At 63.1% G+C, this 55756-nt stretch carries 50 protein-coding genes, 2 tRNA genes and 2 pseudogenes (2 of these 54 only partly in view); 30 read left to right on the top strand and 24 right to left on the bottom strand.

Annotated features, from left to right (window positions below; genetic code table 11):
* The 11 genes from cbiB to NGJ21_RS06215 form a co-directional block, all read left to right on the top strand.
* A protein-coding gene (gene cbiB / locus NGJ21_RS06260) for an adenosylcobinamide-phosphate synthase CbiB (RefSeq protein WP_115272975.1) crosses the window boundary here: on the top strand, positions 1–254 show its end. Its footprint begins 655 nt before the window's first position; only the last 254 of its 909 coding nucleotides appear in the window; the start codon falls outside the window, past its left edge; its stop codon occupies positions 252–254.
* Positions 247–1239 carry a threonine-phosphate decarboxylase CobD gene (gene cobD, locus NGJ21_RS06255; protein WP_174142126.1) on the top strand — a complete coding sequence of 331 codons (993 nt, stop codon included), beginning with the start codon at positions 247–249 and terminating at the stop codon, positions 1237–1239. Before cbiB ends, cobD begins: the two co-directional genes overlap by 8 nt.
* The gene (locus NGJ21_RS06250; RefSeq protein ID WP_119688406.1) at positions 1236–2690 is read left to right on the top strand and encodes a cobyric acid synthase; all 1455 of its coding nucleotides are present in this window, start codon (positions 1236–1238) and stop codon (positions 2688–2690) included. The genes cobD and NGJ21_RS06250 overlap by 4 nt, the downstream gene beginning before the upstream one ends.
* A gap of 1 nt (position 2691) precedes the next feature.
* Positions 2692–3213 carry a bifunctional adenosylcobinamide kinase/adenosylcobinamide-phosphate guanylyltransferase gene (gene cobU, locus NGJ21_RS06245; RefSeq protein ID WP_046787440.1) on the top strand — a complete coding sequence of 174 codons (522 nt, stop codon included), beginning with the start codon at positions 2692–2694 and terminating at the stop codon, positions 3211–3213.
* Complete coding sequence (gene cobT / locus NGJ21_RS06240; protein WP_115272972.1) at positions 3210–4265, top strand: nicotinate-nucleotide--dimethylbenzimidazole phosphoribosyltransferase; 1056 nt, start codon at positions 3210–3212, stop codon at positions 4263–4265. The genes cobU and cobT overlap by 4 nt, the downstream gene beginning before the upstream one ends.
* Complete coding sequence (cobC, locus tag NGJ21_RS06235) at positions 4262–4831, top strand: alpha-ribazole phosphatase family protein (protein WP_251961954.1); 570 nt, start codon at positions 4262–4264, stop codon at positions 4829–4831. The genes cobT and cobC overlap by 4 nt, the downstream gene beginning before the upstream one ends.
* 1 nt (position 4832) lies before the next feature.
* Positions 4833–5567: an adenosylcobinamide-GDP ribazoletransferase gene (locus NGJ21_RS06230; RefSeq protein WP_251961953.1), complete on the top strand. Its 735-nt coding sequence runs from the start codon at positions 4833–4835 to the stop codon at positions 5565–5567.
* 63 nt (positions 5568–5630) lie between these two features.
* Positions 5631–6035 (top strand): MarR family winged helix-turn-helix transcriptional regulator, encoded by a 405-nt coding sequence (locus NGJ21_RS06225; protein WP_119688408.1) that lies wholly within the window; start codon positions 5631–5633, stop codon positions 6033–6035.
* Between the two features lie 62 nt (positions 6036–6097).
* Positions 6098–7300 (top strand): MFS transporter, encoded by a 1203-nt coding sequence (locus NGJ21_RS06220; protein WP_046787435.1) that lies wholly within the window; start codon positions 6098–6100, stop codon positions 7298–7300.
* Complete coding sequence (locus NGJ21_RS25870) at positions 7297–7419, top strand: hypothetical protein (protein ID WP_256345742.1); 123 nt, start codon at positions 7297–7299, stop codon at positions 7417–7419. The genes NGJ21_RS06220 and NGJ21_RS25870 overlap by 4 nt, the downstream gene beginning before the upstream one ends.
* Before the next feature lie 46 nt (positions 7420–7465).
* Positions 7466–8017 (top strand): glutathione peroxidase, encoded by a 552-nt coding sequence (locus NGJ21_RS06215; RefSeq protein WP_161871344.1) that lies wholly within the window; start codon positions 7466–7468, stop codon positions 8015–8017.
* Between the two features lie 197 nt (positions 8018–8214).
* On the opposite strand, the gene NGJ21_RS06210 is transcribed toward NGJ21_RS06215, so the two are convergent.
* The 3 genes from NGJ21_RS06210 to NGJ21_RS06200 form a co-directional block, all read right to left on the bottom strand.
* On the bottom strand, positions 8215–9480 hold the full coding sequence (locus NGJ21_RS06210; protein ID WP_115272967.1) for an OmpP1/FadL family transporter: 1266 nt from the start codon (positions 9478–9480) through the stop codon (positions 8215–8217).
* Positions 9481–9626: 146 nt separating this feature from the next.
* Entirely contained in the window at positions 9627–10109 is a 483-nt protein-coding gene (locus NGJ21_RS06205) for a hypothetical protein (protein WP_012313161.1), read from the bottom strand.
* Between the two features lie 248 nt (positions 10110–10357).
* A complete protein-coding gene (locus NGJ21_RS06200; RefSeq protein ID WP_012313162.1) occupies positions 10358–10582 on the bottom strand; it encodes a hypothetical protein in 225 nt (74 codons plus the stop codon).
* A gap of 953 nt (positions 10583–11535) precedes the next feature.
* On the opposite strand from NGJ21_RS06200, the pseudogene NGJ21_RS06195 reads away from it, so the two are divergent.
* Both NGJ21_RS06195 and NGJ21_RS06190 read left to right on the top strand, forming a co-directional pair.
* A pseudogene (locus NGJ21_RS06195) lies at positions 11536–11880 on the top strand (sel1 repeat family protein); the annotation flags it as partial.
* 170 nt (positions 11881–12050) lie between these two features.
* On the top strand, positions 12051–13424 hold the full coding sequence (locus tag NGJ21_RS06190; RefSeq protein ID WP_182445335.1) for a DNA recombination protein RmuC: 1374 nt from the start codon (positions 12051–12053) through the stop codon (positions 13422–13424).
* On the opposite strand, the gene NGJ21_RS06185 is transcribed toward NGJ21_RS06190, so the two are convergent.
* Together NGJ21_RS06185 and NGJ21_RS06180 are read right to left on the bottom strand one after the other, a co-directional pair.
* Entirely contained in the window at positions 13396–16872 is a 3477-nt protein-coding gene (locus NGJ21_RS06185) for a hybrid sensor histidine kinase/response regulator (protein WP_251961952.1), read from the bottom strand. The two genes, NGJ21_RS06190 and NGJ21_RS06185, sit on opposite strands and share 29 nt — an antisense overlap.
* Before the next feature lie 154 nt (positions 16873–17026).
* Positions 17027–17764, bottom strand: a complete 738-nt coding sequence (locus NGJ21_RS06180; RefSeq protein ID WP_046787429.1) for a GntR family transcriptional regulator — start codon at positions 17762–17764, stop codon at positions 17027–17029.
* A 166-nt stretch (positions 17765–17930) separates the two neighbouring features.
* Between NGJ21_RS06180 and NGJ21_RS06175 the strand changes: the two genes are divergently transcribed.
* Positions 17931–18764 (top strand): amidohydrolase family protein, encoded by an 834-nt coding sequence (locus NGJ21_RS06175; protein WP_119688415.1) that lies wholly within the window; start codon positions 17931–17933, stop codon positions 18762–18764.
* 32 nt (positions 18765–18796) lie between these two features.
* Positions 18797–20098 (top strand): SLC13 family permease, encoded by a 1302-nt coding sequence (locus NGJ21_RS06170; RefSeq protein ID WP_119688416.1) that lies wholly within the window; start codon positions 18797–18799, stop codon positions 20096–20098.
* A 65-nt stretch (positions 20099–20163) separates the two neighbouring features.
* Here NGJ21_RS06170 and NGJ21_RS26030 read toward each other — a convergent pair whose 3' ends face one another.
* Positions 20164–20877, bottom strand: a complete 714-nt coding sequence (locus tag NGJ21_RS26030; protein ID WP_371316832.1) for a methyl-accepting chemotaxis protein — start codon at positions 20875–20877, stop codon at positions 20164–20166.
* Between the two features lie 141 nt (positions 20878–21018).
* Positions 21019–21978, bottom strand: a pseudogene (locus NGJ21_RS26025) (methyl-accepting chemotaxis protein); the annotation flags it as partial.
* Positions 21979–22350: 372 nt separating this feature from the next.
* On the opposite strand from NGJ21_RS26025, the gene NGJ21_RS06160 reads away from it, so the two are divergent.
* Positions 22351–24228 carry a 1-acyl-sn-glycerol-3-phosphate acyltransferase gene (locus NGJ21_RS06160; RefSeq protein ID WP_251961951.1) on the top strand — a complete coding sequence of 626 codons (1878 nt, stop codon included), beginning with the start codon at positions 22351–22353 and terminating at the stop codon, positions 24226–24228.
* Between the two features lie 10 nt (positions 24229–24238).
* Here NGJ21_RS06160 and sugE read toward each other — a convergent pair whose 3' ends face one another.
* The gene (gene sugE / locus NGJ21_RS06155) at positions 24239–24556 is read right to left on the bottom strand and encodes a quaternary ammonium compound efflux SMR transporter SugE (RefSeq protein WP_012313171.1); all 318 of its coding nucleotides are present in this window, start codon (positions 24554–24556) and stop codon (positions 24239–24241) included.
* Positions 24557–24749: 193 nt separating this feature from the next.
* The gene (gene rdgC / locus NGJ21_RS06150) at positions 24750–25670 is read right to left on the bottom strand and encodes a recombination-associated protein RdgC (RefSeq protein WP_046787424.1); all 921 of its coding nucleotides are present in this window, start codon (positions 25668–25670) and stop codon (positions 24750–24752) included.
* Positions 25671–25885: 215 nt separating this feature from the next.
* Between rdgC and NGJ21_RS06145 the strand changes: the two genes are divergently transcribed.
* Both NGJ21_RS06145 and NGJ21_RS06140 read left to right on the top strand, forming a co-directional pair.
* Positions 25886–25961, top strand: a tRNA-Val gene (locus tag NGJ21_RS06145).
* A 13-nt stretch (positions 25962–25974) separates the two neighbouring features.
* A tRNA-Asp gene (locus NGJ21_RS06140) sits at positions 25975–26051 on the top strand.
* A gap of 86 nt (positions 26052–26137) precedes the next feature.
* Here NGJ21_RS06140 and map read toward each other — a convergent pair.
* Positions 26138–26914, bottom strand: a complete 777-nt coding sequence (gene map, locus NGJ21_RS06135; protein WP_251961950.1) for a type I methionyl aminopeptidase — start codon at positions 26912–26914, stop codon at positions 26138–26140.
* A 333-nt stretch (positions 26915–27247) separates the two neighbouring features.
* Between map and NGJ21_RS06130 the strand changes: the two genes are divergently transcribed.
* The 4 genes from NGJ21_RS06130 to pcaQ all read left to right on the top strand — a co-directional run bounded on the left by NGJ21_RS06130 (position 27248) and on the right by pcaQ (position 35619).
* Positions 27248–31021: a bifunctional nitrate reductase/sulfite reductase flavoprotein subunit alpha gene (locus tag NGJ21_RS06130; protein ID WP_251961949.1), complete on the top strand. Its 3774-nt coding sequence runs from the start codon at positions 27248–27250 to the stop codon at positions 31019–31021.
* 302 nt (positions 31022–31323) lie between these two features.
* Positions 31324–33876, top strand: coding sequence for a nitrite reductase large subunit NirB (gene nirB / locus NGJ21_RS06125; protein WP_115272958.1), 2553 nt, complete (start codon positions 31324–31326; stop codon positions 33874–33876).
* Positions 33876–34238, top strand: coding sequence for a nitrite reductase small subunit NirD (gene nirD / locus NGJ21_RS06120; protein ID WP_046787420.1), 363 nt, complete (start codon positions 33876–33878; stop codon positions 34236–34238). The genes nirB and nirD overlap by 1 nt, the downstream gene beginning before the upstream one ends.
* A 448-nt stretch (positions 34239–34686) precedes the next feature.
* Positions 34687–35619 carry a pca operon transcription factor PcaQ gene (gene pcaQ, locus NGJ21_RS06115; RefSeq protein ID WP_046787419.1) on the top strand — a complete coding sequence of 311 codons (933 nt, stop codon included), beginning with the start codon at positions 34687–34689 and terminating at the stop codon, positions 35617–35619.
* A 63-nt stretch (positions 35620–35682) separates the two neighbouring features.
* Here pcaQ and NGJ21_RS06110 read toward each other — a convergent pair whose 3' ends face one another.
* Positions 35683–37005: a hypothetical protein gene (locus NGJ21_RS06110; RefSeq protein WP_251961948.1), complete on the bottom strand. Its 1323-nt coding sequence runs from the start codon at positions 37003–37005 to the stop codon at positions 35683–35685.
* 361 nt (positions 37006–37366) lie between these two features.
* Here NGJ21_RS06110 and bamJ point away from each other — a divergent pair, with 361 nt between their 5' ends.
* The 4 genes from bamJ to NGJ21_RS06090 all read left to right on the top strand — a co-directional run bounded on the left by bamJ (position 37367) and on the right by NGJ21_RS06090 (position 39655).
* Positions 37367–38131, top strand: a complete 765-nt coding sequence (gene bamJ, locus NGJ21_RS06105) for a BamJ family beta-barrel-assembly machinery protein (protein ID WP_012313179.1) — start codon at positions 37367–37369, stop codon at positions 38129–38131.
* A gap of 279 nt (positions 38132–38410) precedes the next feature.
* A complete protein-coding gene (locus NGJ21_RS06100) occupies positions 38411–38851 on the top strand; it encodes a YkvA family protein (RefSeq protein ID WP_012313180.1) in 441 nt (146 codons plus the stop codon).
* Between the two features lie 100 nt (positions 38852–38951).
* Positions 38952–39290 carry a helix-turn-helix domain-containing protein gene (locus NGJ21_RS06095; protein WP_046787417.1) on the top strand — a complete coding sequence of 113 codons (339 nt, stop codon included), beginning with the start codon at positions 38952–38954 and terminating at the stop codon, positions 39288–39290.
* Complete coding sequence (locus tag NGJ21_RS06090; RefSeq protein WP_012313182.1) at positions 39287–39655, top strand: hypothetical protein; 369 nt, start codon at positions 39287–39289, stop codon at positions 39653–39655. Before NGJ21_RS06095 ends, NGJ21_RS06090 begins: the two co-directional genes overlap by 4 nt.
* Before the next feature lie 111 nt (positions 39656–39766).
* On the opposite strand, the gene NGJ21_RS06085 is transcribed toward NGJ21_RS06090, so the two are convergent.
* Entirely contained in the window at positions 39767–41848 is a 2082-nt protein-coding gene (locus tag NGJ21_RS06085; protein ID WP_012313183.1) for a carboxy terminal-processing peptidase, read from the bottom strand.
* 142 nt (positions 41849–41990) lie between these two features.
* Here NGJ21_RS06085 and NGJ21_RS06080 point away from each other — a divergent pair, with 142 nt between their 5' ends.
* Positions 41991–42953, top strand: coding sequence for an NAD(P)H-quinone oxidoreductase (locus tag NGJ21_RS06080; protein WP_204920134.1), 963 nt, complete (start codon positions 41991–41993; stop codon positions 42951–42953).
* 100 nt (positions 42954–43053) lie between these two features.
* Here NGJ21_RS06080 and NGJ21_RS06075 read toward each other — a convergent pair whose 3' ends face one another.
* From NGJ21_RS06075 to NGJ21_RS06050, 6 genes are all read right to left on the bottom strand, one after another.
* The gene (locus NGJ21_RS06075) at positions 43054–43707 is read right to left on the bottom strand and encodes an HAD family hydrolase (RefSeq protein WP_204920136.1); all 654 of its coding nucleotides are present in this window, start codon (positions 43705–43707) and stop codon (positions 43054–43056) included.
* A 13-nt stretch (positions 43708–43720) separates the two neighbouring features.
* On the bottom strand, positions 43721–44710 hold the full coding sequence (locus NGJ21_RS06070; RefSeq protein ID WP_119688425.1) for an ABC transporter ATP-binding protein: 990 nt from the start codon (positions 44708–44710) through the stop codon (positions 43721–43723).
* Position 44711: 1 nt separating this feature from the next.
* Positions 44712–45518, bottom strand: coding sequence for an ABC transporter permease (locus NGJ21_RS06065; RefSeq protein WP_046787414.1), 807 nt, complete (start codon positions 45516–45518; stop codon positions 44712–44714).
* Positions 45508–46347, bottom strand: coding sequence for an ABC transporter permease (locus tag NGJ21_RS06060; RefSeq protein ID WP_039602573.1), 840 nt, complete (start codon positions 46345–46347; stop codon positions 45508–45510). Before NGJ21_RS06060 ends, NGJ21_RS06065 begins: the two co-directional genes overlap by 11 nt.
* Positions 46344–47150 (bottom strand): alkaline phosphatase family protein, encoded by an 807-nt coding sequence (locus NGJ21_RS06055; RefSeq protein ID WP_046787413.1) that lies wholly within the window; start codon positions 47148–47150, stop codon positions 46344–46346. The genes NGJ21_RS06060 and NGJ21_RS06055 overlap by 4 nt, the downstream gene beginning before the upstream one ends.
* Positions 47151–47259: 109 nt before the next feature.
* On the bottom strand, positions 47260–48324 hold the full coding sequence (locus tag NGJ21_RS06050) for an ABC transporter substrate-binding protein (RefSeq protein ID WP_046787412.1): 1065 nt from the start codon (positions 48322–48324) through the stop codon (positions 47260–47262).
* Positions 48325–48665: 341 nt separating this feature from the next.
* Between NGJ21_RS06050 and NGJ21_RS06045 the strand changes: the two genes are divergently transcribed.
* Entirely contained in the window at positions 48666–49379 is a 714-nt protein-coding gene (locus tag NGJ21_RS06045; RefSeq protein ID WP_251961947.1) for a UTRA domain-containing protein, read from the top strand.
* 18 nt (positions 49380–49397) lie between these two features.
* Here NGJ21_RS06045 and NGJ21_RS06040 read toward each other — a convergent pair whose 3' ends face one another.
* Both NGJ21_RS06040 and NGJ21_RS06035 read right to left on the bottom strand, forming a co-directional pair.
* Positions 49398–51554 (bottom strand): mechanosensitive ion channel family protein, encoded by a 2157-nt coding sequence (locus NGJ21_RS06040; RefSeq protein WP_125924314.1) that lies wholly within the window; start codon positions 51552–51554, stop codon positions 49398–49400.
* A gap of 44 nt (positions 51555–51598) precedes the next feature.
* On the bottom strand, positions 51599–51766 hold the full coding sequence (locus tag NGJ21_RS06035; RefSeq protein WP_012313193.1) for a hypothetical protein: 168 nt from the start codon (positions 51764–51766) through the stop codon (positions 51599–51601).
* Positions 51767–51979: 213 nt separating this feature from the next.
* On the opposite strand from NGJ21_RS06035, the gene NGJ21_RS06030 reads away from it, so the two are divergent.
* Positions 51980–52234: a hypothetical protein gene (locus NGJ21_RS06030; protein ID WP_251961946.1), complete on the top strand. Its 255-nt coding sequence runs from the start codon at positions 51980–51982 to the stop codon at positions 52232–52234.
* A 69-nt stretch (positions 52235–52303) separates the two neighbouring features.
* Positions 52304–53041 carry a hypothetical protein gene (locus tag NGJ21_RS06025; protein WP_251961945.1) on the top strand — a complete coding sequence of 246 codons (738 nt, stop codon included), beginning with the start codon at positions 52304–52306 and terminating at the stop codon, positions 53039–53041.
* A 44-nt stretch (positions 53042–53085) separates the two neighbouring features.
* Here the strand turns inward: NGJ21_RS06025 and NGJ21_RS06020 are convergent, their stop codons facing one another.
* The 4 genes from NGJ21_RS06020 to minD form a co-directional block, all read right to left on the bottom strand.
* A complete protein-coding gene (locus tag NGJ21_RS06020; protein ID WP_039603106.1) occupies positions 53086–54375 on the bottom strand; it encodes a M18 family aminopeptidase in 1290 nt (429 codons plus the stop codon).
* Positions 54376–54498: 123 nt separating this feature from the next.
* Positions 54499–55134, bottom strand: a complete 636-nt coding sequence (locus NGJ21_RS06015; protein ID WP_012313196.1) for an RluA family pseudouridine synthase — start codon at positions 55132–55134, stop codon at positions 54499–54501.
* A gap of 141 nt (positions 55135–55275) precedes the next feature.
* A complete protein-coding gene (gene minE / locus NGJ21_RS06010; protein ID WP_043206650.1) occupies positions 55276–55530 on the bottom strand; it encodes a cell division topological specificity factor MinE in 255 nt (84 codons plus the stop codon).
* 3 nt (positions 55531–55533) lie between these two features.
* A protein-coding gene (gene minD / locus NGJ21_RS06005) for a septum site-determining protein MinD (RefSeq protein WP_115272953.1) crosses the window boundary here: on the bottom strand, positions 55534–55756 show its 3' portion. The gene runs 590 nt beyond the window's last position; 223 of the gene's 813 nt are visible here — the last part of the coding sequence; its start codon lies beyond the right edge, outside the window; its stop codon occupies positions 55534–55536.

The following is a 55756-nucleotide window of genomic DNA, read 5'->3' as shown; positions in this document are numbered from 1 at the left end:
TGGCCTGCTGGCGCAAGCAGGGCCCGTTGTGGGACAGCCCCAACGCCGGGCCGGTGATGGCGGCCGGTGCCGGTGCGCTGGGTGTCGAACTCGGTGGCCCGGCGGTGTATCACGGCGAGCTGCACGAGCGCCCGCGCCTGGGCGAAGGGCCGATGGCCGATGCCGGTGCCATCGAGCGCGGCTGGGCCCTGGTTCAGCGTGGCGTGTGGTTGTGGTTGCTGGTGATCTGCGTGGGAGCCTACTGCAATGCTTGAACATGGCGGCCGACTGCTCAGGGCAGTACGGCAATACGGGATTGCACGGGAGGCCTGGCTCGACCTGTCCAGCGGTATTGCGCCGTGGGCTTATCCTGTGCCGGCGATCCCGGCGCACGCCTGGGCGCGACTGCCCGAGACCGAAGACGGCCTCGAAGAGGCGGCCCGCCAGTATTACGGTGTTGGCCAGTTGCTGCCGGTAGCGGGCTCGCAAGCAGCGATCCAGGCCCTGCCGCATCTGCGCCCGAGCGGTCGCGTGGGGGTGCTGTCGCCGTGTTATGCCGAGCATCCGCAGGCCTGGCAACGGGCCGGGCATCAGCTGATCGAGCTGGATGAAAGCCAGGTCGAGGCGTATCTGGACAGCCTCGATGTGCTGGTGCTGGTCAACCCGAACAACCCGACCGGTCATCGCGTGCCCCCCAACCGCCTGCTTGCATGGCATGCCCGCTTGGCCGAGCGTGGCGGCTGGTTGGTGGTCGATGAAGCCTTCATGGACAACACGCCCGAGCACAGCGTGGTCGGTTGTGCCGACCGCCCCGGGCTGATTGTGCTGCGCTCGTTCGGCAAGTTCTTCGGCCTGGCCGGTGTGCGGCTGGGCTGCGTGGCGGCCGAACTGCCGTTGTTGCAGCGCCTGGCCGAGCTGCTTGGCCCATGGACCGTCAGCGGCCCGACCCGGGTGCTGGCCCAGGCGTGTTTCGCCGACCTGGTAGCCCACCCGCTGCAGATCGAGCGCTGTGCCCACGCCAGCCAACGGCTTGCCACGCTGCTGAAAAGCACCGGCCTTGCGCCCGCGGGTGGTTGCGACCTGTTCCAGTACGTACGCTGCGAGCGCGCAGCGCACCTGCATGACTTTCTCGCCCGCCGCGGCATCCTGGTGCGCCTGTTCGAACAGCCGCCTGCCGTGCGCCTGGGCCTGCCCGCCAGCGCCGCTGAAGAGCAGCGCCTGGCCCAGGCCCTGGCCGATTATCAGAAGGAAACGGCATGACCACCCTCATGGTGCAAGGCACCACCTCCGACGCCGGCAAGAGCACGCTGGTTACCGCCCTGTGCCGTTGGCTGCTGCGCCAGGGGGTGGCCGTGGTGCCGTTCAAACCGCAGAACATGGCCCTCAACAGCGCGGTGACTGCCGATGGCGGTGAGATCGGTCGCGCCCAGGCGGTGCAGGCCCAGGCTTGCCGGCTGGCGCCGCACACCGACATGAACCCGGTGCTGCTCAAGCCCAACAGTGACACCGGCGCCCAGGTCATCATCCATGGCCGCGCGGTCACCAGCATGAACGCGGTGGCCTATCACGACTACAAGGCTATCGCCATGCAGGCGGTGCTGGCCTCCCATCAGCGCCTCAGTGGCGCGTATCCGGTGGTGATGGTCGAAGGTGCGGGCTCGCCTGCCGAGATCAACCTGCGTGCCGGTGACATCGCCAACATGGGTTTTGCCGAAGCGGTCGACTGCCCGGTGATTCTGGTTGCCGACATCAATCGCGGCGGCGTCTTCGCCCACCTGGTCGGTACCCTGGAGCTGCTGTCGCCGACCGAGCAGGCCCGGGTCAAGGGCTTCGTCATCAACCGTTTCCGTGGCGACATCGCCCTGCTGCAGCCAGGCCTGGACTGGCTGGAGCAGCGCACGGGCAAGCCGGTGTTGGGTGTGCTGCCTTATGTCAGCGATCTGCACCTTGAGGCCGAAGACGGCATCGATGTACGCCAGGCGGCCAAGGATGAGCGCGTGCTCAAGGTGATCGTGCCGGTGCTGCCGCGCATCAGCAACCACACCGACTTCGACCCGTTGCGCCTGCACCCCCAGGTGGACCTGCAGTTCATCGGCCCTGGCCAGCCGATTCCGCCTGCCGACCTGATCATCCTGCCTGGCTCCAAAAGCGTGCGTGGCGATCTGGCGCAACTGCGCGAGCGCGGTTGGGACACCGCCATCGCCCGGCACTTGCGCTACGGCGGCAAGCTCATCGGTATCTGTGGCGGCCTGCAGATGCTGGGCCGTGAGGTGCATGATCCGCTCGGCCTCGAGGGGCCTGCCGGGTCCAGCCCGGGGCTGGGCCTGCTCGATTACGCCACGGTGCTTGAGGCCCAGAAGCAACTGCGCAACGTGGCGGGGGCTTTGAGCCTCGAACAGTCGCCCGTGACCGGTTACGAGATCCATGCCGGCGTCACCCAAGGCCCTGCGCTGCAGCGCCCCGCCGTGCAACTGGCCGATGGCCGCAGCGACGGCGCCATCAGTGCCGACGGGCAGATCCTCGCCACGTACCTGCATGGCCTGTTCGAAGGCCGCCAGTCGTGCGCAGCGCTGCTGCGCTGGGCGGGCCTGGCGCACGTGCAGCAGATCGATTATGAGGCCCTGCGCGAGCGGGATATCGAGCGCCTGGCCGACCTGGTGGAAAAGCACCTGGACACCGCGCAGCTGCGAAAACTTTGTGGGGTCGCCTGACATGCGCAACCTGATCCTCGGCGGTGCCCGTTCGGGCAAGAGCCGCCTGGCCGAGCAGTTGGCAGCCGACAGCGGCCTGCCGGTGACCTATATCGCCACCAGCGAACCCCTGGATGGCGAAATGAACGAACGGGTACGCCTGCACCGCCAGCGCCGGCCAAGCGATTGGGCGCTGATCGAAGAGCCGCTCGCCCTGGCAGCCGTGCTGCGCGCCGAAGCTGCCGAAGGGCGCTGCCTGCTGGTGGACTGCCTGACCCTGTGGCTGACCAACCTGCTGATGCTCGATGACGATCAGCGCCTGGCTCAAGAGCGCGATGCACTGCTCGACTGCCTGGTGCAATTGCCCGGCGTGATCATTCTGGTCAGCAATGAAACCGGCCTGGGCGTAGTGCCCATGGGCGAGCTGACCCGGCGCTATGTCGATCTGGCCGGTTGGCTGCACCAGGCCGTCGCCGAACGTTGCCAGCGCGTGGTACTCACCGTCGCCGGCCTACCCCTGATGCTCAAAGGACCTGCTCTATGAACCCGACCTGGTGGCGTGACGCCTGCCAACCTCTCGACACCGCCGCCATGGATCAGGCCCGCGCCCGTCAGCAGCAGCTGACCAAACCTGCCGGGTCGCTCGGCCAGCTGGAAGCCCTGGCAGTGCACCTGGCCGGGCTGCAGGGGGTTGAGCGGCCGAACCTGGATCAGGTGGCCATCACTATTTTTGCCGGTGACCATGGCGTGGTCGAGGAGGGCATTTCGGCCTATCCGCAGGCGGTGACCGGGCAGATGTTGCGCAACTTCGTCGGCGGCGGCGCGGCGATCAGCGTGCTGGCGCGCCAACTGCAGGCAAGCCTGGAAGTGGTCGACCTCGGCACCATCGACCCGCATCTGGAATTGCCGGGTGTCCGCCACCTGCGCCTGGGGGGCGGTACCGCCAACTTCGCCCGCCAGCCGGCGATGACCGAGGTGCAGCTGCGCTCAGCCCTGCAAGCCGGCCGTGACAGCGTCCTGCGCGCTGCCCAGAGCGGCGCGCAGTTGTTCATCGGTGGCGAGATGGGCATCGGCAATACCACCGCTGCTGCGGCGCTGGCCAGCACCCTGCTGGGCTGCCCGGCGCGCGAACTGAGTGGCCCGGGCACTGGCCTGGACACCGCAGGCGTACGCCACAAGGCTGAAGTGATCGAGCGGGCCCTGGTGCTGCACGGTCTGCGTGCCGACGACCCGCTGCAGGCGCTGGCCTGTGTGGGTGGTTTTGAGATCGCCGCCCTGGCCGGCGCGTACCTGGCCTGTGCACAGCAGGGCATTGCGGTGCTGGTGGACGGTTTCATCTGCAGCGTCGCCGCGCTGGTAGCCGTGCGCCTCAACCCGCAATGCCGGGCTTGGTTGCTGTTTGCCCACCAAGGTGCCGAACCAGGGCACAAGGCGTTGCTCGATGCCTTGCAGGCCGAGCCGCTGCTGGCCCTGGGCCTGCGCCTGGGCGAGGGCAGCGGTGCGGCGCTGGCGGTGCCACTGTTGCGCCTGGCCTGCGTGCTGCACGGGCAGATGGCGACCTTTGCCGAAGCAGCCGTGGCGGACCGCCCGGCATGATCCTCGACCTGCTGCGCCACGGTGAAACCGAGCAGGGTGGCGGCTTGCGCGGCAGCCTGGACGATGCCCTCACCGAGCTGGGCTGGGCGCAGATGCGCAGTGCCGTGGGTGAGTGCGCCCCTTGGGACGTATTGGTCAGCTCACCCTTGCAGCGCTGTGCGCGGTTTGCCGATGAGCTGGGTGAACGGCTGGGTTTGACGGTGCAGCGCGAGGCCGATCTGCAAGAGTTGCATTTCGGTGAGTGGGAAGGGCGCAGCGCCTTGCAGATCATGCAGACGCAAGCGGATGAGCTCGGGGGTTTCTGGGCCGATCCTTACAGTTACACGCCGCCCGCCGGTGAGGCCGTCAGTGCTTTCGCTGAGCGGGTGCTGGGTGCTGTCGCCCGCCTGCACCAGCAGCATGCCGGCAAGCGGGTGTTACTGGTCACCCACGGTGGCGTCATGCGCCTGCTGCTGGCGCGTGCGCGCGGTTTGCCCAAGGAGCAGTTGCTGCAGGTGGAGGTGGGCCACGGCGCGCTTGTACGTCTGAGCCTGGGCGAAGACGGCCAACTGGCCGAGGTGCACTGAGATGCTGCCTTTATGGATTGCCCTGCAGTTTCTCAGCAGCCTGCCGGTAAGCTTGCCCGGTATGCCCGAACCACGTGAGGTGGGGCGCTCGCTGCTGTGCTATCCGCTGGTCGGTTTGCTGTTCGGTCTGCTGCTGTGGCTTGCCAGCCATCTGTTGCAAGGCGCGCCGGCGCCTTTGCACGCGGCGTTGCTGTTGACGCTGTGGATATTGCTCAGCGGTGCGCTGCACCTGGACGGCCTGGCAGACAGTGCTGACGCGTGGCTGGGTGGGTTCGGCGATCGCGAGCGCACGCTCAAGATCATGAAGGATCCGCACAGCGGGCCGATTGCCGTGGTCACCCTGGTGCTGGTGTTGTTGCTGAAGTTCTGTGCGCTTTGGGTACTTGTCGAGCGCGGCGCCGGTGCGCTGCTGGTGCTGGCACCTGTGATCGGGCGGGCTGCGATGCTGGGGCTGTTCCTGCGCACGCCGTACGTGCGCCCAGGCGGGCTTGGGCAGGCGCTGGCCGAGCACCTGCCGCGCCAGGCTGCTGGCTGGGTGCTGCTGGGCAGTCTGCTGCTGTGCCTGGTGTTGGGCGGCTGGAGCGCGATCTGGCCGATGGCGCTGGCGCTTGGCGTGTTCTGGTGGTTGCGACGATTGATGTGTCAGCGGTTAGGCGGGACAACCGGCGATACTGCCGGGGCGATGCTGGAGTTGCTGGAGCTCACCGTGGTGTTGGGGCTGGCGTTAGCGACTTGAGTGGCTGCTTGGCACAATTGAAACTTCTTGCAACATCCATAGTGCGGGTATATACACGTAATCATGTTGACCAGTGAATGCATCTGCACGCACCTGCGTCGTGCCGCCCGCGGGGTGAGCCGGCATTACGACGAAGCCCTCGTTGGTTTTGGCATTAATGTCGCCCAGTTTTCCCTGCTGCGCCATCTGCAGCGCCTCGACCGTCCTAGTATCACTGCCTTGGCTGAAGCCATGGGCCTGGAGCGCAGCACCCTGGGCCGCAACGTGCGAGTGTTGGAGGCCGAAGGCTTGGTGGCCTTGGCCGACGGTGACGACCAGCGCAACCGCGTGGTGTTATTGACTGCGGCGGGTGCTGAGCGCTTGCAAGCGGCATACCCTGCCTGGGAACACGCGCAGCGGCTGCTGGTGGATCAACTGGGCGAAGGGCAGCGTGACGAATTGGTGCGTTTGCTGGGCCAACTGGCCTGATTCATACGATCATAAGCGGGTATATACCCGCATAACCTTGCGATGTGCTGGAGATAACGACAATGACTTCGGTTTGGCGAACCAGCGGGTGGGTACTGGCGGGGGCGGCGTTGATCTTGGCGTTGTCCCTTGGTGTCCGGCACGGCTTCGGCTTGTTCCTGGCGCCGATGAGCGCCGATTTTGGTTGGGGCCGTGAGGTTTTCGCATTCGCCATCGCCCTGCAGAACCTGATCTGGGGCTTGGCGCAGCCGTTTGCCGGCGCGTTGGCCGACCGCTTGGGCGCGGCGCGGGTGGTCATCATCGGCGGCATTTTGTATGCCGCCGGTTTGCTGCTGATGAGTACGGCCGACTCGGCCTGGTCGCTGTCACTCAGTGCCGGCCTGCTGATTGGTATCGGCCTGTCCGGCACCTCGTTCTCGGTCATTCTGGGCGTGGTCGGCCGGGCGGTACCGGCTGAAAAACGCAGCATGGCCATGGGCATTGCCAGCGCAGCAGGCTCGTTCGGTCAATTTGCCATGCTGCCCGGCACGCTGGGCCTCATCGAGTGGCTGGGCTGGTCTGCAGCGCTGCTGGTGCTTGGCCTGCTGGTGGCATTGATCGTGCCCTTTGTCGGGCTGCTGCGTGACCGCCCGTTGCCTGCCTACGGTGGCGAACAGACGCTTGGCCAGGCGTTGCATGAAGCCTGCTCGCACTCGGGTTTCTGGCTGCTGGCGCTGGGCTTTTTCGTCTGCGGCTTCCAGGTGGTGTTCATCGGCGTTCACTTGCCGGCCTATCTGGTCGACCAGCACCTGGCGGCAACCACCGGTACTACCGTGCTGGCGCTGGTCGGGCTGTTCAACATCGTAGGCACCTACACGGCGGGCTGGCTGGGTGGGCGCATGTCCAAGCCGCGCCTGCTCACGGCGCTGTACCTGTTGCGCGCGGTGGTGATCGTGCTGTTCCTCTGGGCACCGGTGACCCAGTTCAGCGCCTATCTGTTCGGCATTGCCATGGGCTTGCTGTGGCTATCGACCGTACCGTTGACCAACGGCACCGTGGCCACTGTGTTCGGTGTGCGTAACCTGTCGATGCTGGGTGGCATCGTCTTCCTGTTCCATCAGTTGGGTGCCTTCCTCGGCGGCTGGCTGGGTGGTGTGGTGTATGACCGTACCGGCAACTACGACCTGGTCTGGCAGATCTCGATTCTGCTCAGTCTGCTGGCTGCGGCGCTCAACTGGCCGGTGAGTGAACGCCCGGTCGCCCGTCTGCAGGCTCAGGCGGCATGAACCGCTACCTGGCTTGCGGGTTGCTGGCCTTGGGGGCCGCACTGCTGCTGGTGCTGGCGTGGTGGGGCTGGCATCGGGGCGGCATGGCCCTCATGCAACTGGGCATGGGCGTTTGTTAAGCGCTACTCTGCAAGTTCGAGGATCGTTTTGCAGGGGAGTCTTTTGATGCGTGCATATGGGTTGATGATGCCGTTGCTGGCTATGTTCGCTGCCGGTTCTGCCGGGGCGGCGGATTGCCCGGCATTGCTGCAGGGCAGCCTGCCGGAGTTGCGTGGCAAGGGTCAGGTCGACCTTTGCCAGCGTTTTGGCGGCAAGCCGTTGGTGGTGATCAACACGGCCAGTTATTGCGGGTTTGCGCCGCAGTTCGAGGGGCTCGAGAGTACCTACAAGGAGTACAACGAGCAGGGGTTGGAAATGCTCGGTGTGCCATCCAACGATTTCAAGCAGGAAGACGCCGACAGCGAGAAGACGGCCAAGGTCTGTTATGCCAATTATGGCGTGACGTTCACCATGACCAAGACCCAGTCGGTACGGGGCAAAGATGCGATCCCGCTGTTCGTGGGGCTGGCGGAGCAGAGCAGTGCTCCGAAGTGGAATTTCTACAAGTACGTGGTTGATCGCAAGGGCAAGGTGATTGCCAACTTCTCCAGCCTGACCAAGCCGGATGATCCTGAGTTCAAGGCGGCGATCGAAAAGGCGATTGCATCGCAGCCATAACCCCGCGCTCTTGTTTTTGCTGTCCTTGTGATTTGCAGCCATGGCCGGCAAGCCAGCTCCCACAGGTACCGCGCAGGCCTCAAGAGCTGCGCGGCCCCTGTGGGAGCTGGCTTGCCGGCGATGGGCTGCGTAGCAGCCCTGATAAAGCTAACTGACTGGCATCAGCCACAAGGGCGGCGTTCACACAGCCGTACGTATCAGAAGCGGTAGGTGAGGGAGGCACCCACACCGTGAGCGCTGTTCTCGTACTTGGCCTGGTAGCTGCCTTTGCTGGCGCTGACCTGGTTGACCTTGGTGTCTTCCTCCCACAGGTAGGAGTAGGCAACATCGATGGTCATGTCGTCGTTCGGGCTCCAGCCCGCACCCAGGCTGAACACCTTGCGGTCGCCGGTCGGGATGCGCGGTGAACGGTCGTGGTTGTTGGTTGGCGACTGGTCGACGGTAAAGCCGGTGCGCAGCACCCACTCCTTGTTCACCTTGTAGGACGCGCCAATGGCGTGGGCCCAGGTGTCATGCCAGTTCTGCTCTTCGCTGATGGTCTCGAACGCCGAACCTGCCAGCGGTGCCGGAACATCGTTCTGCACGGTGATGTCTTCCAGACGGCTCCAGCGGGTCCAGGTGCTGCCCGCGTAGAGGGTCCATTGGTCGTCGAGCTCATGGGTGACCGAAAGGTCGACCGATTCCGGTGTCTTGATCTTCAGGCTGGCGTCGAACTTGTCGCCGTTGAAGGGGCCGATCAGTGGTGTGCTGACACGGGTCTTGCCTTCGAGCTTGTAGTCGACCATGGAGTGATAGGTCAGGCCTACGCGGGTACGGTCGGTGGCCTGCACCAGGATACCGATGTTGTAACCGATGGCGGTATCGTCGCCCTTGATCTTCACTTCACCGTCGTTGCTGCCCGGGGTGAACGGGTTGATCAAGCTCGAGCCCAGTTCGCCCTTGATGCGGTTGATGGTCGGGCCGAAACCAATCGAGACTTTATCGTTGAAGGCGTAGCTGACGGTGGGCTGGAAGGTGATGACTTCGACGTGGCTCTTTTTACCCCAATAGCGCGCGGCATCGTCGCTACCGTAGTCGGTTACCAGGCCAAAAGGTACATAAACGCCGAAACCGACGCTCCAGTGATCATCGATAGGTTTGACGTAGTAACCCATCGGCACGCCGACCACAGGCACCATGTCACCATCGGTTTCCCCCCCGAGGTTGCTTCCAGGGCCCGAGATATCGGTTTTGGCGATGACGGCTGCGCCGCCCACGGTGAATTGTTCGCGCTTGAGGCGTGACATGCCTGCCGGGTTGCCAAACACGGTACTGGCATCTTCGGCAGAAGAAGAACGTCCCGCGAAACCTGTCCCCATGCTGCTGATGCTCTGTTCGTTGAGGGCGAAGCCGGCAGCGAACAGATGGCTGGAAGCGAAAGCCACGGCCAAGCCGAGGGAGGTTTTGAGCATTACTTTTTTCATTATTAGAAACTCCTTGGGATCTCCGGGGCGAAAAGCTACCAACAATTCACGCGCCGCGCCATAGCCTGTATCGCAGGAGATAGAGCGGTTTTGTAGGACAATCCGACCAAAATTCCATTTTTTCCGGCAATGCTGTAGGACGTTTCTTAAGATGCCTGTGGCAATTTCTGAGCAATACACAGATGCCAGGCCTGGGTGAAGTCGCGCAGACGACCTTGGGGGTGAAAAATCTGGCGCCAGATTCGCGCCTGGCCTAGCAGGTCGTCAACGGCAGGCAGGGGCGTTGCTTGTGCTTCGATGAGCATCCAGGCAATGGCGGTGGAGTAGCGCAGGTTGACTGCCAGTTCCAGGTGCGGGCCGCCCAGGAAGGCATGCTGGCTCGCCAGGCCGCGAACCAGGCTGGCCAGCTCAGGGTCACGGGCGAGAAAATCGTCCCAGACCGCCCGATGGCGATGCTCGCCAATACGGTACAGGCCGTGGCCGCGGCGATCATGCAACGCCGAACCGAGTGCCGACTGGCTGGCCGCGATGCCCAGCAAAAGGGCTTCGGCACTGGCGCAATGACGATTGAGGTAGACCAAGGTTGGTCGAATCACATACTGACACAATTCATTCGCCGCAATACCCATGATGCCCTCGAGCAGTAAGGGGCCGACGGGCGTGGGAGCTTGGCAGCTGGTGAGTGATCAGGCCCGCCGGAAGCGGCAAGGACCGCTCGAGTTGAAGTGTAGTGTGATAATCGTGGTGTAAAGGGCTGTTTTTAAATCGATTGCTGCCTGACGTTCGGCGCTATATGCCCTGCGGCAATTAGGCCAAGAACGATCAGGTAGCTTACCGTTTACTGCATTCAACAGCTGAATGCTACGGTATTCGCCGCTCACGCAGTGAGCGACTGGCGCGTCCGGGCAATGACGGCCTGCAGCGGTTCCGAGCGGCTGTACTGTTCTGGGTACAGGCGTTCGGTGTGGCAGGCAACGCCGTGCTCGTCCACCAGGGTGAAGCTGAAGTTGCCCTTGCGTGGGGCAGTGATAAGGCACTTCAACGGCGAGAAGGCCTGGGAAAGGGTGCCAATGGCAGCCTGAATTTGATGATGAGTTTGCATATTGTTGGATGTTCCTGCTTTAAACACGGGGATTATGATCCGTGCATGATAGAAACGTTCCAGTGACGCCTTTATTAAGGGACGAACGAACCTGACTGGAACAGGGCAGCCAGAGGGGGCGCAATCATAAGGTGGGCGCTTGGGCTGACTGGTAGGTACTTCAGAGGGCAGGCAGCATGCCGGGGCCAAGGTTCTAGGCCATCGGTATGGAATCCTGATCAATCTGTCACGTGATTCGTGCTGAACAGCGCAAGGCTGGTGAGTGAATCATCGAAAGGGCCGGTCCTGGTTTCAGCAGTGTTGCTCTTGGGGGGAGCAGGCCTGCAAGGACGTTTCTGGCCAGAATTGACTTTCAGCTTGGTACTAACGAGGGGCACCTTACCGGAAGCTGAGGTGCTTTGCAAGCTTTGTCACAGGTCTCAAGGTAAGCCGAGCAGTATGGCGTTTCTTTTGCGTTGTGTGAAGAGGGGGCAAATGGCGCACAACCGGCTGGATGTACCAAGTTCGTGCATTCAAATGCAGGTTTTCGGTGCACTTGTTCACATTCGAGGCGTGACTTGTAACAGCTCGACAACACCCCCCGCCAAGCCTGCCAATGCCTTGACTGCTACCTTAAGTCAATGAAAAAAAACACTATTTTTAGCTGGTGAAAAAATCGTCAGTTTGACTGAAAGCCCCGTTTCACGCGGGTTTGCGGGGTGGTTTGGGGGGTTGTCCACCGAGTTATCCACAGGAACTGTGGATTGTCCCGAGCGCTTGCTCTAGGACGGGAGTGCCAGCAAATTACAGAACTGTCCGACAATCATCAGGCAGCTGCAGATCCGCCGGCCATCCACTTGGAAACGTCAAGAAAAGATCATCGAAATTTTTTTCCGGGCGCAGAAAATCCTCAGGTCACGATATGAAAAAAAGGGTAGAGTGGCGCGCCTTTCGAATTGCCTTCTCTGTTTGTCATGAAATTTCGCGGTAAATCCCCCACCGAACCCGCTGTCACTTCATCAGCCCCTTCGTCCAAACGCTTTTCACTGAAAGTGGCCCTATGGCTGCTGGACAACCCGCGCCTGGGCGAAAAGCCGCAGGTCAAGCACTTGGCCGGACGCCTGCTCAAACAGCCGGCTCGCGAGGGCGTGGTAGTGGCCCAGAGCCGGTTGGGGCAGATGCTCTGCCGCGACTGCGGCAATTCCCGTGACAGGCGCATCGGTCATGAACTGCTGCGCCAGGCGGCGCGGGCCGGCGACCGCCTTGCGCAACTGGAGTACGCGCGGCTCTGCCAGGCCAGTGAGCCGGGGCAGGCGCAGGAACAAACGGACTGTTAAGCTGCATCTCATTTGCGACAGACTTGTTCGGGGTAAGCATGGCAGTGGATCTGACCAGCATTGTGCTGGGCTTGGTGGCAGGCGCCTTGCCTTGCCTGGTTTGGGTCATGCAGGTGCAGCGCCGTCAGGCTGCCCGCCAAAGCGAGCGGGCCTTGCTCGAAGAACGCCTCAATGGCGCCCTGCTGGCCCAGGCCGGCCTGCAGGCGCAACTGGATGCCAGCCGGGACGAGGTCAGTGACCTCAGCGAAGCCAACACGCTCAAGCAGGCCCAACTGGCCGCCCAGGGCCGCGAACTCGAGCTGCTGCAGATTGACCGCGACAATGCCCGAGACGCTGCCCACGCCTGGCACCTCGAACGCGTCAACCGGGAAGCCGAACAGCGTCGCCTGGAGGCCCAGGCAGCACGCCTGGAAGCTGAGCTGCGTGAGCAGCAGGACAGCCATCAGCAGCGCCTTGAAGACCTGCAGGAAGCCCGCGATACCCTGCGTGCGCAGTTCGCCGACCTGGCCACGAAAATCTTCGACGAACGCGAGCAGCGTTTCGCACAGACCAGCCAGCAGCACTTGGGCCAGTTGCTCGACCCGCTCAAGGAGCGCATCCAGGCCTTCGAAAAGCGTGTCGAGGAGAGCTACCAGCAGGAAGCCCGTGAGCGTTTTTCCCTGGGCAAGGAACTGGAACGCCTGCAGCAACTCAACCTGCGCCTGTCCGACGAAGCCACCAACCTTACCCAGGCGCTCAAGGGCCAGAAAACCCAGGGCAACTGGGGTGAGTTGATTCTCGAGCGTGTGCTGGAGCATGCCGGGCTGGAAAAAGGCCGCGAGTACCAGACCCAGGTCAGCCTCAAGAGCGCCGATGGTGAACGCTTCCAGCCAGACGTATTGATCATGTTGCCGGGTGACAAGCAGGTGGTGGTCGATGCCAAGGTCAGCCTCACTGCCTACCAGCAGTTTGTCAGCAGCAATGATGAAAGCGCGCTGAAGCAGCACGTACAGTCGCTGCGCAGCCACGTGAAAGGGCTGTCGAGCAAGGACTACAGCCGCCTGGAAGGCCTGCACAGCCTGGATTTCGTGCTGTTGTTCGTGCCCATCGAGGCCGCGTTCTCGGCAGCCCTGCAGGCCGAGCCGAACCTGTTCCAGGAGGCCTTCGACCGGCAGATCGTGATCGTCAGCCCGACCACTTTGCTCGCTACCCTGAGGGTCATCGACAGCTTATGGAAGCAAGAACGCCAGGGGCAGAATGCCCGCGAGATCGCCGAACGCGCCGGTTGGCTGTATGACAAGTTCGTGCTGTTCATCCAGGACCTTGACGAGCTGGGCAATCGCCTGCAGCAGGTCGACAAGGCCTATGCCGCTGCGCGCAACAAACTCTGTGAAGGGCGTGGCAACCTGGTCAGCCGCAGTGAGCAGCTCAAGCTGCTCGGCGCCCGTGCCAGCAAGAGCCTGCCGGCCGACTTGCTGGAGCGGGCACTGACGGATGAAACGTTGCCGGACGAGGCGGTTACTGAACCAGGCTCAGATGGCGATTGAGCAGCGCGCGCAAGGCCGCCGGCTTGACCGGCTTGGCCAGGTAATCGAGGCCTGCGGCATGCACCGTGGCCAAGGTTTCCTTGCTGCCGTCGGCGCTGATCACCACCCCAGGCACCGGCTCGCCCAGGCGGGCGCGTAGCCAGCCCATCAGCCCGGTTCCGGTTTCGCCGTCATCCAGGTGATAGTCCACCAGCGCCAGGTGCGGGCGCATGCCCTGCGCCAGCAACGCCTCGCAGTCGGCGCGGTTGCGCGCTGTCCACACCTGGCAGCCCCAGCGGCTGAGCAGGCTGTTCATGCCGATCAGGATGCTGTCTTCGTTGTCGATGCACAGCACTTGCAGCCCGGCCAGCGGCTGGCTGGCTTGCTCCACCGGTGCGCTCGGCGCGGCTACGGCCTGGCGGGCGATCGGTACGTTGACGCGGAACACGGTGCCTTTGCCCGGCCATGAGCGCACCTGCAGCGTGTGGCCGAGCACCCGGCACAGGCCATCGGCAATCGCCAGGCCCAGCCCCAGGCCCTTTTCGGCGCGGGTCTGGTGGCTGTCCAGGCGCTTGAATTCCTGGAAGATCACCTGCAGCTTGTCGTCGGCGATGCCTGGGCCGCGGTCCCACACCTCCAGCCACAGCCGTTCGCCCTGGCGCCGGGCGCCCAGCAGGATCGGGCTCTTGCCGTAGCGCAGGGCGTTGGTAAGGAAGTTCTGCAGCACCCGGCGTAGCAGCCTCATGTCACTGTCGATCCGCAGGCGGCTACCGCGCAAGCGGAACTCCAGCCCCTTCTCGGCGGCCAGGACCTTGAACTCGGCACCCAGCGTATCGAACAGCTCATTCAGGGCGAACGGCTTGATGTCGGGGGTGATCTTGCCGTTTTCCAGGCGCGAGATATCCAGCAGGTCGCTGATCAGCTCTTCGGCCGAACGCAGCGAGCTGTCCATGTGCTGCACCAACTGTTGGGCCTCGTCGTTCATGCCCTCGGCCTGCTGCGACAAGGCGGCGGAGAACAGGCGCGCGGCGTTGAGCGGTTGCATCAGGTCATGGCTGACCGCTGCCAGGAAGCGGGTCTTGGACTTGCTGACCGCTTCGGCCTGGCTTTTGGCCTCCGACAGGGCCTGGTTGAGTTGCGACAGCTCGTGGGTGCGTTCGGCCACCCGCTGTTCAAGGCGCTCGTTGGCATCGCGCAACGCCTGTTCGGCCTCGCGGAACGGGGTGATGTCGGTGAAGCTCATCACAAAGCCGCCCCCGGGCATCGGGTTGCCGATCAGTTCGATCACCCGGCCATTGGGGAACAGCCGCTCGGACGAATGCGCACGGCCTTGGCGCATCCAGTGCAGGCGCCGCGCCACATGCACCTGTGCCTCGCCCGGGCCGCACAGGCCGCGTTCGGCGTTGTAACGGATGATGTCGGCGATCGGACGGCCGACGCTGATCAAGCCGTCGGGGTAGTTGAACAGCTCCAGGTAGCGGCGGTTCCAGGCCACCAGGTGCAGGTTCTGGTCGACCACACTGATGCCCTGGTTGATGTTCTCGATGGCGCCTTGCAGCAGCGCGCGGTTGAACTGCAGCACTTCGCTGGCTTCGTCGGCGATTCGCACGACGTCTTCAAGCTGCATGTCCCGGCCTTCGATGGCCGCTTTGACCACTGCGCGGGTCGAGGAGCTGCCGAGCACCCCGGCGAGCAGGCGCTCGGTGTGTTCGATCCAGTCGCCGTCAGCGTTCTGGTTGGGGTTGAAGCCTTTGCCCTGGCGATAGGCAAAGCGGATGAAGCTTTGCCGGGCACGTTCCTCACCGACAAAGCGTGAGGCCAGCGTCAGCAGGTCATCGATCTGCACCGCCAGCAGCGGTTTGCCGTTGGGGCGGGCACTGGTCTGCTGGCCGATGAAGCGCCCGGCCTGCCAGTGCTCCGACACGCGCGTGCGTGACAGCATCGAGACCCAGGCGAACAACGTGAAGTTGCCCGCCAGTGACAGCACCACGCCCTGGGTGAGCGGCGTGATCGGCAGGCCCAGCGGGTTGCCGTGCAGCCACGCCAGGCCAGGGAACAGCTGCAGCGACCAGCCCAGGCTGTGGGCGGCGATCGGCAGCACCAAGGTGTAGAACCACAGGAAGATACCCGCAGCGAGGCCGGCGAACACGCCACGGCGGTTGGCTTGCTTCCAGTACAGCGCACCGAGCATGGCTGGAGTGAGTTGGGTCACCGCGGCGAAGGCAATCTGGCCGATGGTTGCAAGGCTTGCGGTAGAGCCAAGCAGGCGATAGCTGACATAGGCCAGCAGCAGGATGACCACGATGGTCACCCGGCGCACCGACAGCATCCAGTGGCGGAACACCTCGAAAGGCCGCTCTGCGTTATTGCGGCGCAATAGCCACGGCAGCAGCATGTCGTTGGAGACCATGGTCGACAACGCCACGGCCTCGACGATGACCATGCCGGTGGCGGCCGAGGCACCGCCGATGAAGGCCAGCAAGGCCAGGCTCGGGTGCGCTTCGGCCAACGGCAGGCTGATCACGAAGGAATCGGAAATCACCGTACTTGGCAGCAGCATTTGCCCGGCCAAGGCAATGGGCACCACGAACAGTGCGGCCAGGGCCAGGTACATCGGGAACACCCAGCGCGCCAGGCGCATGTCCTGTGGCTCGATGTTCTCCACCACGGTCACGTGGAACTGCCGGGGCAGGCAGATGATCGCCATCATCGCCACGGCGGTCTGCACCACCATCGATGGCCAGTTGATCGTCTCCTGCCAGTAGCTGTCCAGCAGCACCGACTGGCGTGCCTGGGTGAACAGGTCGTCAAACCCGTCGTACAGGTTGAACACCACGAACACGCCGACGGCGAGAAAGGCCAGCAGCTTGATCAGCGACTCGAACGCGATGGCCAGGACCATGCCGCGGTGGTGTTCGGTCACGTCAAGGCTGCGCGTGCCAAAAACGATGGCGAACAGCGCCAGTACCAGCGACACCACCAGCGCGGTGTCCTGCACACGGGTGCCGGTGGCGTCGGCATTCGCGCCGATCAGCAGGTTGACACCGAGCACGATGCCTTTGAGCTGCAAGGCGATGTAGGGCAGCACCCCGACCAGGCAGATCAGCGCCACCACTACGGCCAGGGTCTGCGACTTGCCGTAGCGCGCAGCGATGAAGTCGGCGATCGAGGTGATGTTCTGCTGCTTGCTGATCAGCACCATCTTCTGCAGCACCCAGGGTGCGAAGATCAGCAGCAGGATCGGGCCCAGGTAGATCGGCAGGAACGCCCAAAGCTGCTCGGCCGCCTGGCCGACCGCACCGAAGAAAGTCCAGCTGGTGCAGTACACCGCCAGTGACAGGCTGTACACCCAGGCGCGCAGCCGCGGCGGCAATGGTGTGCTGCGGCGGTCGCCGTAGAAGGCGATGGCGAACATGACGGCCATGTAGGCCAGGGCGACCAGGGCGATCAGCCCGCTGGACAACGACATGAAGACTCCGGAGCAAAAAAAGTAACGCGGTCCCGATCAGTCAGTCTGGCACGCAGGCACAGGTTCGTCAGCGCCGACGATGGTCGCAGTGGCGTGTCGTCGCAGGGCCGGGCACATCAGCCTGTGCCGGTGCCCGGCAATGCCCGCCATCGCCTCAGGAAATGTCGATCTGGTAGCGGAAGCCTTCTGCTGCTGCCTGGGACACGCGGTACTCCAGCGGGTTGCGGTCGTAACCCAGGGCCGTGCGCTGGATTATCACCACGGGCGCACCTTCCTCGATTGCCAGGTGGCGGGCACTGGCGGCATCGGCAGTACCGACTGTCAGTGTTTCCTTGGCCGAGGCTACGCACTGGCCACAGTGGGACTCGTAGAAAGGGTAGAGCAGGTCGCCGAAGGCCTCTGCATCGATATCCAGCAGGGCCATGAAACGCGCAGCCGGTAGCCAGATCTGCTCATGAAACAGCGGGCGGCCATCTACCAGGCGCAGGCGCTCGAGCCAGATGACCTGTTCTGCGTCGCCCAGCCCAAGGGCTTTGCTGACTTCAGCCGGCGGCTCGCGCAACTGCTTGTCCAGTATGCGGCTGATCGGCACCAGGCGCTGGCCGGTCGAATCCACCTGTCGGAAAAACCGAAACAGTGAACCCTCGAAGTCAGGGCGCCGCACGAAGGTGCCGCGGCCCTGGCTGCGCAACAGCAGGCCTTCATTGACCAAGGTGTCGACCGCCTTGCGCACAGTGCCGATGGCGACACCGTAGAGGCGGGTCAGCTCCGTTTCAGTAGGTATCGGTGCACCCGGTAGCCATTGCCCGGCGGCGATCCTGGCGAGGATTTCTTCCCGTACTTGCTGATAAAGCGGTAGGCGGGGGTCTTGTCCGAGAATCCCGTTACTCATTGTGCGAAGGGTCCATGGCTGACGAGTTGGCGCTACTTTACCACCCGGGGCTCGATTGACAGAGTCGGTCGACTGAAGATATGGTCATATATTCATATATATGACTGCATGTTTGTATAAAAACACAGCGCTTCAGCTGCCATAACAATCGACCAGGGTTCGCTTCATGACCAACCCCTATCTGCCCGCCATCACCGGCGTCGATACCCATGCCCATATCTTTCGCCAAGACCTGCCGATGGTGGCCAACCGTCGCTACAGCCCGGACTACGATGCGCTGATCGAGCAGTACCTTGCTCACCTGGATCAGCATGGCCTGTCCCATGGCGTACTGATCCAGCCCAGTTTCCTGGGCACCGACAACAGCTTCATGGTCCAGGCCCTGCGCCGCTTTCCAGAGCGCCTGCGCGCTGTGGCGGTCGTCGATGCGACGGTCAGCGATCAGCAGCTGGATGCGCTGGCTGACGTTGGCGTGGTCGGCATCCGCCTGAACCTGATCGGCAAGCACCTGGCAGACTATGCCGGGCCCGAGTGGACCGCATTGTTCAAACGCCTGGCTGCGCGCGGCTGGCAGGTGGAAATCCAGCGTGGTTTCGATGACCTGGCATTGATCGTGCCGGCGATCCTCGCCTGTGGCGTGGATGTGGTGGTCGATCATTTTGGTCTGCCTGGCGAAGGGATCGACCCGCGAAAGGACAGCCACCGCACTTTCCTTCACCTGCTCAGCGAACCGAAGCTGTGGCTGAAGCTGTCTGCCGGGTATCGCAGCCAGACCGATCTGGCCAAAGCGCAGGTACTTCTGGCGCAGATACGGCAAGCGGCGGGTGGCCTGGAGCGCTTGCTGTGGGGGAGCGACTGGCCCAATACCCAGTTCGAACGCCAGACCAGCTACGCCGATCAGTATGCCTTCTTCGAAGCGCTGCTCCCCGATGCGGGCGAGCGTGCCCAGGTGCTGAGACTCAACCCGGCGAAGCTGTTCGGCTTCGACCGTTCGCGCTGATACTTACACAATAACAACAGGACACTTTCAACATGATGAGCATGCTCGTCGTCGCGGCCATCGTCGTCGCCGTGGCCCTCGGTTACAAGACCAAGATCAACATCGGCCTTTTCGCCATCGCCTTTGCCTATCTGATCGGTTGTTTCGGCATGGGCCTGAGCCCTTCGGAGGTCATCGGCCTGTGGCCGCTCAAGATCTTCTTCGTGATCTTCTCGGTCTGCCTGTTCTACAGCTTCGCCACGGTCAATGGCACCTTGGAGAAGCTGGCCGAGCACCTTATCTACCGCTGCCGGGCAGTGCCGCAGTTGCTGCCGTTCGCCGTGTTCTTCGCCGCCACCGTGATCGCCGCGATGGGGGCGGGGTACTACACCGTGCTGGCGTTCATGGCGCCGATTACCCTGCTGCTGTGCGAGCGTACCCGCATGAGCCTGATCGTCGGCGGCATGGCCGTGAACTATGGCGCGCTCAGCGGGGCCAACTTCATGTCCAGCCAGAGCGGCATCATCTTCCGCGGGCTGATGACCAATGCCGGCGTGAGCGACAACCAGGCTTTCATCAACGCGGCCGGTATCTTCGTCAGCACCTTGGTCATCCCATTGCTGGTGATCGGGGTATTCGTCTTCCTCACCGGCCATGGCCGCGCGTTGAAGGCGTCTGCCATTGCTGTCGAGGCGCCAGCGGCGCTCAACAGCCAGCAGCGAACCACGTTGTGGTTGACCCTGGCGATGATGCTGATGGTGCTGGCTGCGCCGGTGGCCAGCATCGCCCTGCCGGGCAATGCCACGGTAGCCTTCATCAACGCCAAGGTGGATATCGGCCTGATCGCCAGCCTGTTCTCGGTGATCGCCCTGTTGCTCAAGCTCGGTGACGAACGCAAGGCCATGGCGACCGTGCCCTGGGGCACGCTGATCATGATCTGTGGTGTGGGCATGCTGATTTCCGTGGCGATCAAGGCCGGCACCATCGACATTCTCGCCTCCTGGATCGGCACCAGCATCCCGCCAATCATGGTGCCGGTGGTATTCGGTGCGGTGGCGGCATTCATGTCCATCTTCTCCAGCACCTTGGGCGTCGTGACGCCGGCGCTGTTCCCCATGGTGCTGCCGATTGCACAGAACATGGGTATCGAGCCCATGATCCTGTTCATTGCCATCGTTGCGGGTGCCCAAGCCACCTCGATCTCGCCGTTTTCCTCCGGCGGCAGCCTGATTCTGGGCTCCTGCAGCAACGAGAAGAGCCGCGCTTCGTTGTTCCCGCAGTTGCTGTTCAAGGCGGCGCCCATCGGCTTCGTGGCGGCGCTGGCGTTCAATGTGCTGCTGACCTTCGTGCTCTGACGTTCAAAAGCATGAAAAAAAACCGCAGCCTGGCTGCGGTTTTTTCATGCCTGTCGTTGCAGTGACTAGAACCGGAACCGGCTGATCATCTGCTGCAACTGCCCACCCAGGCGCGCCAGCTCGACACTGGAAGCGGACGTCTGCTGGCTGGCCTGCGCCGTCTGCTCGGAAATATCCCTCACTGTCACCACGCTACGGCTGATCTCTTCGGCCACCGCGCTCTGCTGCTCGGAAGCCGCAGCAATCTGCTGGTTCATCGATTGAATCCCCGAAACGCGTTGGGTTATGCCTTCCAGCGCCACCCCGGCTTCACGCACCAGCGCCACGCTGCTCTGGGTCAGGCTCTGGCTTTCGTCCATCAGTTCGCTCACTGAGCGGGTGCCTTCTTCCAGGCTGCCGATGGCCGACTCGATCTCCAGGGTCGACGCCTGGGTACGCTGCGCCAGGCTGCGCACTTCATCGGCCACCACGGCAAAGCCACGGCCAGCCTCGCCAGCGCGGGCTGCTTCGATCGCGGCATTGAGCGCCAGCAGGTTGGTCTGCTCCGCCACTGCCTTGATAACGTCCATGACCTTGCCGATACGCTGGCTCTCGTTGCGTAGCGCACCCATGGCTTGGCCAGTGGCGTCCACCTGGTTGGCCAGCCGGCCGATCTGCGCGACGGCGCGGTTGGCCACACTTTCCCCTTCGCGTGCTTCCTCGTCCGTGGCACTGGCGGCCTGCGAGGCCTCACCGGCGTTGCGCGCCACTTCATGCACGGTGGCGGCCATTTCCTGCATGGCCGTGGCAACCTGATCGGTTTCCACTTTCTGGCTGCTGGCGCCGGCGCTGGTCTGCTCGGTGATGGCCGACAGTTCTTCGGTGGCACTGGCAATCTGCGAAATACCGTCGCGCACCTGCGCGATCAAGTCGCGCAGGTTGCCGGTCATGCCCTGCAAGGCATTTTGCAACTGGCCGACTTCGTCGCGGCGGCGGCTGGCCGGTTGCTCGCTGAGGTCTCCGGCGGCTACCTGCTGCATGGCACGCAAGGCCTGCTGCAGCGGCGCGCTGATCTGGCGGGCGATGATGAGCGCGGCAAAGATGCCCATGAGCAGCGCCAGCAGCGTGGTGAAGATCTGCAGGTTCTTGGCGAACTGGCTGTCGCTGACCACCGACACTGCCTGGGCGTCGAGCAGTTCACCGATCAGGCCTGTGAGTGTGTTTATGTCGCTGGCCATGGCGTTGCGGCACTCGACCAGCCTGCTCACTTCACCACGGAAAGCTTCGACCGCTTCGGCATAGGCGCGAACCTGCTGGTTCAAGGCGCTGAACTGTGCGTCGAAGCTGCCATTGAAGCGCGCCACCAGGCCTGGCAACTCGTTCACCGTGGTGGCGATCTGTGCGTTCATCAGTTTTTCGGTGTCGGCGTTGGTGTTACCGGTGTAGCCGCGTACGTGGTAGCGGAGCAGGATCAGGTTCTCGCGGATCTGGTTGATCGCTTCGCTGCGTACTACACGTTGCTCGGCATCGGGCAGGGCGCGTACCTGGGTGCGAATGGTCTCGATGCTGGCGAACGAACGGGTGGCAAGGGCGCCCATTTCCTTTTGTGCCGCGCGCATTTTCTGGTACGACTGGAAGCTCTGCGCCTGGTTGGCGGCATACCCGCGAAGGGTCTGCTCGGCCTTGTCGATCAGCGCCAGGCTCTGTGGCTTGACCAAGGTCCCACGCAGTTTCGCCAGCGGCGTCTGGAACGCTTCAAGCGCGCCCTGCAACGCCTTGCCTTCGTTTTCTGCGCCATTGGCGATGGCGTGGCGCAGGCGCGCCTCACGCAGGTCGCCCAAGGCATCGTTGAGGCGCGACACCTCACTGACCACCTCGCTGCGGCGTACCAGGCTGCCCATGCCTTCCCAGCTGATCAGCGACTGGAGCAAGGTCAGGCCCAGCACCAGGCCGAAACCGAGGAAGAGTTTGTGGGCGATCCTGAGGTCGCCTATCCAGGTAAGCATGCTGCTGAGCTCCTTTTCTTGTGCGTTGGAGGAGACCGGAGGTCCGTTCCTTCTGGTAGATACAGTCATCTATATGTTTAATCGGCAGATGTAACAAAATCTGAACACTGATATCAAGAAGATTGGCGTCAAAATGCCATCATGCGGCGCCGCGGGCGCTGTGCCCGACGTGCCTGGCTTGCCAGCAGCAGGCGTTCGCGTGCAAATTTGTGGCTTATCGCGGCCTGCGTGCCTCAAATGACAAAAGCCCCTCAGGGAACAAGGACGATGAGTCATTCCTCGCAATTCACCTTGCTCGGCAAGCGGCGCTTCCTGCCGTTTTTCGTCACCCAGTCGCTGGGTGCCTTCAACGACAACCTGTTCAAGCAGTCGCTGATCCTGGCGATCCTGTTCAAGCTCAGCCTTGGCGACGGGGACCGCTCGATCTGGGTCAACCTTTGCGCGCTGCTGTTCATCCTGCCGTTCTTCCTGTTTTCGGCACTGGGCGGGCAGTTTGGCGAGAAGTTCGCCAAGGACGCCTTGATCCGCGCGATCAAGCTGGCCGAAATTGCCATCATGGCCATCGGTGCGCTCGGTTTTGTCAGCGATAACCTGCTGCTGATGCTGGTGGCGCTGTTCTGCATGGGCACCCAGTCGGCGCTGTTCGGCCCGGTGAAGTATTCGATCCTGCCCCAGGCGCTGCGTGAAGAAGAGTTGGTGGGTGGCAACGGCCTGGTGGAGATGGGCACCTTCCTCGCCATTCTCGCCGGCACCATTGGCGCCGGGGTGATGATGGCCAGCGACAGCTACGCCACGGTGGTGGCGGGCGGGGTGGTGGGCACCGCAGTGCTGGGCTACCTGGCCAGCCGCTGGGTCCCGCGTGCGGCGGCCGTATCACCGCAAATGCCACTGGACTGGAACATCTTCAAGCAGTCGTGGGTGATCCTGCGCATGGGGTTGGGGCAACCGCCCGCGGTGTCGCGTTCGATCGTCGGCAACTCGTGGTTCTGGTTCGTCGGCGCCATCTACCTGACCCAGATCCCGGCCTACGCCAAGGACTGGCTGCATGGTGACGGCACGGTGGTGACCTTGGTGCTGACCCTGTTCTCGGTGGGTATCGCCTTGGGCTCGTTATTGTGTGAGCGGCTCAGTGGGCGCAAGGTCGAGATCGGCCTGGTGCCTTTCGGCTCGTTTGGCCTGACGCTGTTCGGGCTGCTCTGGTGGTGGCACTCCGGTGATGTGCCGGCCGGCGCAGCGCCGCACGACTGGCTGGCACTGCTGGGCATGAGCCAGGCCTGGTGGATCCTGGTGTCGATCGTCGGCCTTGGGGTATTCGGCGGCTTCTATATCGTGCCGCTGTACGCGCTGATCCAGGCGCGCACCGCCGAGGGCCAGCGCGCGCGAGTCATCGCCGCCAACAATATTCTCAATGCCTTGTTCATGGTGGTGTCGGCCATCCTCACCATCGTCCTGCTGGGCCTTGCGGACCTGAGCATCCCGCAGCTGTTCCTGGTGGTGTCGCTGCTCAATATCCTGGTCAACGCTTACATCTTCAGGATCGTGCCCGAGTTCACCATGCGCTTTTTGATCTGGCTGTTGAGCCACTCGATGTACCGCGTGGAGCATCGCGGCCTCGAGCGCATCCCCGACGAAGGCGCAGCGCTGCTGGTGTGCAACCATGTGTCATTCGTGGACGCGCTGCTGCTCGGCGGGGCGATCCGCCGCCCGATCCGGTTCGTGATGTACTACAAGATCTACAACCTGCCGGTGCTCAATTTCGTGTTCCGCACCGCAGGTGCCATCCCGATTGCCGGGCGCAATGAAGACCAGGCCACTTACGAACGCGCGTTCGCCCGTATCGCCGAGTACCTGGCGGCGGGGGAGGTGGTGTGCATTTTCCCGGAAGGCAAGTTGACCGGCGATGGCGAGATCGATGTGTTCCGCGGTGGTGTCGGCCGCATTCTCGAAGAAACGCCGGTGCCGGTGATTCCACTGGCGCTGCAGGGGCTGTGGGGCAGTTTCTTCAGCCGCGATCCGGGCAAGGGGTTCTTCAAGCGCTTGTGGTCGCGGGTGACCATCGTCGCCGGAGCGTCCATCCCGGTGGAGGTGGCGCAGCCTGAGTTGCTGCGTGAGCAGGTCAGCCGCTTGCGCGGCGACCTGCGTTAGGCATAAGCCGTCAGCTGGCGCTGACTTTCAGGCCGATCAGGCCGGTAACGATCAGCGCCACACTGACCAGCCGCACCAGGGCCATGGATTCACCGAACAGGATGATCCCGGCGATCACTGTGCCGACGGCACCCACGCCGGTCCAGATGGCATAGGCGGTGCCCAGCGGCAGCTCTTTCATGGCCAGGCCCAGCAGGCCCAGGCTGATGACCATGGCGCCGACGGTTAGCACGGTGGGAAGCGGGCGGGTGAAACCGTCGGTGTATTTGAGGCCGACAGCCCAGCCGACTTCGAACAGGCCGGCGAAGAACAGGATGATCCAGGACATGAGTGAGTCTCCATCGTTTGAATGATGGGGCCGTCCCCGTAATGGTCACGCGGTGCGTCGTGAGGTCGTCCTCACCGTGGGCATGATAGTGCAGCTGCAAGCTGCAAGCTGCAAGCTGCAAGCAGTACGGCGTCGTATTGGGCGCCGCGGTACCGCTTTTGATTTTTCTTGCAGCTTGCAGCTCCAAGCCGCGTCAGACCCCTTGCGGAATCTCTTCGCCGCCCAGCGCTTCGAACAGCACCGGCAGGAATTCGCTGAAGGTCATCATCATCAGCAGGAAGCTGGCATCGAACTGCTGCGCCGCTTCATCGCCGCCATCCTGTTCGGCCTGCTCCTGCAGCAACTCCTCGAACTTCAGGCGCTTGATCACCATCTTGTCGTCGAGCACGAACGACAGCTTGTCCTGCCAGGCCAGGGCCAGCTGGGTGACCACCTTGCCAGTGCTCAGGTGCAGCTGGATTTCCTCGCCGGTCAGGTCCTGGCGCTTGCAGCGCACGATGCCGCCATCTTCGGCGGTGTCGCGCAACTCGCATTCGTCCAGCACATAGAAACCTTCGGCAGCCTGCTGCGACTTGACCCAGTCGGTCATGGTCGCGGCCGGTGCGATCTTGACCGTGGCAGGGCGCACCGGCAGCGAGCCCATCACCTCACGCAGGGTCGACAGCAGGTCTTCGGCGCGCTTGGCGCTGGCCGAGTTGACCAGGATCATGCCCAGGCGCGGGGCGATGGCGGCGAAGATCATCGAGCGGCGGATGAACGCGCGCGGCAGGAAGGCCTGGATGATCTCGTCCTTGATCTGGTCGCGTTCCTTTTTATAGACCTTGCGCATCTGCTCGGTCTCGATCTCTTCGACCTTCTCTTTGACAGCATCGTTTACGACGCTGCTTGGCAGGATGCGTTCTTCCTTGCGCGCGGCAATCAGCAGGAACTCGCCGCTGACGTGCACCAGGGGAGCGTCTTCGCCTTTGCCGAACGGCGCGACGAAACCATAAGTGGTCAGCTCCTGGCTGGCGCAGGGGCGGGCCGGCTTGCTGGCCAGGGCGGCCTCCAGTGCTTCAGCCTCGAACGGGACATCCTGGGTCAGGCGGTAGGTCAGCAGGTTCTTGAACCACATGAGGGTGAGTCTCTCCTTAATGCATAAGGGGGGCATTATTCTCCGTGCAGCCGTTCCAGGCCAGCCCTGTCATCGGGCCAGCAGCCATATAGAGGAAAGAAACCGTAGACGGCGCTAGGTCTTTGAAAGGCCTGAGAATTTTTTTTAGAAAAGTTGAAAAATGTGCTTGCCAGGGTGGCGCTCCCTCCGTAGAATGCGCGCCACACCGAGACGAAGGGTGATTAGCTCAGCCGGGAGAGCATCTGCCTTACAAGCAGAGGGTCGGCGGTTCGATCCCGTCATCACCCACCACTCGATGTATAGCGCAGCGGTAGTTCAGTCGGTTAGAATACCGGCCTGTCACGCCGGGGGTCGCGGGTTCGAGTCCCGTCCGCTGCGCCATATTCCACTTCCAGGGCCCACTGAACACCCGGAAGTAACAAAAAAAGCGACCTTAGGGTCGCTTTTTTTGTGTCTGCGCCGTGCGCTCAGCCCACGTGCTCTTCCTTGCGTAGCGTCAGCACCTCGACCCCATCCTCGGTCACCGCGACGGTATGTTCCCACTGCGCCGACAGCGTGTGGTCACGGGTAATCACCGTCCACCCGTCCTTCAAGGTCCGCGTGCCACGCCCGCCCTGGTTGATCATCGGCTCGATGGTAAACACCATGCCCGGCTTGAGCTTCATGCCCATGCCGCGCTGGCCGTAATGCAGCACCTCTGGCCCTTCATGCATTTGCTGGCCAATGCCATGGCCGCAGTACTCGCGCACCACGTTGTAGCCCGCCGCCTCGGCATGGGCCTGGACGGCGTGGCCGATGTCGCCAAGCGTCGCCCCCGGGCGCACCTGCTCAATCCCCTTCCACAAGGCCTCATAGGTGGTGTCGACCAGGCGCCGTGCCTCATCGCTGACCGGGCCCAGGCAATACATTTTCGACGAGTCGGCGATATAGCCGCCTTGTTCCAGCGTGATGTCGACGTTGATGATCGACCCTTCACTCAACACCTCATCGGCCTTGGGCATGCCGTGGCAGACCACGTGGTCCACCGAGGTATTGAGCGCGTAGGGGAAACCGTACTGGCTCTTGCTCGCCGGGCGCGCCTTGAGGGTGCCGACGATGAAGGCCTCGGCGCGGTCGTTGATCTGCATGGTGGTCACGCCGGGGCGGATGAAGGTATCGAGGTTGGCGAAGACCTGGGCCAGTAAACGGCCGGCGTTGCGCATCAGGTCGAGTTGGGCGGGGGTCTTGAGGATCACCTGGGACATGTGGGTGCAAAGTAGCTCTGAGGCGGAAAGCTTTCAGCATAGCGCCATGGGGCGCCCGGCTGCCACCTGATGGTGCGTCGATCACCGTTTTGGGGCTGCTGTGCCGCCGTTCGCGGCACGTAGCCCCCGCATGTAGGAGCGGCCTTGTGCCGCGAAAGGGCCGCAAAGCGGCCCCAGGGCACAGCTGGCCCAACAATTGCTGAAAGACCTCCATCAAGGCCGTCAACGTCGACCGCCTTCAACCCTTCACGACAAAGGCGCCGTGTTGCCCTCGCTTGCCAAGCAAGCCGGGGCAGCCGGCGCCTTTTGCGTTTGCACCAGGAGACCCGCCCCATGGCCAGCACCGAAGTACGCAGCGTCTGCCCCTATTGCGGCGTAGGCTGCGGCATAGTCATGAGCGTGGCCGACGGCAAGGTCAACAAGATCAGCGGTGACAAGCAGCACCCGAGCAACTTCGGCCGCCTCTGCACCAAAGGCCTTACCGCGCACCTGCCCCTGACCGCTGCCGGGCGCATGGAAAGTGCCTTTGTGCGCCAGCAACGCGACCATGAACCGGCGCGCAGCAGCATGGACCAGGCCATCACCCAGGCTGCCGAGCGCCTGCGCGGCATCATCGACCAGCATGGCCCGGACGCCGTAGCGCTTTACGTCTCCGGGCAGATGTCACTGGAGGCCCAGTACCTGGCCAACAAACTGGCCAAGGGCTTTATCCGCACGCGCCACATCGAGTCCAATTCACGGCTGTGCATGGCCAGCGCCGGCAGTGGCTACAAACTCTCGCTGGGGGCCGATGGCCCGCCCGGCAGTTACCAGGACTTCGAGCGTGCCGAGGTGTTCCTGGTGATCGGTGCCAACATGGCCGACTGCCACCCCATTCTCTTCCTGCGCCTGCTCGACCGTGTAAAGGCTGGAGCGAAACTGATCGTTGTCGACCCGCGGCGCACCGCCACCGCCGACAAGGCCGACCTGTTCCTGCAAGTGCGCCCCGGCAGCGACCTGGCCCTGCTCAACGGCCTGCTGCACCTGCTGCACCGCAATGGCCAGACAAACCGCGCCTTCATTGCCCGCCACACCGAGGGCTGGGAAGCGCTGCCAGCCTTCCTCGAGGACTACACGCCTGAACGCGTCGCGGCCATCACTGGCCTTGCAGAAGATGACATCCGCCAGGCTGCCGCGTTGATCGGCAGCGCGGGTGAATGGATGAGCTGCTGGACCATGGGCCTGAACCAGAGCGTGCACGGCACCTGGCATACCAATGCGCTGTGCAACCTGCACCTGGCCACTGGCGCCATCTGCCGCCCCGGCAGTGGGCCGTTCTCGCTGACCGGCCAGCCCAATGCCATGGGTGGCCGTGAGATGGGCTACATGGGGCCGGGACTGCCGGGCCAACGTTCGGCGCTGATCGACGCCGACCGCAGCTTTGTCGAAGCGCAATGGGGCCTGGCACCCGGCAGCCTGCGTGCAGAAAGCGGCGAGGGCACGGTAGCGCTGTTCGAGCAGATGAAAACGGGTGAAGTGAAGGCCTGCTGGATCATCTGCAGCAACCCGGTGGCCAGCGTCGCCAACCGCCAGCAGGTGATCGATGGCCTGCGCCAGGCGCAGCTTGTGATCACCCAGGATGCCTTTCTCGACACCGAAACCAACCCTTACGCCGACATTCTCCTGCCCGCCGCCCTCTGGGCTGAAGGTGAGGGCGTGATGATCAACAGCGAACGCAACCTCACACTGATGCCTCGCGCCGTGGCTGCACCAGGCCAGAGCTTGCCGGACTGGCAGATCATCGCCCGGGTCGCCTGTGCCATGGGTTATGCCGAGGCCTTCGATTACCCCGACGCCGAAGCGGTGTATGACGAAATCCGCCGCTTCCACAACCCGCTCACCGGTTACGACCTGCGTGGGGTCGGCTACCCGCAACTGCGTGACAAGCCGCACCAGTGGCCTTGCGCGCCGGGCCGCGTGGACGACCGCAGCCCCGTGCGTTACATCGAAGAAGGCGCACCCTCGTCCCTTGTGTTCCCCACAGCCAGTGGCAAGGCCCGCTTCTTCGCCCGGCCCTGGCTGCCCGCGTCGGAGTTGCCGGACGCCGATTACCCGCTGGTGCTCAATACCGGCCGCGTGCAACACCAGTGGCACACCCTGACCAAGACCGGCAAGGTACCGGCGCTGAACAGGCTGGAGCCCGGCCCCTTTGTCGAACTCCACCCCGAGGATGCCGCGCGGCTGGGTATCCAGGACAAGGACCAGGTGGCGATCCGCTCGCGCCGTGGCCGGGCCGTGCTGCCGGCGCGTGTCAGCGACCGGGTCATGCCGGGCGATTGCTTCGCGCCGTTCCACTGGAACGATGTGATCGGCGAGCACCTGGCAATCAATGCCGTGACCTGCGATGCGGTCGACCCGCTGTCGCTGCAGCCTGCCCTCAAGCACTGCGCCGTGGCCCTTGAGCGGGTTGCCGGCGAGCGCATCGATGCCCTCGACCTTGGCACCACCACCCTTGCCCCGGAGCCTGCCCGCGTGCTGCTGGCCATGCCCCCCGGCCCGCCCCGACATCAGGTGTTGTGGGCCTCGCAGACCGGCAATGGCGAGGCGCTGGCCGAGCGCTGCGCAGAGCGTTTGCACGGCGCAGGGCTGCAGGTACAGCTCAGTTGCATGGAGGCGGTCAGCCCAAGCCAGCTGCAGGGTGCGGCCAGTGTGCTGCTGATTGCCAGCACCTTCGGCGATGGTGATGCGCCCGACAGCGCCACCGCGTTTTGGCGGGCGCTGCAGGGCGAGGAGGGCGCCCACTGCGCCGAGCTGCCTTATGCCGTGCTGGCCCTTGGCGACTCCAGTTACGCCCAGTTCTGTGGGTTTGGTCGCAAGCTCGACCAGCGCCTGGCCGAACTGGGCGGGCGCCGCCTGCTGCCGCGCGTCGATTGTGAACCGGATTTCGATGAGGCCTTTGCCACCTGGCTCGACGCGCTGTTGCCCGAGCTGGGCAGCGCTGGCGTAGCGCTACCGGTCAACGAGCCCGCACTGGCTGCGCCCTGCAGCAAGCAACGGCCGTGGGCGGCTACCCTGCTGGAAAACAACCTGCTCAGTGGCCCCGGCTCGAGCAAGGAAACCCGCCAGTTGGTGTTCGATATTCAAGGCAGCGGCTTCACCTACGCAGCGGGCGATGCGCTGGGCGTGTGGCCCCGCAACTGCCCGGCGCTGGTGGAGGAATTGCTGGCGCTGATGCAGCAGGACGGCAAGACCCAGGTCCAACTCAAGGGCCAGCCGCCCATGCCGTTGGCCCAGGCACTGGAGTCGCACCTGGAAATTGCCAGGGTCACCCCACAGCAATTGCAGGTGTTCAGCCAGCAGGCTGACGACCTGCGGCACCTGTTGCAGCCTGAACGCAAGGCCGCACTGCAGGATTGGCTGTGGGGCCGGCAGTTGGTCGACGTGCTGCGCGCGTTTGCACAGGACCTGCCGCTGGCAACCTGGCTCGACCTGCTCAAACCCCTGCAACCGCGGCTTTACTCGATCAGCTCAAGCCCATTGGCCCACCCCGGCGAGGTGCATCTGACCGTCTCTACCGTACGTTATGGCCAGCGAAAAGGGGTGTGCTCAAGCTTCCTCGCTGACCGGGGGCAGGCTGCGAAGGTGGCGATCTTCCCCCAGGCGTCCAGGCATTTCCGCCTGCCTGATGACGATGATGTACCGCTGATCATGATTGGCCCCGGTACAGGCATCGCACCGTTTCGTGCGTTCCTCGAAGAGCGCGAGGCGCGGGGTGCAAAAGGGGAAAACTGGCTGTTCTTCGGCGAGCAATATGCAGCCACCGACTTTTATTACCACGCGCAGTTGCAGGCCTGGCAGGCGAGCGGACACCTGCGCCTGGATACGGCGTTTTCCCGCGACCAGGCAGAGAAAATCTATGTGCAGCAGCGGATGCGTGAGCAGGGTGCGCAGGTATGGCAGTGGCTGGAGGCGGGGGCGTACTTCTATGTCTGTGGTGATGCTCAGCGCATGGCCAAGGATGTGGATGCGGTGCTGCGCGAGATCATTGCCGAGCATGGGGGTGTGAATGCCGATGCCTATGTGGAAGGTTTGAGCAAGGCCAAGCGGTATCGGCGGGATGTGTACTGAAATGCTCCAGGATGGGGAGCAACGCACCTTGAATGTGCATGGTTTGGGCTGGCGCTATCGCCGGCAAGCCGGCTCCTGCACGGGCTCCGCTGCTCTCAAGCCCTGTGCTGCAGCTGTGGGCGCCGGCTTGCCGGCGATAGGGCCGGGCCAGGCAACATAACTGGCACATTCCATGCTTTATCTCCAACACAACAAGCCCCACTGATCAACGGCGATCAACCGGGGGCACACCGTGATGAATACAGGCAAAGGCGCCTGGAGCTTCGGCTCCAGGCGCTTTTTTTTTGATCGAGGATCGGCTTATGAAGGCAACAGCGAGCAGCGGGCAACGAGAGCGACTGGTCATCGTCGGCAACGGCATGGTGGGCCACCATTGCGTCGAGCAACTGGTCGAACGCGGCGCGCTGGCGCGCTTCGAGCTGCGTGTGTTCGGCGAGGAGCGCCAGCGCGCCTACGACCGCGTGCACCTGTCTGAATACTTCGGCGGCAGCTGTGCCGAAACCCTGGCGCTGTGCGAGCAGGGCTTCTATGGCGTCAACGGTGTGCACCTGCACCTGGGTGAAGCGGTGCTGCAAATCGACCGCGAGCGCTGTGAAGTGGTTACCGCCGAAGGCCGCTATGGGTATGACCAGCTGATCCTGGCCACCGGTTCCTACCCCTTCGTGCCCCCGATCGAGGGCTCCAGCGGCAACGCGCGCCTGGTCTATCGCACCCTCGACGACCTCGACGCGATACGCGCCGCTGCCGTTGATGCCACCCGTGGCGTGGTGGTTGGCGGCGGCCTGCTGGGCCTCGAGGCAGCTAACGCCCTTAAGTCCCTGGGCCTTCAAGCGCATGTGGTGGAGTTCGCCCCGCGGCTGATGCCGGTGCAACTGGATGCTGAAGGCGGCGCCGCGCTCAAGGCGCAGATCGAAGCCCTGGGCGTCGGCGTGCACCTGTCGCGCGCTACCCAGTCGATCAGCGATGGTGAGGCCTACCGCTACCGGATGAATTTCGACGGTGGCGAACACTTGGAAACCGACCTGGTCGTGTTCTCTGCCGGCATCCGCCCGCAGGACGCCCTGGGCCGTGCCTGCGGCCTGGAGATCGCCGCGCGCGGCGGGGTGGTGATCGACAATCACTGCCGCTCCAGCGACCCACGCATCTTCGCCATCGGTGAATGCGCCTCGTGGAACGGCAGCGTGTTCGGCCTGGTTGCTCCGGGCTACAGCATGGCGCGCAACCTGGCGGCGCTGCTGTTGGGCGAGGCGGCCGGGGAATTCACCGGGGCCGACATGTCGACCAAGCTCAAGCTGCTGGGCGTCGATGTCGGCTCCATCGGCGACGCCCATGGCGCCACGCCCGGCTCGCGCAGCTACCGCTTCATCGACGAGGCCAACGCCGCCTATCGCCGGCTGGTGGTCGATGCCAGTGGCAAGCATGTGCTCGGTGCGGTGCTGGTGGGCGACAACAGCTACTACGACACACTGCTGCAATACGCTCAGAACGGCATCGCCCTGCCTGCCGACCCGGCGGCGCTGATCCTGCCGCAAAGCGGTGGCGCACCGGCCCTGGGCGCCGATGCGCTGCCTGACAGCGCGACCATCTGCTCCTGCCACAACGTCAGCAAGGGCGCAGTGTGCGCAGCGATCGACAGTGGTTGCGCCGACCTTGCCGCGGTCAAAGGCTGCACCAAAGCGGCTACCGGCTGTGGCGGCTGCGCGGCGTTGCTCAAGCAAGTGTTCGAGCATGAACTCACCGCCCGTGGCGTGACCGTGGACAAGAGCCTGTGCGAGCACTTCGCCTACACCCGCCAGGAGCTGTACGGGCTGGTGCGGGTGGGTGGCATACGCACCTTCAACGACTTGCTGGCGCGCCATGGCAAGGGCCATGTCGGCTGCGACATCTGCAAGCCGGCGGTGGGCAACATCCTCGCTTCGTGCTGGAACCAGCCGATCATGGACCCTGCGCTGGTGCCACTGCAGGACACCAACGACACCTTCATGGCCAACATGCAGAAAAACGGTACCTACTCGGTGGTGCCGCGCATTCCCGGCGGCGAAATCACCCCGGACAAACTGATTGTGATCGGTCAGGTGGCCAAGAAGTACGACCTTTACACCAAGATCACCGGCGGCCAGCGCATCGACCTGTTCGGCGCCCAGTTGCACGAGCTGCCGCTGATCTGGGGCGAGCTGATCGAGGCCGGCTTCGAGACTGGCCACGCCTACGGCAAATCGACCCGCACGGTGAAGTCCTGCGTAGGCAGCACCTGGTGCCGCTACGGTGTGCAGGACAGCGTCGCCATGGCGCTGCGCCTGGAGGACCGCTACAAGGGCCTGCGCAGCCCGCACAAGCTCAAGTTCGCGGTCTCTGGCTGTACGCGCGAATGTGCCGAGGCGCAAAGCAAGGACATCGGTGTGATCGCCACCGACAAGGGCTGGAACCTCTACGTCTGTGGCAATGGCGGCATGCGCCCACGGCATGCCGAACTGTTCGCCACCGACCTGGACGACGAGACCCTGGTGCGCCTGATCGACCGCGTGCTGATGTTCTACATCCGCACCGCCGACAAGCTGCAGCGCACGTCGGTATGGCGCGAAAGCCTGGACGGCGGCCTGGACTACCTCAAGCAGGTGATCCTCGACGACAGCCTGGGCCTGGCTGCCGAGCTGGAAGCGCAGATGCAGCATGTGGTCGAGCAGTACGAATGCGAATGGGCCAACGCCCTCAACGACCCGGAAAAGCTCAAGCGCTTCCGTACGTTCGTCAACGATCGACGCGCCGACCCGGACGTGCATTTTGTCCGCGAGCGTGAACAGCGTCGCCCCGCTGCACCCCTGCACCTGATCCCTACCGTCGAGGAGGCTGTGTGATGAACCTGTCCAATGCTGCTGTGGCAAAGCAACCCAACTGGCAAGCGGTGTGCAACACCGATGACCTGGTCGCCGACTCCGGTGTGGTGGTGTGGCTCGATGGCACCCAGGTCGCCTTGTTCTACCTGCCCGGGCAGGCGCAGAGCCTGTACGCGGTGGACAACCGCGACCCACGCTCCGGAGCCAACATCATTGGCCGCGGGCTGGTGGGCAGCCTGCAAGGCGAGCTGGTGGTGGCAGCACCCCTGTACAAACAGCACTTCAGCCTGCACAGCGGTGCGTGCCTGGAAGATCCCGGCCAGCGGTTACGTGTGTGGCCGGTACGAATGAACGGGGAGGCGGTGGAAGTGGCAGTGGCCTGATCCCGGCTCTTGCCTGTCTCTTGCGCTTGCTCTTGCTTTGCTTTGCTTTTGCTTTTGCTTCTAAGCGCGCGATAGCTCAGGCGCCGCCGATTGCGACTTCAGGAGGCCGAGCGCAGGTCTTGCGAAGGGAGGTGACGGGCATGGATGCCCGTCAAGCGCTGCGGCCCATGGATGGGCCGTCAGCGCGGTCCTCCCGGGAGCAAGGCCGGAGCGAGGGAACCCCGGAGCGCAGCGTAGGGGCCGGATGATGGGAGCCGACGGTTTTGGTTACTTTGGCCACGACCAAAGTAACCCGCCGTAAGGGCGCAAAGGTGAATCAGCGCCTCCATGGCGAATGGATATTCACCCGATCTGAAAGCCGCAAGCCGCAAGCCGCAAGCCGCCAGCCGCCAGCCGCCAGCAGCGCGACCCGGATACGCCACAGGTGGCGATGCGGTAAGCTTGGCGCATGAACCTCGACACCCGCATCAAGTACCGCCACCTGCTGTGCTTCCTGGAGATTGCCCGGCAGGGCAGCCTGGCCAGGGCCGCCGACATTCTGGCGATCAGCCAGCCGGCAATTTCCAAGACCCTCAAGGAGCTTGAAGACCTGCTCGAGACGCGCCTGTTCGAGCGCAGCCGCCAGGGCGTCGAGCTGACCCCGGCCGGCACCCGCTTCATGCATTACGCCGGGCCCAGCGTACAGGCCCTGCGCGATGGCGTGAGCAGCTTGCGCGGTGAAGCGCGGGCGCCGTCGCAGGTGCGCATCGGCGTGCTGTCCACGGTCGAAGGCCTGCTGATGCCCGAGGTGCTGTGCCGCCTGCATCAACGCCATGAAGCGTTGCTGATCAGCGTGGTGACCGGCGCCAGTGCACAGTTGCTCGGCCAGTTGCGCCTGGGCGAACTGGAACTGGTGGTCGGGCGCATGACCGACAGCCCACAGATCCAGGGGTTGTCGTTCGAACACCTGTACAGCGAGTCGATGGCCCTGGTCGTGCGCCCCGGGCACCCCTTGCTGGCCAGTATGCAGGTAGACCGATCACGCGTTGGCCGTTATCCACTGGTGCTCCCACCACCGGGCACTACCATTCGCCAGCACGCCGACAGCCTGTTCGTGCAATGCGGCATTCAACTGCCGGCGCAGCGCCTGGAGACCCTTTCGCTGGCCTTGAGCCGCCGCTACCTGCTGGGCAGTGATGCCGTGTGGGTGGCGCCGCGTGATGCAGTGTTGCTTGACCTGCGCCGCGGTGAGTTGGCCGAGCTCGATCTGGGGGTGCGGGAGCCAGGCGGGTCGGTGGGCATCTGCCGCAATGCCGCCTTGGCGCTGAGCCTGCCGGGGCAGTGGGTGTGCGATGTATTGCGGGAAGTGGCGGGGCAATATCGCGAGCGGTTGTACCCGTAAGCTTCGTTGTAGCCGAGCGTTCCTGGCCCAGAAACGCTCGTGTGGTGTACGTCCCAACTGTTATCAAGCGGTTCGCAAAGACACCGCGACCACACAAGGAACAGTGGAACCTCGCGCCTCTTCGTCACGGCCATTGATCAACAAGCGCTTGTTGCCTGGATCGAGCGTGACCGTCGATCCCGATGCATAGAAGCCGTCCTCTGGCACTTGAGCGCCGACCTGGCCATAACCGAAGGGAGGGACGAAGCGGGTGTCAAACGTGCCATCCGAGGTCAAGCTAAAGGCAAGCGTATAAGTGTAGAAACTACCGTAGCCGACCAGGCCATCGCCTGTCTCTACTCCCGCATACCAACCGCCCGGTTGGTCAAACACCAGCGCTTCGCCGCCGTTGAACTCTCTGGCCGGCATGCCCGAATAGTCGATTCGGTAAACAGTCGGGTGGCTGATATCTTCATCGAGGTCGTACAGTTCCCCGTAGAAAGTGATTCGTTCCGCGACGGGGTCTACGGAAAAACCGTTATTGATGATCCATGGCGCGGACCAGTGCTGGCCATTGTTGCCAAAGGCATTGTCCACTTTCCCGTCGGTGGTCAAGGCTGTGGTGACGCCATACGCGTCTTCCCCCTGCATCAGATACAAGGCCAATACAAGGTGCTGCGAACCTGAGGGGGGGGTGAAACTGGCAATGCCGTCGATGATGTGTGAGTGGGTATCGGGAATCAGCTTGCTGACATCGAGGATGCCATCAGCGCCAAAATCCAAGCGCAATGCGCCGTCACGGTCCAGCCCGATCACCACCGGTTCGAATTTCTGTGGGCCGCGACGCAAGCCTGTGACGAAAATATGGTCTTTCGCCAAAGCCAGGTGCTCCAGCAGCAGTTCCTCCTTGACCAATGCATGGGTAGCAACGTACCCCTTGCCCTCACCAAACGTCAGATCCGGTTGCCCTTCGGCATTCAGTTTCCAAAGGTGACTGGCTGACTCCCCCTGCACCGGGACAACGATCAGTAAATTACCTGCATCATCTTCTGCGATGCTCTCGGGTGCCTCATAGGCTGCGCTTGCGGTCTTGTTGAAATCGAAAATTCCATCGCCATTGAAGCTGCCATCCAGCTTTCCGTTTTGTTTCAGGCTAGCCACAAAGACCCTGGCGTCCTCAGTGTTCGGGTTGAAGCTTTCACCGATTACATAACTGCGTCCATCGGTGACCATGCTGTTGATGATTGCAGTGCTGTCGGCACGAGACCCGGCGCTTTTTTCAAGGATGTAGGCAATCCCATCGATGCCATAAGCACCATCGATGGGAGCTTGTGGCAACTGCATGGATGCTTGGGCCAAGGTTGGGGGCACGCGGGTTGAGCGGGCAGGCTTTCGTGAAGTGTTCATGACTTTTCCTTGGTGATGAGTGACCGCTGGGCATCAAGGCTTCACGCCGTTATCAGCCATCGCGGCTCACTCAGATGCGGCTGGATGCGTTGCAGGGCCATTGGAGGCCAGGCTCGAATCCGGCGCTACTGGCAGAAATGCCAGGGCGGGGCTGGTCGCTGGAAGAGCCAGTTTTGCAGGGGCGCCCGCTGTGCATATGGTCAATACTGGCCAAACGCCCGTAAGGTTGTGTGCAAGCGCGTTGTCGAGTGAACTTACTCCATGAAACCCGCTCTTATGCCGGTAGCCATTGGTAATGGCCGCCTGATAAGCTCGCGGCTTTACCCTGATTGCCCACATGGCGCATGAACAAGGAAATAGCATGAAACAGCATCGTTTGGCGGCTGCGGTTGCCCTGGTAGGCCTGGTACTGGCTGGCTGTGATCAACAGGCCAGCAGCCCCGAGCTGAAAACTCCGGCACAGAAAGCCTCCTACGGTATCGGCCTGAACATGGGCAAGAGCCTGGCTCAGGAAGGCATGGAAGACCTTGATTCCAAAGCCGTCGCCCTCGGCATCGAAGACGCCGTAGGCAAGAAAGAACAGCGCATCAAGGACGAAGAGCTGGTAGAAGCCTTCACCTCGCTGCAGAAGCGCGCCGAGGAGCGTCTGGCCAAGGCCAGCGAAGAAGCCGCCTCCGCCGGCAAGAAGTTCCTCGAAGAAAATGCCAAGAAGCCAGGTGTGGTCACCACCGCCTCGGGCCTGCAGTACGAAGTGGTCAAGAAGGCCGACGGCCCGCAGCCCAAGCCGACCGATGTGGTCACTGTCCACTACGAAGGCAAGCTGATCGATGGCAAGGTGTTCGACAGCTCGGTAGAGCGTGGCAGCCCGATCGACCTGCCGGTCAGCGGTGTCATCCCAGGCTGGGTCGAAGGCCTGCAACTGATGCACGTTGGCGAGAAGTACAAACTGTTCATCCCGGCTGAGCTGGCCTATGGCGCACAGAGCCCAAGCCCGCTGATCCCGGCCAACTCGGTCCTGGTGTTCGACCTGGAACTGATCGCCATCAAAGACCCGGCCCAGCTGCAGGGCGACGCGCCTGAAGCTCAGGCACCTGCCGAAGCTCCGGCTGAAGCACCTGCCAAGTAATACTGGCTGGTAGTGCACAACGCCCCGCTCGCCGGGGCGTTGTCGTTTGTGCATCAGGCATTGGGCCGAACCTCGTGGCCAGGAGATTGTCCGAGAAAGGGCAGTGTGAAGAAGCAGGAGGCTTCTGACGCAAATCGTTTGCGGTTCTGAAACGACTGTGTAAAAAACGCCCGATCTGACCGGGGCCCTTGCTTTACAGGCACCTGCCGTCAGAAACTTCGCCCTGTTCACAAGGTTATCCACAATAAATGTGGATAACCTCTCCCTGCTGGAGGCTACATGAGCGCACCCTGGAATTTCGCCCGCTTCCTGCCCTTGGCCGAGCGCCTGCTTAGCCGTGGCCGCTTGCCGGCTTTGCTGTTCGCCGTGGCCCGCAAAGGGCCACGCCTGGGCCAGTTGCGTGAAGACATCAAGCTGTTGCAGTCGCTGTGCCTTGCCTGGTGGCGTGGCGAGTACCGGGCGATCAGCCCCAAGGCACTGGTGACCATCGTCGCCGGCCTGCTGTACTTCGTCAGCCCCATCGATGCCATCCCCGACTGGCTGCTGGGCGTAGGCTTTCTCGATGATATCGCCGTGCTCGGCTGGGTGCTGAAGACCGTCTCCGATGAGCTGGCGCGTTTCAAGGCCTGGCGCGACAGCCAGGCACCCGAGCGACTGCGCGTGGTCGAGCGCTTGCCCGACACCCCTGAAGCTTTGCGCCTGGAGCGTAAAACGCACTGAAATCGAGCAGATCCCCACAGACCCCCGGGCTTGGTAATATAATTGGCATAAGGGTTATGCCTACGGATTACATGCGGTAATCCTACGTAAGGGGGTTGTAATGGGTATTCAGGTCATTAGCCGGGACGGTCAGCCCGAGTACGCAGTCGTTCCCTGGGAGCAGTATCAGGCGTTGCTCAAGGCGGCCGGCCAGGCGCCTGCCGAGGCGGTTGGCGAAACCAGCGATCACAGTGCGGCAAGCGCCAGTTTGCCCGCCTTCAGCGAAGTGGCGCAGCTGCGTGAGGCCAAAGGCATTGCGCCAGAACAATTGGCGCGAAATGTGGGGGTAAGCCCAGCCTACCTGGCGATGATCGAGTCGGGTGAACGCCAGCCGGATGCGGCGATCCGCCGTGCCCTGGCCTGGCACTTGGGTGTGGCGGGCTGGAGCGAGCCGTCATGAGCCAGGTCAGGATCAGCCGTCAGCATTGGCAAAGCTTGCTGGATGAGCTTGACCTGGCCCGCCGTCAACGGCATTTGCTGACTTACCGCGCGCTGATCGAGCGTTTGCAATTGCCCAGCCCGGCCATGCAGACGCTGACTGCAGCGCTTGAATACCTGGCGGTGCTCGATGCCCGTGCCGAGCAGCCGCTGCGCAGCTCGCTGGTGATCAGCCAGGGCGCCAGCCGCCTGCCGCGTACCGGCTTCTTCGAATGTGTGGAGCGCCTTGGGCGCTTCTCCGGGCCGGTCGACGGCATGGAGGCAGCGTCGTGGCATGCTTCGGAAGTTGTGCGGGTATTCGAGTACGCCTACCCGGAGATTGCCTGACAGGCCGATAGACCTGCCCCGCCAAGCTTCCACCAACGCCACACTTCGAAAACACAAGGGGCCGGGCACTTACGTGCCCGGCCCCTTGTGTTTCACATCAGCGCTGACTGATTACTGCTTGGCCACCTTGGTGCTGGCACTCAGGTAGTCGATCAGGATGCGACCGGTCTCGGACAGGTAAGCGTCGTCTTCGGGCTTGGTGTTTTCATCCTCGGTCGGCAGGGCGTCCTCGTCCTCTTTCTTCAGTTCCTTCAGCGGCTCTTCACCCTTGGCCTTGCGGCGGATGTTTTCCAGCGCCAGCTGTTTGGCCTCGATCTCATCGTGGCGGGCACGGCGGTCCTGCTCGTTGAGGCTGACGGTCTTCTCGTTCATCAGCTTCTGGGTCAGTGCCAGGCGGTCACGGATATAGGTGAACTCCGCGTCCTTGTCGCTGCGCGCTTCATGCTGGGCCTTGAGCTGCGCCAGGAAGGGCTTGAACGGGTCGGCCGCCGGCTTGACCACCGGGCGGATGGTGTCCCACGGCATGGCCTCGGGCAGGGCGCTTTCACCGATTTCCTTGGTGTCGATGATCGACGGGTAGTCGATGTCTGGCAGCACGCCCTGATGCTGGGTGCTCTGCCCGGACACCCGGTAGAACTTGGCCAGGGTCAGTTTCAGCTCGCCATGGTTGAGCGGCTGGATGGTCTGTACGGTGCCTTTGCCGAAGGTCTGGCCGCCTATGATCAGGGCGCGGTGGTAATCCTGCATGGCGCCGGCGAAGATTTCCGAGGCCGAGGCCGAGAGGCGGTTGACCAGCAGCACCAAGGGGCCTTTGTAGAAGGCGCCTGGGTTTTCGTCTTCTAGCACGTCAACCCGGCCATCGCTGTTGCGAACCAGCACCGTGGGGCCTTTCTCGATGAACAGGCTGGTCAGCTCGGTGGCTTCTTGCAGGGAACCGCCGCCGTTGTTGCGCAGGTCGATGACCACGCCGTCGACTTTTTCCTTTTGCAGTTCGGTGAGCAGCTTTTTCACGTCGCGCGTGGTGCTCTTGTACTCCGGGTCCCCGGCTCGGTAAGCCTTGAAGTCCAGGTAGAAGGCCGGGATTTCAATGATGCCCAGCTTGTAGTCACGGCCAGCCTGCTTGAGCTTGAGCACCGACTTCTTGGCCGCCTGCTCTTCAAGCTTGACCGCCTCGCGGGTGATCGACACCACTTTGCTGGTCTGGTCGCTCGGGGCATTGCTGGCCGGGATGATTTCCAGGCGCACAACCGAGCCTTTCGGGCCACGGATCAGCTTGACCACTTCGTCCAGGCGCCAGCCGACCACGTCGACCATTTCCTTGTTGCCCTGGGCGACGCCGATGATCTTGTCGGCCGGGGCCACCTGCTTGGTCTTGGCCGCAGGGCCGGCAGGTACCAGGCGCACGATCTTGACCTGGTCATTGTCGCTCTGCAGCACCGCGCCGATGCCTTCGAGCGACAGGCTCATGTTGATGTCGAAGTTTTCGGCGTTGTCCGGCGACAGGTAGTTGGTGTGCGGGTCGTAGGACTGGGCGAAGGTATTGATGTAGGCCTGGAAGATGTCTTCGGCACGGGTCTGGTCCAGGCGCGACAGCTGGTTCTTGTAACGCTTGGTCAGGGTTTCCTGGATCTGCTTGGGCTCTTTGCCGGCGATCTTCTGGCGCAGCACCTCGTCCTTGACGCGCTTGCGCCACAGGTCGTCCAGCTCGGCCTGGTTCTTCAGCCACGGGGCGTCCTTGCGGTCGATCAGCAAGGTTTCCTTGGCGGTGAAGTCCATCTTGTCGACGCCCTTGTTCAGCTCGGCCAGGGCGAAGTCCAGGCGTTGCTTGACGCGGTCCAGGTAGCGCTTGTAGATGGTGAAGCCCGGGTCGAGGTTGCCGCTTTTGAGGAAGTCGTCGAACTGCCTCTTCCACTTGTCGAACTCGGCGATGTCGGCCGCAGTGAAGTAGCTGCGCGCAGGGTCGAGCAGCTTGATATAGCTGTCGTAGATGATCACCGAGCGGGCGTCATCGAGCGGCGGCTTGCTGTAATGGTGGCGTTTGAGCAACTCAACCACGTTGAGGCTGGCGACGATTTCGTCACGGTCCGGCTGCAGGCTGTCCCATTTGTTGGCGGCCGCCGCATTGCCGCCGAGCGTGAGGCTGCCCAGGCCGATCATCAGGGCCAGGGCGGTGCTTGGGAGGAAATGCTTCATGCTGATTCGACGTGGAGGCAATTGATCACGCATAGTAGGCCGTCTTTTCCGTTGCCGGTTCCATGGAGCCGGACAAATACTGCAAAAAGCCAGGGGCGTGGATACCCCAGGCTCAGTCATGTCAATCAACTATGGAGGCACTGTGAAGGCATTGCAAGGCGAAGACGGACATGTGGAGTGGGTCGAGGCCGAGCGCCCGGCCCTGGATGCCGGCCAGGTACGCATCCGCGTGGCTGCGGCGGGCCTGAACCGGGCCGATCTGTTGCAGATGAAGGGCCTTTATCCGCCACCACCCGGTGCCAGCCCGTACATGGGCCTGGAATGCGCCGGGGTAGTGGAAGAAGTGGGGCCAGGCGCCGACTGGCGGGTAGGCGACCGGGTGTGCGCGCTGCTGGCCAGCGGGGCCATGGCCGAGGAAGTGGTGGTCGATGCCCGCCATGTGCTGCCGGTGCCCGAGGGCCTGAGCCTGCACGAGGCAGCAGCGCTGCCCGAGGTCTACGCCACCGCGTGGTTGAACATTTTCCAGCTCGGTGCGGTGAAGGCCGGCGAGAAGGTACTGGTACACGCCGGTGCCAGCGGTGTCGGCTCCGCAGCCATTCAGTTGTGCAAGGCGTTCGGCAACCCGGTGTACGTCAGCGTTGGCTCGCAGGACCGCCTGGCGTACTGCCAGGCCCTGGGCGCGACGGGCGGAGTGGTGCGCAACGAAAACCTGGAAGCGCTGGAGGGCATGGGCCCGTTCGACGTGATTCTCGACCCGGTGGGTGCCAGTTACGGGCAGCTCAACCTCAAGTTGCTGGCACGCGATGGGCGCTGGGTGATCATCGGCCTGATGGGCGGGCGCATGGTTGAACTGGACCTGGCGCAGGTGCTGGGCAAGCGCCTGGAAATCACCGGTTCCACCTTGCGCAACCGTGATGACGGGTTCAAGGCCGAGCTGCTGCGTGAGCTGCAGCAGCAGGTGTGGCCGCTGTTCACCGAAAAGCGCTTGTCGCCACAGCTGGTGGACACCTACCCCGTCGAATTCGCCCAGGCAGCGTATGCCGAGCTTGAGAGCAATCAGGTGTCGGGCAAGCTGGTGATGGTGATCGACGCTAGCCTGGCGTGAGATTGCCGGGGCTGCCTTGCAGCCCATCGCAACACAAGGCCGCTCCTACCGTAGGAGCGGCCTTGTGTCGCGAAAGGGGCGCAAAGCGCCCCCATGGCCCTCAAGACCAGCTCAGTATCGGCCAGCCATTCTTCTCGGCATGCTCGCGCAACACCGCATCCGGGTTCACCACATGCGGATGATCCACCTTCAGCAACAACGGCAGGTCGTTGCGCGAATCGGAATAGAAGCTCGCCCCCTCCAGGTTCTCCTGCTCCTGGTCCAGCCACTCCAGTAAGCGGGTGATCTTGCCCTCACGGTAAGTCAGCACCCCATGAGTCCTCCCGGTATACACCCCGTTCACAGCCTCCAGCTCGATTGCCAGGTACTCGTCCACCCCTAACCGCGCCGCAATCGGCCCGACCAGGTGAGTGCCCGAGGCGGAAATGATCAGGATGCGGTCGCCACGCTTGCGATGCTCGGCGATGCAGCGGCAGGCATCACCGAAAATGATCGGCTCGATGACATCCTCCACCCATGGTTCCACCAGGTGCTCGACCTCTTCCAGCGTACGCCCGGCAATCGGCTCCAGGCTGAAGGCCATGTACTCTTCCATCTGCAGGTGGCCTTTGCCGTAGGCCTCCATCAGGGCATGGTCGCGGCGCAGGAACTCCTTGCCGTCGACCCAGCCCAGCCGCGCCATTTGCTCGCTCCACAGCGACGCGCAGTCGCCATGGATCAGGGTTTCGTCCAGATCGAAAATTGCCAGTGCCATGCGTTGAATCTCCTTAGGCCACTTCCCGTAGCGCCGTGGGGTCGATCGACAAGGATACCCGCTGGCCGTCCGCGTGCAGGTCGGCCGATGAGCGATTGAGCACATCCACCACCAGCTCCACGTCACGAACCCGTACCCGGTAGCGGATCACATTGCCCAGCAGGCTGTGGCTGCGCACTTCGCCGTCCAGTTCGCCATCGCGGCTCAAGGTGATCGACTCGGGGCGAATCGCCAGGCGGCTGGCTACCGGGCGTTGCAGCAGGCGGCTGGCACTGTCCGGGTCGAGCAGGTTGTAGTTGCCGATGAAGCCGGCGGCAAACAGGTCCACCGGGGCCGTGTACAGGGTTTCGGCGTCGCCGCTCTGCACGATGCGCCCCTGGTTCATCAGGAAGATGCGATCAGACATCGTCAGCGCCTCTTCCTGGTCATGGGTAACGAAGATGGTGGTCAGCCCCAGTTCGCGCTGGATGGCGCGGATCTGCTCGCGCAGGTGCTTGCGAATACGCGCATCCAGCGCCGACAGCGGCTCGTCGAGCAGCAGCAGGCGTGGCCGGGTGACCAGCGAGCGGGCCAGGGCCACCCGCTGGCACTGGCCACCGGACAGCTGGTGCGGGTAGCGCCCGGCAAAACTGCCCAGTTCCACCAGTTCCAGCGCCTCGCGCACACGTACCTGAGTGTCACTGGCCTTGACCTTCTGCATGCGCAGGCCAAAGGCGACATTCTGCTCCACGGTCATGTTGGGGAACAGCGCATAGCTCTGGAATACCATGCCGATGCCGCGCTTTTGCGGGCTCAGCGGCACGATGTCCTGGCCGTCGAGCAGGATCTGCCCGCTGTCCACCGGGGTCAGCCCGGCGATGCAGCGCAGCAAGGTGGACTTGCCGCAGCCGGAAGGGCCGAGCAGGGTGACGAACTCGCCGCGTTCGATCTGGCAGTCGATGTTTTCGAACACCGGGGTGCCGCCATAGCGTTTGTGCAGTTTCTGTACGCTGACGAAGCTCATGTCAGGTCTTGTCCTTGTTCAGGCGGTTGGCGACCCAGGTCAGTACCAGCACGAAGGCGAAGTACGAGATCACCAGCGCGCTGTTGAAGTGGCCGCTGCTGTTGCGCATGTTGTTCAGGTACACCTGCAGGGTCTCGTAGCGCGTGCCGACCAGCAGGTTGGCGAACACGAATTCGCCGAACAGGAACGAGAACGACAGCAGCAGCGCCACCATCAGGCCTTTGCGCAGGTTGGGCAGCACCACCAGGAACGCCGCCTGCCAGGTGCTGGCGCCGAGCAGTTGGGCGGCGTCCATCAGGTCGCGCAGGTTGATCGCCTGCAAGTTGTTGGTGATCGCCCGGTACATGAACGGCAGGGCGATGGTGAAGTAGCAGCCGATCAGGATCCACGGCGTGCCGACCATGGCCATCGGCCCGCTGCCGTACAGCTGCAGCAGGCCCACCGAGGACACCACCGGCGGTACCGCGAACGGTAGCAGGATGAGGATGTTCATCAGTGCGTCGAGCCTGGGGAAGTGGTAGTGCACCACGAACAGCAGTGGCAGGATCAGCACCACCGACAGCAGCAGCGCGCCCACACACACCAGCAGCGACTGGCCGAAGGCCGCCAGAAAGCGCGGCTCGCCCCACAGCGCCACGTACCACTTGAAGGTCAGGCCGCTGGGCAGCAGGCTGGCTGACCAGCTGGTGGCCAGCGAGTAGAGCAGGGTGCCGGCCAGTGGTAGCAGCAGAATGAGAAACAGCAGGTACACCACAGCGCGGTGGTAGAGGCTGCCGGCGCTGGGCCTGGTTGAGCGGTTAGCGTGCATGGTAGCTCCGTTTCAGCAGCCATTGATGGACGACCGTGACCACCGTCATCAAGCCCACCAGCACCATGGCCAGCGCGCTGGCCAGGTTGGGGTCCAGGCTGATGTCACCGGCCACCAGGCCGGCGATGCGGATTGGCAGCACGTTGAAGTTGCCGGTGGTCAGCGCATACACCGTGGCATACGCGCCCAGGGCATTGGCCAGCAGAATGACGAAGGTACCGAGCAGGGCCGGGGTCAGCACTGGCAGGCCGATGTGCCGCCAGTATTGCCAGTGGCTGGCGCCCAGCAACGCGGCCGATTCGCGCCAGTCTTCGCGCAGGGCATCGAAGGCCGGGTAGAGCAGCAATACGCCCAGGGGGATCTGGAAGTAGGTGTAGACCAGGATCAGGCCGCTTTTGGAGTAGATGCTGAAGTCTTCCAGCAGGCCAACCTGCTTGAGCAGCAGGGTCAGCGCCCCGTTGAAACCAAGCAGGATGATGAACGCGAAGGCCAGCGGCACGCCGGCGAAATTGCTGGTCATGTTGGCGAAAGCGCTGACGAAGTCGCGCAGGCGCGAATCCACCTGGCGCAGCGAGTAAGCACCGAGGGTGGCGATGATGATGCCGAACAGGCTCGACCAGAAGCTGATTTCCAGGCTGCGTTGCAGTGCCTGCAGGTAGAACTTCGAGGCGAACACCTTGCTGAAGTTGGCCAGCCCCCAGCCCGCTTCCGACTGCACGCTGTTGATGGCCACCCAGGCCAGCGGGGCGATCTGGAAGATGACGAAGAACACAGCGAACGGCAGCAGGCAGAGCAGGGCCAGGTAGCGCCCGCGGGCGCCGGCATTCACTTGAGCAGCTCCCGGCAGACGGTCTTGTCGTGGGCAACGCCCAGCAACTCGCAGATGGTGCCACACAGCTCGGTTTGCAGCGGCTTGGCGGCCGGGTCGAGGCTGAAGGCGTCGCCAAACACGAACAGCGGCACTTCGCGCTCTTCGGCCAGCAGGCCGTTGTGCGAGCGGTCGTTGTTCATGCCGTGGTCGGCGGTGACCAGTACCTGGTAGCCCTCTTCGAGCCAGTGCGGCAGGTAGTCGGCCAAGAGGATGTCGGCGCTGCGCGCAGCGTTGCGGTACTGGCTGCTGTCCAGGCCGTGGCGGTGGCCGGTGTCGTCGATGCTCATCGGGTGCACCAGCAAAAAGTTCGGCGCATGGCGGCGGCGCAGGTACTCGGCGTCGGCCAGCAGGTGCGAGTCGGGGTAGCGGTCGTCCCAATAGAACAGGCCATGCTGGATCGGCAGCTTCGGCGCGTGGGTATGGCGGTCGCGCTGCGGGTCGAAGGGCGAGCGGTTGTACAGCTCGCTCATCCAGTGATAAGCCGCCGCCGCAGTGCCCAGGTTGGCCTCGCGGGCGTAGTGGAACACGCTGCGCTGGTTGGACAGGCGGTTGACGTTGTTGTGCACGATGCCGCTGTCGATCGGCGCCACGCCGGTGAGGATGCACTCGTACAGCGGCCGGGACAGCGACGGCAGCTCGCATTCCACGCGGTACAGCGCGGCACGGTCGGCTTCGACGTAAGCGTGCAGGTGGCCCATGGCGTGATGGGCCACCTGGTGGTTGAGGCCGTCGAGCAGGACCAGGATGACATTGTGTTGCATGGTGGCTCCCAGTGGAGCTGCAAGCTTCAAGCTACAAGCTGCAAGAACGAGCCGGCATGTCGATCACCTGCTTGCACTTGTAGCTTGCAGCTTGCAGCTTGAAGCTTCTTCATTCCATCTCGATGATGACTTGCTCCTGCCACATCTGCGGCAGCTTTTTCGAGGTCGCTTCCCACACTTCGGGTTTCTTGATCGGCTGCGCAGCGCCGTACTGCTCGTTAGGCAGCAGCTTGGCCTGCACGTCCGCGGGCAGTTTCAGGTGCTCGGCGCGGATCGGCCGGGCATGCCCCTTGGCCAGGTTGATCTGCCCGGCATCGCTGAAGATGTACTCACGCGCAAGCTTGGCTGCATTGGGGTTTTTGGCGTACTTGTTGATGATGGTGGTGTAGCCGGAGATGACCGACCCGTCCGAGGGGATCAGCACTTCGAAGCGTTTCGGGTCGATCTGGTCGCGGTAGCTCAGGCCGTTGAAGTCCCACACCACGCCCACTTCGACCTCGCCTTTCTCCAGGGTCTGTATGGTCGGGTTGGCCAGCGACAGGCGCTTCTGCTGGGCCAGCTTGGTGAACAGCTGAAGGCCCGGGGCGACGTTGCTCTCATCGCCCTTGTAGGCGATGGCTGCGGCCAGCACGCCGTTGGCGGCCTGGGCGGCAGTACTGACATCGCCGATGGCGACCTTGTACTTGCCTTTTTCCAGGTCGTGCCAGGTTTTAGGGCGTTCCTCTTCCTTCACCAGGTCCTTGTTGATGATGAAGGCGATGGTACCGGTATAGGCCAGCGCCCAGTGACCATCCTTGTCCTTGGCCCAGCCCGGTACCTGGTCCCAGGTGCTCGGTTTGTACGGCTGGCTCACGCCCTTGGCCACGGCAATCGGGCCGAAGGCGGCACCGACGTCACCGATATCGGCGCTGGCGTTGTCCTTCTCGGCATCGAACTTGGCGATTTCTTGGGCCGAGCTCATGTCGGTGTCGGTGTGCTTGAGGCCGTACTTGCTGGCCAGGTCTTCCCAGGTACCTTTCCAGTTGGCCCAGGCATCGGGCATGCCCACGCTGTTGATCGTGCCTTCTTTGCGGGCAGCGTCTTCCAGGGCCTTGAGGTCGGTGCCGGCGGCCATGGCCGAGGTACACAGGGCCATGGCCGAGCCGAGCAGTGACGCCATGAACAACTTTTTCATCCGAAGCTCCTTTGGGTGGGTGCCTTGCGCGATCGTTGTTATGAGTGAAGCCTTGCTTGGCGAACCTTTGGTCTAGGTCAGCAAACCTTGCGCCAAGGTAGGCCGGTTGCGTGACAATTTGATGTAAGGGAAGGGTTGAAGCAGGTGCTGCCATCTCCTGCGAATACAGCGTAGACCAGATCGCAAGCCCCGATTCCCAAGGCCTGGCCCGAATCTGGCAGTGCTCTGATGAAGTGTGTACAGCTGCTTTGTCACAGCATGTTCATCAGCCCTGCCTAGGCTTGCACTATTCTCCAAGTGCCCTGTTCTGGGGCTGGACTAGTCCAGATAGGTAACCCTTGATGCAGTCGACGCCACCGCGTGCGGTAACAGCCATCTGCCATGCCTTGCAGGAGCAGATCGAGCACGGCCTGCTGGCGCCGGGCGGCAAGCTGCCGGCCGAGCGCAAACTCAGCGAGGTGTTCGATACCACGCGTATCACCCTGCGCGAGGCGCTGGTGCAGCTGGAAGCCCAAGGGCTGATCTACCGCGAAGAGCGGCGCGGCTGGTTCGTTGCCCCCGAGCGGCTGACCTACGACCTGATCGAGCGTAGCCACTTTCACGCGATGGTGCGGGACCAGGGGCGGGAGGCCAGTACCGAACTGCTTTCGGCCCGGTTGCAGCCGGCATCGGCGGCCATTTGCGCGCGTCTGCACCTGCCGGCGCTGTCCAGCGTGATACGCATCTGCCGGTTGCGGCGTATCGATGGGCGGGCGGTGCTGTATGCCGAGCATTACCTCAACCCGCGTTACTTCCCCGACATCCTCGAACATGACCTGGCGCAGTCGCTGACCGAGATTTATGGGCGGGTCTACGGCATCCGCTACGGGCAGGTGTGCTTTGAAATCCTGCCCACGGCGTTACCCGTGGCTGCGGCCGCAGCCTTGAAGGTTTCCACCGGCAGCCCGGGGCTGCATATCACCCGGGTCAACAGTGACCAGCATGGGCACCTGATCGACTGTGACCTTGAGTATTGGCGCCATGATGCGATCCGCATCCGCGCCCAGGCCGGATAGCGGCTGCTGGCGATGGGCCTAATCGGTGGTCCCGCCGGCCTCTGCCATCGCGCCGCCACCCGCCGTCACCACCTGTACCGACAAGCGTGGCATCGCCAGGTCCAGCCCGGCTGCATCCAGCTGGCGCTTCAAGGCCAGGTTGAACGCCCGCGACACTTCCCATTGCTTGATGGGTGCGGTCTTGAAGCGTGCCCGCAGAATCGCCGAACCAGACTCGAAACTTTCTACCCCTTGCAGCTCAAGGGGTGACCAGATATTGCGGCGCATCAGTGGATCGTTGCGCAGTTTCTGCCCCACTTCGCGGATCAGCGTGATGGCCTGGTCGATGTTCATGCTGTGCGGGATGGCCACACGGAAGATCGCATAGCCGAACTCGCGCGAGTAGTTCTTGATGCTCTTGATCTCGCTGAACGGGATGGTGTGCACGATGCCATCGATGTCGCGCAGGCGCACGGTGCGGATGGTCAGGCCTTCAACGGTGCCCAGGTGGCCACCCACATCGACATAGTCGTCGATGGCCAGGGAGTCTTCGATGATGATGAACAGGCCCGTGATCAGGTCGGCCACCAGCGACTGCGCGCCAAAACCGATGGCCAGGCCGATCACCCCGGCACCGGCCAGCAGCGGCGTGACGTTCATGCCCATGTTGGCCAGGGCGACGATCAGCGCAATGATGAAAATCACCACGAACATCACGTTGCGGATCAGCGGCATCATGGTTTGCGCGCGGGCGTTGGCCAGGCCCCGGCGTGAACGCACCAGGGCGTGGTGCACGGCCGTGTCGGCCAGTATCCACACCAGCCAGGCGACAATCAGCGTGCCGGCCAGGCCCAGCAGGCGCAGGCTGACTTCATGCCCCTCACCTTCGGCGAAGCTGATCATCGACTGGCCCCAAACGCGCAGCCCCAGCTCGATGAACACCAGCCAGATGAACAGGTGCACCAGCACATAACCGAAGTTGCGCAGGCGCTCTGTGTATACCGCTTGCCGCTTGTTGGCGCGCTTGGGGTTGGCGGCGTGGCGGCGCACCAGGCCATTGAGCACCATGCACACCACCACCAGCACCGTGCACATCAGTGACTGGCGCAGCGCGGTGCTGGTGTCGCCGGCCGACACGAAGGTGGCGAACAGCGAGATCGCCACCAGGATCATCGCCGGTATGTACCAGAAGCTGCCAAGGATTTCGATGGTGTCGCTCAGGGTGCGCCGGGTCAGGCGCCGCGACAGTGGCTGGTTGCGGATCAGGTGGGCGATCGGGCGGCGGAAGCGCAGGATGAACAGCCCCGTGCACAGCGCGGCGATCACATTGGCCAGGGTGGCCAGGGCGTGCGCCAGGTGTGTACCAAGGGCGACGGTCAGGCGCGGGTCGCTCATCGCTTCGCCAAAGGCGGCGAAGCTGCCGATCAGCCACAGCGGCCGAAATGCCTGGTGGCGCAGGATGTGCAGCGCGCGGTGGCGGTGCGGGCCGTCGAGCAGCGAGAAGGCGATCACGCAGATGGCCGAAAAGCAGGTGCCTACCACCAGCGCATAGGCCAACACCATGGCCATGGACTTGCCGAGCGAGGAGGGCAGGGCAAAGCTCAGGTACACCGTGAACACCAGCGCCACCAGCCACGGCCCCAGCTTGCGCAGAGCGAAGCGCACCAGGTCCCAGGTGCGCGGGTGCTGTGGCAACTCCTCGGTCAGGCCGAAGCGCACACGCACCCGGTGGCCGATCCAGTTGAATGCATAGGCCAGCAGGCTCCACACGGCGATGATCGCGGCAAAGCCGAACAGGATCGCCGGCCACTGGTGCACGGGCACCACCAGTTCAGCCAGCTCCGCCTGGGCCTGGTCGATTTCCAGCGCCCACCGCTGGAACGGGCTGGCGTCGCCGCTGAACTGCTTCTCGAAATCATGCAGCGCACCGCCGATCAGGCCCAGCACGCCCTGCTCTACGGTGGGTTGCGACTGCTTGGTGGCATCGCGCAGCTTCTTCAGGTCGGCCAGCAGCTTGGCGCGTTGCTGGTCGTTCTCCAGGTTCTTGATCACCTCGTCCAGCGATTTGCCCAAAGGCTCGGTGGCTTCTGGCTGGGCCGGCGCACTGGAGCCAAGCAGGCCAGGCAGGCCGGCGGCCTGTACCGGGGAGATGAACAGAAACAGCAGCAGGGCAAGGCAACGCAGGAGGGCTGGCACCGGGAAATCTACCTCAGGTCAAACGATTGGCCGAGTGTAGAGGTTTATGTGGGGAGTTTCTCCAGGATCTTCCAGCAGGTGAGGCCGAAGATGCCCAAGGTGCCGATCCACATCATCAGCACACCGACGTCGCGCTCACGCAGGCTGAAGCCGATGGTCAGCAGCATCAGGAAACCGAACACGGGGACGAACAGGGACAGGAAAGGGGACATGACGGGCGATCCTTCTGCACGTGCGGGGGGGATGCTTTAAGCATAGTGGCTAGCTGGCGAAGCGGAATGACTTGTATCACATAATGTTTAATCGGTGGGGTTAAAGGTTCATATTTCCTACGCATCTATCAGACCAGTTTCCTACACAGGAATGCATCCCTTGGCCGATATAAGATTCACCACGGTGTGTGGGGATTTTTAGAAGGTTCGACGATGAGTGCAAAATCAGTACGCAACAGTTTATCGTTGTTGGCGGTGGCAGGGTTGAGCATTACTGCCCATGCCGAGAATAACTTGGCAACGGTGATTGTCGATAATAAAACAAGTGCCGCAGCCAGTTACACCTATGAGCACATGTCAGGTACGTCACAGCCGGTCATGGGTGAAGTGAATGCCCGCCAGAACAGAGTGTTTTTAGTTACAAGCTTTGCTGATTCAATTTGCAAATGCCTTATCACTACACGGTGAGGTTCACTATTCAATGAACCTCGCGGGGCGCCAGTGAAGGTGCCCCTCGATGAGCACCGAGGAACGCCCATGAAAATTTTCAGCGTTAATGCCACGCCTGTCGTACGCCAGGAAAACGTTCTGCTACCGCTCACAAAGTCGGAGGAGGGTACTGCACAACCAGGGTGCAAGGTGAGTTTGTCTGATGAGGCCCTTAACGACGCCAGAAACAAGGACGAGGTTCGAGCACTTCATGCACGGATCTATGGAACACCGTCGCTCGGGGATCGAATCAGTTATAGCTATCGAACACGGGGAGAAGAAAAATTCAAGAATGAACCGCCTCCAGAAAATTACACGCCTGAACAGGCTGAACGCCACCGGCAAGCCCTGGATTATCTGGTAGGTATCGAAAAACTCTCAGGGGTGGAGTCTCAGTTTGAGGAAAACCCGTTTTGGGGGTTGGACCGCGCTCATCTAGTGGCAATCGAGCAGGATGAAAACAGTTATACCGAAGTGGAACGTTATGCGGCAGCTAGAGCAAAAACAGCATTGGACAATATTTTCTTCACACGTCTCAGCGACCATGCCTATAACACAGGCGACCTAAGACCCGTGTTCAAGGGATATCTTGAGTATCTGGATAACTTGACCGACGTCGAACGCCTCAATTTTCCAGCCGATGAACGTGAACGGGTAGCCGGTCTTTTAGCTCGTGCGCAAAGCGAATCTGGCAGCCTCCCCGAAGGCTTCTCCCTCTGGCAATACATGAACTGGGCCCCTGAAGGCCGCCTCGACCTCGAAGCGCTGCTGAACCCCGCGCCTTAGTCGGCAACGCCCGCCCCCACTGAAGGGGCGGGCACTGCCGGCGGTCAGGGCAGTTCGCGGCTGCGGTAGAACGCGGTCAACACCTTCACCAGGTGCGCCAGATCCTGGCTGCCGCACAGTTCACGTATCGAGTGCATGGCAAAGGTCGGCAGGCCGATATCGACCGTGCGCACGCCCAGGTGGCTGGCAGTGATCGGGCCGATGGTCGAGCCGCAGCCCATGTCGCTGCGCACCACGAAGCTCTGCACCGGCACTTCTTCGGCCATGCACAGGTGGCGGAAGAAGCCGGCAGTTTCGCTGTTGGTAGCGTAGCGCTGGTTGTTGTTGACCTTGATCACCGGCCCTGCATTGAGCTTGGGCCCGTGGTTGCCGTCATGCTTGTCGGCGTAGTTGGGGTGCACGCCGTGGGCATTGTCGGCCGAGACCATGAGCGAGCGCTGGATGGTCCGCACGTAAGTGTCGCCGTCCGGCAGCAGGCGCTGCAGGGTCTGCTCGAGCATCGGGCCGTCGGCGCCGCAGGCCGAGCAGCTGCCGACTTCTTCGTGGTCGTTGCACACCAGCACGCAGGTTTCGTCACTGTCAGCGGCCAGCAGCGCCTGCAGGCCGGCGTAGCACGACAGCAGGTTGTCCAGGCGCGCCCCGGCGATGAAGTCACCGTTCAGGCCGATCAGTGCGGCGTCCTGGGTATCGTAGAAGCTCAGCTCGTAGTCCAGCACCACGTCGGCGTTGAGCTGGTGTTCACGGGCAAGCTGCTCGGTGAGCAGGGCGCGGAAGTCGATGCGCTCGTCGCCGGCCACCTGGGCCAGGATTGGTGGCAGTTCGTTCTGCGGGTTGATCTGCCAGCCTTCGTTGGCAGTGCGGTTGAGGTGGATCGCCAGGTTGGGAATGATGGCGATCGGCAGCTTGAAGTCGATCAGCTGGCTTTCGACCTTGCCATCACGCCGGAAGGTCACGCGGCCGGCCAGCGACAGGTCACGGTCGAACCACGGCGCCAGCAGGGCGCCGCCGTACACTTCCACACCCAACTGCAGGAACCCTTGGCGCTGCAGCTCAGGCTGCGGCTTGACCCGCAGGCACGGGCTGTCGGTGTGCGCACCGACCATGCGAATGCCACCCAGCAGCGGCGCTTGCTTGCCCAGGTTGATGGCGATGATCGAAGAATCGTTGCGGGTGACGTAGTAGCGGCCGCCAGGCACCGTGGCCCAACTGTCACGCTCGTCCAGGCGCTGGTAGCCGGCCGCCTCCAGGCGCAGGGCCAGGCTGGCGGTGGCGTGGAAGGGCGTAGGGGAGGCCTTGAGAAAATCGATCAGGCCGGTGTTCAGTGCTTCGCGCATAACTCACTCCAATTCGAGCTTCAAGCCGCAAGCTGCAAGCTTCAAGCAAGAGCAGGCCGCGGAGCAAGCTGCAACGCGATCTGTTCTGGCTTTTCTTGCAGCTTGTCGCTTGAAGCTTGCAGCTTAAAAAGGTGCAGGGCACTCGAACTTCAGCCGCTCACCGGAAACCGGGTGGGTGAAGCTCAACATGGCCGCATGCAGGCACAACCGCTCATGTGCCGCCAGCGCCTCGGGGTTGGCATACAAACGGTCACCGAGCAGCGGGTGCCCGATCGACAGCATGTGCACGCGCAACTGGTGCGAACGGCCGGTGATCGGCGTCAGCTCCACCCGGCAGTGGTCGCCGCAACGCTCGAGGATGCGCCAGAAGGTCAGGGCGTGTTTGCCTTGCTCATGGTCCACCACATGGCGGGGCTTGGTGGGCGGGTCGTAGCGCAGGGGCAAATCGATGCTGCCGCTGTCCAGCGCCGGTTGGCCCCAGCACAGTGCGGTGTAGGCCTTCTCGGTCTCGCGGTCGTGGAACTGGCGCGACAGCTCGCGGTGGCTGTCGGCATCGCGGGCCAGCAGGATGATGCCGGAGGTTTCCCAGTCCAGGCGGTGGACGATCAGCGCATCCGGGTAGCCGTTTTCCTGCAGGCGGGTGATCAGGCAGTCCTTGTTGTCATCGGCGCGGCCTGGCACCGACAGCAGCAGGGTCGGCTTGTTGACCACCAGGATGGCGGCGTCTTCATGAAGGATCTGGACGTTCGACAGCGGCATTGCGGGTTCTCGGTCAAATCGGGGAAAACCATTGGGGCCGCGTTGCGGCCCGTTCGCGACACAAGGCCGCTCTCTGTAGGAGCGGCCTTGTGTCGCGAACGGGCTGCAAAGCAGCCCCAATGATCAAGCCCGTTCGCTGTATCAGCGATCGGGCAAGGTGATGTTCAGCTCCAGAATCGAGCAACTGCCCTGGTTTTCCAGTTCGATGTGCACATCATCGCTGCCGATGTTCACATACTTGCGGATCACCTCGAGCAGCTCTTTTTGCAGGGCCGGCAGGTAGTCCGGTTCGCTGCGCTGGCCGCGCTCATGCGCCACGATGATCTGTAGACGCTCTTTCGCCACCGACGCGCTGCTCTGTTTCTGTCTGCCACGAAAGAAGTCAAAAAGGTTCATGGTTTATTTGCTCCCGAAAATGCGCTCGAAGAATCCCTTCTTCTGTACATCGATGAAGCGCATCGGCTTCTCTTTGCCCAGCAGGCGGTCGACCGCGTCGCTGTAGGCCTGGCCAGCATCGCTCTGATCATCGAGAATGACCGGGATACCTTGGTTGGACGCCTTGAGTACCGCCTGCGACTCCGGGATCACACCCTTGAGCTTGATCGACAGGATCTCTTCCACG

This window comes from Pseudomonas sp. Marseille-Q5299, assembly GCF_943737035.1.
In the GTDB taxonomy this organism is placed as follows: Bacteria; Pseudomonadota; Gammaproteobacteria; order Pseudomonadales; family Pseudomonadaceae; genus Aquipseudomonas; species Aquipseudomonas putida_E.
Note: the sequence above shows the minus strand (reverse complement) of the source record. Positions and strands in the feature narration are given on the sequence as shown.

Excerpts from the sequence above, each read along its gene's own strand:
- NGJ21_RS06045 (WP_251961947.1), top strand. The coding sequence starts at position 48,666 with ATGCAGTCGACGCCACCGCGTGCGGTAACAGCCATCTGCCATGCCTTG.
- nirB (WP_115272958.1), top strand. The coding sequence starts at position 31,324 with ATGAAGGCAACAGCGAGCAGCGGGCAACGAGAGCGACTGGTCATCGTC.
- map (WP_251961950.1), bottom strand. The coding sequence starts at position 26,914 with ATGTCCCAGGTGATCCTCAAGACCCCCGCCCAACTCGACCTGATGCGC.
- NGJ21_RS06070 (WP_119688425.1), bottom strand. The coding sequence starts at position 44,710 with ATGAGCTTCGTCAGCGTACAGAAACTGCACAAACGCTATGGCGGCACC.
- NGJ21_RS06090 (WP_012313182.1), top strand. The coding sequence starts at position 39,287 with ATGAGCCAGGTCAGGATCAGCCGTCAGCATTGGCAAAGCTTGCTGGAT.
- NGJ21_RS06100 (WP_012313180.1), top strand. The coding sequence starts at position 38,411 with ATGAGCGCACCCTGGAATTTCGCCCGCTTCCTGCCCTTGGCCGAGCGC.
- NGJ21_RS06185 (WP_251961952.1), bottom strand. The coding sequence starts at position 16,872 with ATGTCGTTGTCCAGCGGGCTGATCGCCCTGGTCGCCCTGGCCTACATG.
- NGJ21_RS06200 (WP_012313162.1), bottom strand. The coding sequence starts at position 10,582 with ATGCAAACTCATCATCAAATTCAGGCTGCCATTGGCACCCTTTCCCAG.
- NGJ21_RS06220 (WP_046787435.1), top strand. The coding sequence starts at position 6,098 with ATGACTTCGGTTTGGCGAACCAGCGGGTGGGTACTGGCGGGGGCGGCG.
- cobC (WP_251961954.1), top strand. The coding sequence starts at position 4,262 with ATGATCCTCGACCTGCTGCGCCACGGTGAAACCGAGCAGGGTGGCGGC.
- NGJ21_RS25870 (WP_256345742.1), top strand. The coding sequence starts at position 7,297 with ATGAACCGCTACCTGGCTTGCGGGTTGCTGGCCTTGGGGGCCGCACTG.
- NGJ21_RS06055 (WP_046787413.1), bottom strand. The coding sequence starts at position 47,150 with ATGCAACACAATGTCATCCTGGTCCTGCTCGACGGCCTCAACCACCAG.
- cobD (WP_174142126.1), top strand. The coding sequence starts at position 247 with ATGCTTGAACATGGCGGCCGACTGCTCAGGGCAGTACGGCAATACGGG.
- NGJ21_RS06215 (WP_161871344.1), top strand. The coding sequence starts at position 7,466 with ATGCGTGCATATGGGTTGATGATGCCGTTGCTGGCTATGTTCGCTGCC.
- sugE (WP_012313171.1), bottom strand. The coding sequence starts at position 24,556 with ATGTCCTGGATCATCCTGTTCTTCGCCGGCCTGTTCGAAGTCGGCTGG.
- NGJ21_RS06210 (WP_115272967.1), bottom strand. The coding sequence starts at position 9,480 with ATGAAAAAAGTAATGCTCAAAACCTCCCTCGGCTTGGCCGTGGCTTTC.
- NGJ21_RS06075 (WP_204920136.1), bottom strand. The coding sequence starts at position 43,707 with ATGGCACTGGCAATTTTCGATCTGGACGAAACCCTGATCCATGGCGAC.
- rdgC (WP_046787424.1), bottom strand. The coding sequence starts at position 25,670 with ATGTGGTTCAAGAACCTGCTGACCTACCGCCTGACCCAGGATGTCCCG.
- NGJ21_RS26030 (WP_371316832.1), bottom strand. The coding sequence starts at position 20,877 with ATGCAGGAAATGGCCGCCACCGTGCATGAAGTGGCGCGCAACGCCGGT.
- NGJ21_RS06250 (WP_119688406.1), top strand. The coding sequence starts at position 1,236 with ATGACCACCCTCATGGTGCAAGGCACCACCTCCGACGCCGGCAAGAGC.
- NGJ21_RS06230 (WP_251961953.1), top strand. The coding sequence starts at position 4,833 with ATGCTGCCTTTATGGATTGCCCTGCAGTTTCTCAGCAGCCTGCCGGTA.
- NGJ21_RS06025 (WP_251961945.1), top strand. The coding sequence starts at position 52,304 with ATGAAAATTTTCAGCGTTAATGCCACGCCTGTCGTACGCCAGGAAAAC.
- NGJ21_RS06015 (WP_012313196.1), bottom strand. The coding sequence starts at position 55,134 with ATGCCGCTGTCGAACGTCCAGATCCTTCATGAAGACGCCGCCATCCTG.
- NGJ21_RS06020 (WP_039603106.1), bottom strand. The coding sequence starts at position 54,375 with ATGCGCGAAGCACTGAACACCGGCCTGATCGATTTTCTCAAGGCCTCC.
- cobU (WP_046787440.1), top strand. The coding sequence starts at position 2,692 with ATGCGCAACCTGATCCTCGGCGGTGCCCGTTCGGGCAAGAGCCGCCTG.
- NGJ21_RS06225 (WP_119688408.1), top strand. The coding sequence starts at position 5,631 with ATGTTGACCAGTGAATGCATCTGCACGCACCTGCGTCGTGCCGCCCGC.
- NGJ21_RS06030 (WP_251961946.1), top strand. The coding sequence starts at position 51,980 with ATGAGTGCAAAATCAGTACGCAACAGTTTATCGTTGTTGGCGGTGGCA.
- NGJ21_RS06050 (WP_046787412.1), bottom strand. The coding sequence starts at position 48,324 with ATGAAAAAGTTGTTCATGGCGTCACTGCTCGGCTCGGCCATGGCCCTG.
- NGJ21_RS06205 (WP_012313161.1), bottom strand. The coding sequence starts at position 10,109 with ATGGGTATTGCGGCGAATGAATTGTGTCAGTATGTGATTCGACCAACC.
- NGJ21_RS06085 (WP_012313183.1), bottom strand. The coding sequence starts at position 41,848 with ATGAAGCATTTCCTCCCAAGCACCGCCCTGGCCCTGATGATCGGCCTG.
- NGJ21_RS06170 (WP_119688416.1), top strand. The coding sequence starts at position 18,797 with ATGATGAGCATGCTCGTCGTCGCGGCCATCGTCGTCGCCGTGGCCCTC.
- nirD (WP_046787420.1), top strand. The coding sequence starts at position 33,876 with ATGAACCTGTCCAATGCTGCTGTGGCAAAGCAACCCAACTGGCAAGCG.
- NGJ21_RS06180 (WP_046787429.1), bottom strand. The coding sequence starts at position 17,764 with ATGAGTAACGGGATTCTCGGACAAGACCCCCGCCTACCGCTTTATCAG.
- NGJ21_RS06065 (WP_046787414.1), bottom strand. The coding sequence starts at position 45,518 with ATGCACGCTAACCGCTCAACCAGGCCCAGCGCCGGCAGCCTCTACCAC.
- minE (WP_043206650.1), bottom strand. The coding sequence starts at position 55,530 with ATGAACCTTTTTGACTTCTTTCGTGGCAGACAGAAACAGAGCAGCGCG.
- NGJ21_RS06035 (WP_012313193.1), bottom strand. The coding sequence starts at position 51,766 with ATGTCCCCTTTCCTGTCCCTGTTCGTCCCCGTGTTCGGTTTCCTGATG.
- bamJ (WP_012313179.1), top strand. The coding sequence starts at position 37,367 with ATGAAACAGCATCGTTTGGCGGCTGCGGTTGCCCTGGTAGGCCTGGTA.
- NGJ21_RS06095 (WP_046787417.1), top strand. The coding sequence starts at position 38,952 with ATGGGTATTCAGGTCATTAGCCGGGACGGTCAGCCCGAGTACGCAGTC.
- cobT (WP_115272972.1), top strand. The coding sequence starts at position 3,210 with ATGAACCCGACCTGGTGGCGTGACGCCTGCCAACCTCTCGACACCGCC.
- NGJ21_RS06175 (WP_119688415.1), top strand. The coding sequence starts at position 17,931 with ATGACCAACCCCTATCTGCCCGCCATCACCGGCGTCGATACCCATGCC.
- NGJ21_RS06130 (WP_251961949.1), top strand. The coding sequence starts at position 27,248 with ATGGCCAGCACCGAAGTACGCAGCGTCTGCCCCTATTGCGGCGTAGGC.
- NGJ21_RS06110 (WP_251961948.1), bottom strand. The coding sequence starts at position 37,005 with ATGAACACTTCACGAAAGCCTGCCCGCTCAACCCGCGTGCCCCCAACC.
- pcaQ (WP_046787419.1), top strand. The coding sequence starts at position 34,687 with ATGAACCTCGACACCCGCATCAAGTACCGCCACCTGCTGTGCTTCCTG.
- NGJ21_RS06160 (WP_251961951.1), top strand. The coding sequence starts at position 22,351 with ATGAGTCATTCCTCGCAATTCACCTTGCTCGGCAAGCGGCGCTTCCTG.